The organism is Gordonia sp. NPDC003422 (assembly GCF_053588675.1).
Window position 1 is genome coordinate 1 of sequence record NZ_JBSFQL010000007.1, and the last position, 57,671, is coordinate 57,671.

Sequence of the window (57,671 nt, forward strand, 5' to 3'; positions counted from 1 at the left end):
ATCGGGTCTTGTTCCACCGCAACAGGATTGGATCGTCACCGTAGCCGATATCACGGGGTCGGGTGACTGCGTGATCTTTCACCGACGTCGAAATCGTCCGACAGTCCGGGCACCGGGCCGCTTCAGGATCGGCGGTCACCACATCGACCACCCGCGTCCTGCCCTGCCGCGACACCGCGGCAACCTCGAGTCCTTCCAAACCCAACAACAACGACGACGTAGCATCGACCATGCCCCTGGTACTCCTCACCGAAATCTTGAATGCTTCGCAACATCCAGATTTCCGGAGACCAGGGGCGCCTTACGTCACCGACACGCCGGTCCGCTGACCAGGCATTGCCCGCTCAACCTTGAAGAGCCCATATAGTCGCGGTTTCGCGGCACGCCATCAAGCGAACCGCGCCTTCAACGCCGCGCGATCCACCTTGCCGGGTCCGCGCAACGGCAATTCCGACACCTCGACGACCTCCCGGGGTGCCGCGAATTTCTCCAACCGCTCGGCAACCAAAGTACGAATCCGCTTGTCGTCCAACCGCTCTCCAGCAGCGACGACCACAAATGCCACCACCTTCTCGCCCAACCGTTCGTCGGGGACCCCGACCACCGCGCATTCGGCGACGGCCGGGTCGTCGGCGATCACCGCTTCCACCACCTGCGGTACGACGGTGAGTCCGCCGGTGGAGATGGCGTCGTCGGCGCGGCCGACGATCCGCAGCAGCCCGTCGACCACGACCCCCAGATCGTCGGTGCGGAACCATCCGGGCGACGCGAACGCGGGATGGTCGGGCAGATTCCGATACCCGTGCGCGACCATCGGCCCCGACAGCTCGACGCGCCCGACCCCATCCGATCCGGCGTCGACGATGCGCACCTCGACCCCGGGCAACGGCACACCGTCGTAGACGCATCCGCCCGCAGTCTCGCTCATCCCATACGTCCGCACAATGCGCAGTCCCGCATCTAACGCCCTGCGCTGCAACGGCTCCGGGGTGGCAGCACCGCCGACGAGAATCGCATCCAACTCGCGCGACGCGGCGACAGCGGCGGGGGAGGAGAGCACCTTGATCAACTGCGTCGGCACCAACGACGTGTACCGCCGCGGCCCGTCAAGAGACGCAAGAGCCTCAACATAGGCGGAAACGTCAAACCCGCCACCCACATCCAACACAACCGGCGTGTACCCATTCGCCAAGGCGCGCAACAACACTTGCAGTCCGGCGATGTGATGCGGCGGCAGTGCGAGCAACCAATTCCCGGGACCACCGAGGTGAGCAGCCGTGGCCGCGGCAGAGGCTCGCAGCGTCGTCGAAGTGTGTTGTGCCCCTTTTGGAGTGCCCGTCGACCCCGACGTCGAGATCACCAGGGACAGCTCGTCGGGGATCGGCTCCCCGACGCCCAGCGCGGACCCAAGACGTTCAGCAGCAACTGGATCGTCGGGAACCGGCAGATACGCCCGACCACCGTCGAGCATCGCCGACAACTCCGCACGCGAGTCGAGCACCAAAGGCCCCGACGGCAGGGTCAGGGCTTGCAGAACGTGGGTCGCACTCACCTCAGTCGTCGTGATCCGGACCGGGCTCGGGGTCGTCGGAATGCCCGTTGGACAGCGGTTCGTCGTCGAAGGGCCACCCGGCTTCTTCGAGGTGCCGGCGAACGCGGGCGATGTCGTCCTCGTGCGGCAGTTCGTGGGTGACCTCGGTGATCTTCACCCCGGCGTCGATCTTGGAGATGGGTTCCGGCGGTGGGGGAGACTCGCGGATCAGGTCGGACGAGACGGTCTCGACCTCGTCCTCACTCAGCTGGCGACGCAGAATCGCGACCAAGGGGATGTAGTCGCCCTGGGGGACGCCGTCGGGGTAGCCGGCGCGCAACCACTCCACGATGCGTTTGAGCAATTGTGGTCGATCCACGATCCATCCCCCCAATCGGTGAGTTCACCCTCGTGATGAGGGCAGGGCGGCATTGGCGCCATTGTATTGCCTCCCCGGGGCAAGACAGTTGCTCGCGCTGCGCACGAGCGTTGGTCAAAGACTATCGACCTGCAGGAACTGCCGACAACGGCCAGCCTGCGGCGGCCAGACGACCCGCGACCTGATTGATCTCGTCGGCGGTGGGCTCGTCGTTGGTGACCTTCTCGATCGCGCCGGCGATCTGTTCTTCGGTGACCGGCTGGTCGACGCCGTACTCGCGCGCCAGGGTCAGCGCGACCGTCGTGACGTCCTCTTCATCGAGCACACGCACCAGCAGCGCCAGCAACGGCGGGAACTCGGTGGGCGGAATGCCTTCGGGATAGCCGGTGCGGATCCAGTTGATCGCGGATTCGAACAGTGAAGGGCTGTCGGCCACGTTCAGGTGCCTTTCGTCGAAACGGTTGACTACTTGTAGAACTGGCTCGGGAAGATCTGGATGTCGAAGTAGTAGTAGATCGTCTGACGCGTGATCCACAGCAGGGCGATGATGATGACCGCCGCGACCAGCGCGAAGATCGCGTAGCCGACCGCACGGAGCGCCGGATTGCCGTGCGAGACAGTGCCATCCGCGCTGGCGTCGGCCGTTCCCGCCGCTTGTATGCGCAGGCCGATGGCGAACAGAGCAGGCAGGCCGGCACCGAAGATCAGTCCGACGACGAGCACCTTGACAATTGATTCGACGATGTCCATCTGAGCAGAAGTCCTTTCGTGTCCGTCGGAGAGATCAGGCGACCGTGGTCGGGCCGGTGGTCTTCAGCTCGGAGGTGTCGGCCGGGATGATCGAGTCGCTGGACTCGTCCCAATCGGCGTTGACGTTGTGGGAGTCGATCTTGTTCTGCTGTGCGCGCCAGTACATGTAGCCCGACGCGGCGATGAGGATCACGAAGATGGTGATCGCGCCCGCGACGTCGCCCATCAGGTGAGCGATGTAGTAGCAGCCCGCGCCGACAAGCCCGGCGGCCGGGAGCGTGGTGACCCAGGCGACCGCCATACGTGCTGCGACCGCCCAGCGAACCTGGGCGCCCTTCTTGCCGACGCCCGAACCCAGGATCGAACCGGTGGCGACCTGCGTCGTCGACAGCGCCATGCCGGCAGCGCTCGAGGTGAGGATGATCGCGGCCGACGACGCTTCCGCCGCCATGCCCTGCGGGGAGGAGATCTCGACCAGGCCCTTGCCCAGGGTGCGGATGATGCGCCAGCCGCCGAGGTAGGTGCCGATCGCGATCGCGGCAGCACAGCTGAAGACCACCCAGAACGGCAGACCGTGGCTCACCGATTCGCTGGTGAGGTGTCCGGTCACGATGAGCGCCATCGCGATGACACCCATGGTCTTCTGCGCGTCACCGGTTCCGTGTGCGAGGGAGACCAGCGACGCCGACGCGATCTGGCCGTACCGGAAGCCGGCTTCCTTGCGACCTTCGGCGACCTTCTTGGTGATGGCGAAGACCAGCCAGGTGCCGCAGGCGGCGACGAGGCAGGCGATCACCGGGGCGAAGAGGGCCGGGATGACGATCTTGGAAAGCACGCCGTGCCAGTTGATGCCGGACAGGCCGATCGCCGCGATGCCCGACCCGATCAGTCCACCGAACAACGCGTGCGACGACGAGGAGGGCAGGCCGAACAGCCACGTGAAGAGGTTCCACAGGATGCCGCCGATGAGGCCCGCGAAGATGATCAGCAGGGCGGTGATCGGCGACAGCCCGCCGGTGATGTCGCCCGACTTGGACTGGATGTTGAGCACATCCTTGGTGATCGTGGCCGCGACCTCGACGGAGAGGAACGCTCCGACGAGGTTGAGGATCGCCGAGATACCGACGGCGACCTTGGGTTTGAGGGCGCCGGTGGCGATCGAGGTCGCCATCGCGTTGCCGGTGTCGTGGAATCCGTTGGTGAAGTCAAATCCCAGTGCCGTGATCACGAGCAGCACCAGGATCAGCATCTCTCCGCTCATGGGCATAATCATGCGATGCCGAGGCCGGTTCCGCATAAATTTCGGAGGACCGAAATCCCTATTGTGACCTGCAGGTTTGCCTCACCTGTGTGACTGTTCACCAGTTGTTCATCTTGCCGACAGCGAGCGTCCATCTGAAGCGTGAGCGAACGGTCGCTCGGCCGGGTCTCGGCAAGGCGTGTTTGCTGTGGAAGAATCCGTCGGCATGACATCGATGAAGCTGGGCATGCCGATCAACTACGCCGGGGATTTCCGCGAGACCATCAACAATCTCGCCGATTTCGAGGCCGCGGGCGTGGAGCGGATCGCGGTCCCGGAGGCCTACAGCTTCGACGCCGTCAGTCAGCTCGGCTACATCGCCGCGAAGACCGAGAAGATGGAACTGCAGACCGCCATCCTTCCGATGTTCTCGCGCACACCCACCAACCTCGCCATGACGGCGGCCGGTCTCGACTACATCAGTGGTGGCCGCGCGGTGCTGGGTATCGGCGCGTCGGGCCCGCAGGTCATCGAGGGCTTCCACGGCGTCAAGTACGACTACCCCGTCGGCCGCGCCCGCGAGCACGCCGAGATCTGCCGTCAGGTGTGGCGCCGCGACAAGGTGAACTTCCAGGGCAAGCACTACACCCTGCCGCTCGACGAGGAGCACGGCGGATCGGGGCTGGGCAAGTCGTTGAAGATCATCAATCACCCTGTTCGCGAACGCATCCCCATGTTGCTCGCCGCGATCGGCCCGAAGAACACCGAGCTGGCCGCCGAGCTGTTCGAGGAGTTCCAGCCGATCCTGTTCCACCCCGAGCGCATCGGCGAGGCCTTCGGTGAGGGACTGGCCGCCGGCAAGGCCAAGCGCGACCCGTCGCTCGGCGAGCTCGGCATCGTCGTCCAGTCGACCGCCCGCATCTCCGACGACGAGGAGCAGCTGCACAATGCTCGCGAACTCGTCCGCCACCACGCCGCCCTCTACATCGGCGGTATGGGTGCGCGCGGCAAGAACTTCTACAACACCCTCGCCCAGCGCTACGGCTACCCCGACGAGGCCAAGATCATCCAGGACCTCTACCTCGACGGTAAGAAGCTCGAAGCCGCCGCCGCCGTCCCCGACGACCTCATCGACTCGATGTCGCTCATCGGCACCCGCGACCACGTCGCCGAGCGCGTCGCCGCCTTCAAGGAAGCCGGCGTCACCTGCATCCTCGTCTCCTCGACCGCCCCGACCCACAAGGAACGCGTCGCCGAGACCGAGATCCTTCGCGACATATTCGGCGGCTGATTAGACGCTGGTCGAGCCGACTCCGAGCCGCCCACCCGCTCCCTGAGGTGCGAGCCTGCGAGCCTCGAAGGGCTGGCGACCCGACCATGTCCGCAACCACACGCACCCTCGCTGGTCGAGCCGATCCCGAGCCGCCCACCCGCTGCCTGAGGTGCGAGGAGCGCAAGCGACGAGCCTCGAAGGGCTGGCGACCCGACCATGTCCGCAACCCACGACGCCAACACACAAGCGATACTGACCCAATGTCTCCACCCGTCCTGCACCATCCCGACCTGTTGCACGCGATCCTGCTGCTCAATCTGCTGATCGTCACCGGCGCTTGGTGTCTGGCACGTCCGAGTTACCCGGCCGCGGCGATCCTCACCGCACTGGGTGTTGCATGGCTGTTCTGGAACGGCCCGCTCGAGGGCAGGATTCTGTACAGCATCAACCTCCAGCATGGTCTGACCGAGTCAGACCTGTTGTCCGCCATCGCCGTTGTGATCGCAGGCGTGACGGTGTGGCGGAAGCGAGCCGACCCGACACACCGCTGATCGATCTCGATACCCCCGCCACGCGAGCGACCCGCTGATCAAACCCACCCCACGCTGATCGAGCCGGTACCGAGCGGAGCGAGGCACCGTGTCGAGATCACCAAGTGAGATCCGCTACCCGAGCCCGAGATGCTCTTCCAACATCCCGACGAACCGTGTCTCGATCACCGATTCCGCGTTGATGGTTTGTCGGAGTTGCAGTCGGGCGAGTTCATCACGCGTGCGGGCGTTTTCGAGCAGCTCGAAGTTCCCGACGATGCTGTCGGTTCCGGTGTTCTCCTCACCGCATTCCTCGTCCGGCGGCGGCCCATGGATTTCTGCACGCACCTGGTTGAGGTGTGCGGTGAATCCGGCGGCGATGTCGGGGAACCGGTTGACACGTGCCGGGTTGGGTGGAGCACCCGGGTGGGCATTCAGGCGCCACGCACACCGTCCGGCGTCGGGTCCGTCTTCGACGATCCAGGTGGTGAACTGGCCCGGTTTCGGGCCGACCTTGCGGTTGTGTGGTGGGCAGGCCGGATAGAGTTCGGTGATGTCGGTGTTGCCGCCCAACGCGAAATCCAGTTTGGCGTGGTGCATTTCGACGTGGGTGGCGGGCTGATCACAGTCCGGTGCCGAACACCGTTCCCCGCCGATGCGAGCAAACGACGCCAACCGTTGGGCCATGGACGCCAACCGTTTACCCCGCCCGAGAAACAGCGGTTCGGGCGTTGCGCCATCAAAGATCGCCAGCCACGGCTGCACCTGTCCGGCCATGCCGATCAGTTCAGAGATCGGGATGAGCCCGCCGGTTGCGGTGGTCGCCACCCCGGACCCCCGGACCAGGTCCGCCAGGTTGGCTTTGATGATCAGCTGGATCGGCAACCCACGATGGGTTTTGCCGAGCAACCCGTCTTCCAGCACCGCTTTCAACAACGCGTTGAGCGCGTCGTGGTTGCACTGGGCCACCGACCGGCCGTCGCGTAGGGCGGCCGCGGCCACCACGTTGGGATCGGCGTCCTCGTACGACCCCGACGGCGACTCGGGATCGTTGGGATTGTTCATCCCGGGCTGCGCCCAGGCCGCCAGCATCGTCGCAAACCGGCTCGCCAGAACAGGATCCAGGGTGCCGGTGAGTTTCGACGTGCCATCAGCGCGTTGCTTGTTCATCCACAGATTGCGGCGCCGCGCCCGGTCGGCGTCGTCGGACAGGGTGCCGTCGGGGTCGAGATGACCGAGGAGGCGTTGCCCGGCGGTGGCGATGTCGTTGGGGGTGTGTTCCTTCGCGACGTCGACCATCTGCCGTTCCGCCGCAACCTGCACGTCGTGCGGGGTGGTGTGCGGAATCTGGTCAAGGGTGTCGAGCACGGCGCGGATGTGTCCGTGTCCGATGCTGCCCTCGGCGAAGGCTTCGGCCACCGCGGGGAAGCGGGGTTCACGTTCGTCGCCGGTCGGCTGCCGGAAGGTGGCAGTGACGGCCATCTGGGCGCGGCGCCGGCCCGGATCGGACACCCGCAGGCGGGCGTTGTAGAAGTTGGTGGGGCTGCGATATCCCATGCGGTGCGGCAGATCTCGATCCGACACCTCGACCAGCTGCCGGTCCCCGGCATAGGTCATCCGGGCGATCGCCTGTTCGTGCGCGGCGGCAACCTCGACCAATTCGTCGTCGGTGCAGGCGGTCAGATCGGCCTCGACCAACTCGTCGAGCAGGGCATGGACCTGGGCCACCAACTCCGCTGCGCGGGACGTGCCGCCGCCAATAGTTGTGGTCATCCGATGCTCACCCCGATCCCCGCCTATCGAATGTAAGTTCGAAGGTACACGTTCGCACAGATGTTCGCAAGGCTCAGGCGAAACTTGTGGAACAGACTGCGCTCGCCGAAGCTGGCCGCGCTGCGAGGTGCGAAGGGTCCGCTACCTCGGCTTGAGCGTTACGACGTACGGGCGCTCGATGGCATAGAGGTGGATCGCATCACCACTCCTCGCAATCGCATACCCGCCGTCGACCTGCATACCTGCGGGCGGACCCTCGTATCGGCCGGATTCGCGCGGCCCATCGGGTCCGTCGGACACGATCCGCGTATCGCCTTCGCCCATCGTGACCAGTGCGACGCGGTCGCGCGCCTCGAGACCCGGCAGGAAGTGCGCATACACGGCGTCGCCGAATCCGGCCGCCTCCGCGAGTTCGAGGGCACCTGGGTCGTGGGGTGGCAACGGTTGTGGATTGAGATCCACGTCGCCGGCTCCGACCTTCTCGAACATCTCGTCGGCTTCGGGCCGGAAAGCCTCAGAGATCAACTCGCCATCGATGATTCGCCCGACGTAGGCCACGCCCCGTTCGTCGCGAACAGCCGCGGCCTCGGCGGGTCCGACTTCGGCCAGCCACGTGAATTCGACCGTCCGCACGCGGATCTCACTGCTGAACGATTCGCCGGATCGACGTTCGACGACGACCTCGTGCATCCTGTCGGCCAACGCCGTCAGGGCGGGAACCAGCGCAGCGCCGCTACTGTCGGCGCCGACCTGAATGTGCAGGCCCTGTCCGCGCACGCTGACCACCTCACCTGGATTGAGATCGACGATCGTCAGCAGGTGAGTGTTGAGGCCGAGGGGTGCGTGGAACCACCCGATCCAATTGGGGTCCTCGAAGGGCGGTGGTTTGAAGTCGTCGATGGTAAGTGCCTCGCCCAGAGCGAGTTTGAGCCACACACCGGAGAGTCGGAGGCAGTCGTCGAACCAGTTGACCTGAACATCGAGGCCCTCGCCGTCGGGCTTGTTCTGGATGATGGGTGTGCCGAGATCAAAGAAGCGCACGCCGCGCGCGGTACGGACGACGATCCGCACGTCGTCACTGATCTTGCGTGCTTGTCCGACGGTGAGGTCGAATCCGACGCCGCTTGCGTCGGAGTCCATCGCCAGCCAGTCATTAGGGGAGAGAACCTCCGCGCCGCAGAGTGCCCCGGCGTCGTAGAAGTTGACGCCGGCCTGCACGCGTACCCGCGGGTTCGACGGATCGAAATGTGTGGGCGGCAAGCCACTTCCGCCGCGAGCGAGTGCGCGGCAGTGACCCCACCAGGTGGGTTTTCCGAAGTGGAAGATCGTCGGGTCGAGTGTGCCGCGATCACCTGGCGGTGCAGGGCTCACCGGCCCGCCGATCGTCATTCCCGCAGGGCTCGAGGTGATCCCCGCCCAGCGCGGTTGAGCGCCCAGGAGTGGTGGGATGGACGGTAGGGCGATGTCGTACCAGAAGTCCTGATTGTTGTGGTTGACGAAGGGGAACATTCGCCGGATCTCGCCGCGGGCATACTTGGTGACGATCGCCTCGAAGGGTGCCGCGATACCGCTGAGATCGATGTCCCAGTGCCCCGAAATCCGCAGAGTGGCAGGAGATATGAAGGCGATCCCGGCAGATATCGTGGCCGTCACACTGGCCACTTCGATGAGGTCCAGTGCGCGGAGATTGATGGAAGCCGTTGCAACGATTGTCGGCGTGGGACCTTCGCCATGCCACCGAACGCTCACCGGTATCGGGAAGTCAGGCGGGATTTGGCGTTTGAGGAGTCCGACGACGTCGTCGGCGTCGAGGAAGACACCCCACGCCTGGCTGGGGGCGAGGTGATTGACGATCGGACCCGAGGCGCCGAACCGAAGTGCCAGCACGCCTTCCCCGCGGCCGAGGTCGGGCTGAGCAGGGGCGTACGCACCGAGCGCGCTGATGATCGGGGAGCAGTCAAACAGAACCGTGCCGTTGAGCGGCGCGAGGGCGGAGTCGACGCGCTGCTTGATCCGATCTCGGACAGCGGGTGGGAGGCCAGTCGCGGCGGGTGTCGAACTGGCCTTGACGATGGTCAGCGCCTGGCCGGCGATGCCGAGCTGGACAATGATCTCGACCTGGGTCGCGGCAGCGGTTGCTCCGGTGGGCGTGGAATTCGGATGTGCAAACAGATCGGCCTGTGTGACAACGAAAATGGCGATCTCGAGTCGCGCGTCCACTCCGCCGGATGCATTATTGGCGAAGGTGACCGATCCGGGAACGGTGTCGAGGTGGTCGACCGTGATCGCCGCGGTGTTCGTCGGCACGCACATCGTATAGAGCTGCGCCTGCACCCACTCGATGGTCGCCTGTGCGAGTGCAGTCTCGCGGACTTGGAGTTCGAGTGTCATCCGGGCCGCCTTCAGCCAAGTTGCGCAGGGTTCTTCGCCGCCACCCAGTATCCCGCGCTGACACGGGTGGTCGCGTCCCCTGTTCGAGGGACTGTTCACCTAAGGGGCGCGCACTTGACGACTATGTGCCTACGATTTGGGCGACGGCATGATCGGTGGGTTGGGGGACTGTGCGATGGCCGAGTACGACGAGACGCGTCTGGCGTCCGACATTGAGGACGGTCTGCGCGAGATCGGCAGCTTCGACATGACGTGTCCCGAGGAGTACGTCGACTGGGTTCGCTCGATCGGCCGGCGAGTCGGCCGCGAGTTGGGCTGGAAGATCCAGACCGTTCGATCGGCCGTCGCCGTCAACGGCAAGGTGCGCGTCGTGATCGTCGTCAAAGAATCGAACCCGTTGCACCAGCAACTGATTCGCATTCGCGAACAGAAGGCGATGCGTCGGGCCATGGAACGGCTCGCCGACGACTGAGTGTTGTCACCTTCGCACCAGGTCGTTCGAGTAGTCGACTACCCGTTACAGCCCGACGCGGCGATGCGATGGTGAAAGCATCGTCGGCGACTGGAGTACCCATGCGCGAGAACTTGATATTCAGTTCGGGTGCAGGATTAGAGCCCCCTCGGTGGGAGCCGCGCCCGGCGGGAGTTGTTCGTGCACTCGAGTCGCTGCAAGAACGCGAGCGCTCGACGTGGGACGTGGCGCCTCGCGACGACCTGAACAGACTCCGGCAGCAGCTCGTCATGGATCGTGTGAGTGCTGCGCGCGATGTCGGCATTCCACTTGTGACGCAGCAATCGAGCCCAGAGGGCGAGATTCGTACACAGGTCGACGAGCTTCTGCACCACTATCACCTCGACGACGCCACGCAGTGGTCGAGGTATGAACCTCCGGGAATCGCATGGGGTCTGGCGAATGTGTGTGGTCGAATCGAGGAGACCATCGCGGGGTCGCGGCCTGAATCGTCCTGGACGCTTGGCTCATTGCCGGTCGTCGGGACACTCGCGACCGCCCAGCCCGGCGTCCAGGTGCAGGTGGCACCCGACGATGAAGTTCCGCCGATCGACCATCCCGTGATCGCAATCGAGAACGGCGCGTTCACTCTTGCGTCGCAGCTTGCCCAGGTTGGAGTGCTGTGTTTGGTCGCGGACGACCCCATGCGGGCATTCGGCGCATCGAACTCAGCGGCGGCACAGATTGTCTGCGACATCGCTGCTTTGCAGGCCATCGGGAACACGTCACTCGACGGGTCCGCGCGTGCCGTCTCGGCCGCGCACCACGACGTCACGCTGATTGACGCGATCCGCGACGCAATCCTCACCTTCATCCTGAGCCACGAATATGGTCATCTGCTCCATGGTGACCTCGAGTCGCATCGCATCGGCTCTGACGGCTCAGAGGATCCAGCAGCGGAGTACGACGCCGACGCGATTGGTGCACAGATCACCCGACGCGTCATGGGCGGGAGCACGAAGCTTCCGATGGCCGCTGTGTTGGGGCCGGTGCTGTTTTTCGCGGGCGTCGACATCAGACGTCGCGTGAACGAACTCTTCGAACCATCGGTGGTCGGTGCTGATCCGCCAGCGGAAGACCGTAAGAACAGAATCATCGAGTCGTTCAGATCCGACGAGCAACTGCTCTCCTATGCAGACCAGGCCGATTCCGTCTATCAACAGGTGATGGCCTTGTGGGATCGGGTCGAACCCGTAGTTCGAAGCAAACATGAACAGCTGCAACGTTTCCGGACCATGTACGACGACGAGAACAGCGACAGATTCGTGTTGCGGATCTTTGCCATGCGCGAACTGTGGGCGTGCTACACGCAGGCGCCGGTCTGAACGCGTCGGATCAGGATCTTGCGCCGTGCACAGCGTTCCATCGACGTAACTACCTGCTGGCTGAGTCTTGGGCTCGAGGTAACCGCCTGCTGGTTGAGTAGCGGCGCGCGAGCCTGCGCCCTTCGATAGGATCGCAAGCTCGCTACTCAGGAACCGCCCTGGCGCGTATCGAAACCCACGCGAGTCAAGAATGTCGGCGACCACGGGGGTTCCGTTGCTGCGGTACACGAGACGCTATTCGAGAGAGCCGTGAATCACTCGAAACATGTCGCAGCGGAGCCTCTTCCAGTAGATGGCCGCTCGGAATGACGCCGAACAACTGGTGTGGCCGTTGCACCCATCACGCGCCGATCGGTGATGGTCACCGTCGTCTTGAGGTGCGTGAGGATCATGTGCGGCGTGAATTGCGTTCGAAATCGGACTGTTTCGCCCATGAGGAGCGGGGTTCGGATGGGTGCTGTCGTTATCTGTGCCTTTCGGGTGGGCCTCACGAGATGTAGACGGTGGTTCCTTCGGGTGAGGAGGTGTCGCTGATGTACTTGCCGAAGCAGTGGTCGCGGTCGAAGCCTTGCTGCACGCACCAGGCGGCGGCCGCGGCGCCCGACGCGAAGGTCTGCTCGGTCACCGTGATCCACCAGTTGCTCACCGTGAACACGGGCCATTCGTTGCTCCAGAGGAGTCGCGTTCCGCCGAATCGTGCGTTAAGGGCTGCGAACTCGTCGAGGATGTCGGTGTATTGCCACGTCTTGCCGTCGGTGAAGAGACCTGGCTGTTTGGCGCTGAGCTGGGCGTGCCAGCGGTTGTTTCCGCGTGCGAGGATTTCCGGCCTATCGTGCGTGACCTGAGCCCGAAGGCTCTGCCCTGCTGCCTGTTCAGGGTCCGCACCTGCCGGCACGTAGGTGGCATCGGGTTTCAAGCTGACAGCGGCGTACTCGGTGGATGACTGAACCTGGGTGACGCCGGCTGTGCCGACAGCGTCGACCGTCGTCGTGAGGGCCGACGATTCGATGGTGTCGGGCAACGAGTAGAAGCTGCTGGGCGGGAAGGTGAACGTGATCGACCGCCGCTGGCCGTCCGACGGCGGAATTCCGATCGGGTTGGCCGACAGATCGAAGCTGCCCGAGGCCACCAGCCCTGTCGGCGAATTGACGACGATCCGGGTTGCCGAGTTCGACAACACATCCCCGGTGCTGCACGGACTCGACGCCGATGTCGTGACCGCCAGGCCGGCATCGGTGAGCGCTGTCGACACGACGGTGAGGTTTGGGGGAGTGCTGCAGGTTGTGTAGACGTCCGGTGTCGACGGTTGGCCCGCGGCGTTCTGGTCGGATTGGTCGTCGCCGGCAGAACCACGACTGAACAGCAGCCATGCGACGACGGCGACCGCGACCACCAGCACCACGGCCACGGTGCTCAGGGCGATCAGTGCCCGCGACCGAGGCATGGGCGGAGGCGTAGGTTGCGGCCAACCCATCGGTGGCGGCGAGTAGGGGGCTGGCTGGACGTAGGGGTATGGCGCAGTCGGCGGCATTGTGGGCGGCGGGCGTCCGACCGACTTGGTCCGCTGGTCTTCAACGAAGGGCGCGACGGTGGTCTCCTTCGTGAGAGACACCGTGGACTTGTCATTGGCGATGACAGTCGGCGCGTCGACGACCGTGGTCACTTCGTCTTCGGTGGGAAGGTCATCAGTCGGCAGCGGAACGGGCGACGTCTGCTCGAGGTGTTCACTCGGTTGAATGACGGTCGACGCTGAGGCGTTCGACGCTGGGCTCCAGCCCATCCAGTCCAGTGTCAGGCGCGACGATCCTGACGAATCACGCTGGGCTCCATTATCGTCCGCAACAGTACCCATGGCCGTTCCTCGGTGCGCGCATGGCGGATCCTGGTTGATCGATGTGACAGACAGGTGCCAGGGAGTATGGCAGGCGTGTCGCCTTCACAAGCGAGTTCCGGTACTGATCGATTGTTTGAATGACAGTCAGGTGAAGATCAGCCGCCCGATCTCGACACCTGATTTCTTGATCTGTGGAAGCTCGGATTTCGACCCACGCGCGGCCAGCACGCCGGTTCCGGTGCTGTGGAAGAAGACGCCGTTCGAGTGGGCAGTCACGAAAAGTGCGATGGCAATCGCGAGCAGTACCAGGCCGAAGAGAACTGCAAGCACGCCCAGCATCGCGCTGCTCGAGAAGCAGAAGAACGCGAATGCCAGACACATAAGCCCGTACGAGATTTGGCGCGTGGATGTCGAACTGCCACTAGCGATTTGCGATACGTGGCGAAGTGGAATCTCCTCCTGCAGATAGCCACTGGGAATGACGCCGAACAACTGATTTGGGTGATGGACGACCACGCGGCGGTCGGTGATCGTCACCGTGGTCTTCAAATGGCTGAAGATCACGTGCGGGGTGAACTGTGTCTGATAGCGAACGGTTTCGCCTGCGACGAGGACAGGTTGGGTGGGTGTGGTCATCGGCCGACCTTTCTCAGGTGGGGGAGTGCAACAGGATCAATGCGGGTTCGGTGACGCGTATGCGGGTGATCCCGGTGGCATCAGAAGTATTGCAATTCCCGGCTTCTCGGGTGTTACCGAACCTCAAAGTTGGACCGTTCGGACCACCTCGAAGAGCAGCGAGGGTCGCTGTTTATTAGTGAAACTAACAATAGCCGCCCGATTTCGGAGTGAAAGCTGGCGGCTCCGCTCGATTGGGCACCGAGTCGGCCGCGAGTTGGGCTGGAAGATCCAAACCGTCCGATCGGCCGTCGCTGTCAACGGCGGGGTTCGCGTCGTGATCGCCTGTCAATGAGCGGAACCCGCTGCACGAACAGCATGATGGCAATGGCGAGTGTCCCCAGGCCGAAGAGAATTGCGAGCGGGCCCAGCACTGCACTGCTCGGAAACAGAAGAATGCGAACACCATGAGGCCATTGAAGATGTGACGCGTGGATGTCGCATTGCCGCCGGCGAGCTGCGAGACGTGGAGCAGTGGATTCTTCTCCCGTAGATGGCCGCTGGAAATGACCCCGAACAATTGGTTCGGATGGGTGGCAGGTGCGGTGATTGGCTGGCCCTTCTCGCGGTCGGGTGCACAGGAGGAAGAGGTCGCCATGTCGGTGGCGCGGGCGCGTGGACTTCCCTGGGGACATGCGGAGGATTTCACTCCACAGGTTCTGTGTGTGTCGGGAAACGCAAAGTTGACCCGTTCGGACCACAACAGTGTGGGAAGTGGGTTGTGGCTGTGAATCCCGAGACGTATCGCTACCGGTCGCAGCCGAGAAGAGCTGCTTTTGCGAGACCGCCGTATTGGTAGGAGTAGGTGTAGGCCGTGAGCCATAAGGGCTGCGCGTAGCTGCGCGGCACGCTCCGCATGATGACGTTCCCGTCGAAGCACTGTCCGAAGATGTAGCGGGCACGGACAAGGTGGAAGCGCCAGCTGACGACGATGACGGACTTCCAGTGCCGCGCTCTTGCGATCTGCTGGACAAACATCGCCTCGCCCCGCGTCGTCGACGGATTCGGAACGAAACAGATCACCTCGATCCGCGGAGTGCCGGCATTGCAGACCTTCGGCATTATTTGTTGGTCGACAGACCCATACGGGCGATACGGATCAGACACCAGAACGGTACTGGCGTACCCCTCGCGGGCGAGATCAAGTCCGTACTCCTCACGTCCGTCGTGCTCACCGCCGAGGACGAGGATGGCGTCTGCTCTGCGCAGCGTGTCCTGATGCTCGCGACCGAAGAGTTGGTAGCCGATGCAGCTCAGCGCTGTGACGAGGGCAACAAGGAACACGGCTGTACACCGCCTCGTAACCTTCCAATTGACCATCAAGCCAACTCGTCACCTTCCGAATTCTGGACCTATCCATTCCCTCGTCCAGATGAATCTATATTGATCATATGTTTCCGTGTGGTTTCACCTCGCCACTATGATTGTTGTCAAGCAAAGCATATGCGATATCGAATCGCCGAAAACTACTGTGGCAGAAGGTATTATCCCAGATAGACGGGTCTACGGGCAATCGTTTAAGAAGTGGTGGCACCAGGCGGCGCATTTTTGTGACCGGCGGCACATCGGTCGCTGATCTCGGTCGTTCGTGCTACTAATTTTGCAATCGAAAACGACGTCGTAGTCGGTGTATTCAAGGGCAGCCCCCCGGGGTTTGCTCGAGGCCGTCAAGTAGTTGGGGAACGAGATGACCGTGGAGTCTGGCTTGAACGTGGCTGAGCGCGTTGGTCCCCGCCGGCCGGCAAGCGCTGGTGCGCGAGTCTTCAAGCGGCGTCAGCAGGCATGGCTGCTCGCGTACGCGCACGGGCTTTGGGTGACCGACACGGTGGTCGTGATCGCCGTCGTATTCATCGGACAGACAGTGCGTTTCGGTGGCGATCTCTTCTCGCAGGTCGGCAGACTGGGCATACCCGCGATCATCGCTTCCGTGTTGATGTGCGTGGCCTGGGTTATGGCCCTCCGCGTCATGCAGGCGACGGATACGCGAGTCATCGGGAACGGTCCGACGGAGTACAGCCGTGTCCTACGGGCGTGCTTCGGGGTATTCGGACTGATCGCCATAGTCGATCTACTGTTCAACCTCTCGATCGCGCGCGGCTACCTCGCAATCGTGTTGCCGTTGGGAACCGCCAGCTTGCTGATTTCCAGATGGTTGTGGCGCAAGAGGATCAGCCTGGGACGAGAGCGCGGTGAGTACCTGCGTCGGGTTCTCGTCGTGGGTGCCGTGCCGTCGGCCAGACCGCTGATCACCCGGTTGGCAAAGAATCCAGAGCTCGGGTACGAGGTGGTCGGTCTCTGCGTGCCGGTGCTCCATGCGCATGATCCGAAACAGATCAGCATTGGCGGTCGGGACATTCCGATCGTGAGCGACATCTCTGACGCTCGTGACGCGGTCGCTCGATCCAAGGCAACTGCGGTTGCGGTGACTTCCTCGGACGTTCTGGGCCACTCGGCGATGCGGGAACTGTCTTGGGATCTCGAGGGCATGGACGTCGAGATGCTGGTGGCCCCCGGTCTCCTCGACGTGGCCGGTCCCCGGATAACGATGAGGCCGCAGGCGGGGTTGCCGCTGCTGCACATCGAAAAGCCGCGATATCTCGGCGCTACTCGACTTCTGAAGCTCGCATTCGACAAGACGGTCAGTCTCGCGGTGTTGTTCCTGCTCTTTCCGGTACTGGTCGCGACCGCGATAGCCATCAAGCTCGACAGTTCCGGCCCGGTCTTCTATCGAGGCGAACGAATCGGGCTGCACAACAAGCCATTCGCGATGTGGAAGTTCCGTTCGATGGTTCAGGATGCTGACTCGTTGCGCGGGGCACTCGCCGAGCAGAGTGACGGCAATGGCGTCCTGTTCAAGCTCCGCGATGACCCGCGAGTCACCCGGGTCGGCCGATTCATCCGCAGATATAGTCTCGATGAGCTGCCGCAGCTCTTCAACGTTGTCGGCGGCTCGATGAGCCTGGTCGGTCCGCGCCCGCCTCTGCAAGAAGAGGTTGAGACCTACGACTCCATGGTCGTGCGCAGAATGCTGGTACGCCCCGGGATCACCGGCCTGTGGCAGGTTTCGGGACGAAGCGATCTGTCCTGGGAAGAGTCGGTCCAGCTGGATCTGTCCTATGTCGAAAATTGGTCGTTGCCAGGCGATCTGATCATTCTGTGGCGCACGGTTCGTGCGGTGTTGGCCAAGGACGGCGCCTACTAGTGTCCACGCCTCGCGACGCCCATCACACTCCATCGAAAGGCACGACGATGAAGAAGGCACTGATCACCGGGATCACCGGCCAAGACGGTTCGTACCTGGCGGAACTCCTGCTGTCCAAGGGATACGAGGTGCACGGCCTCATCCGGCGTGCATCGAGCTTCAATACGTCCCGGATCGAGCACCTCTATCAAGACCCGCACGATCCGGGCGCGCGTCTGTTTCTCCACTACGGAGACCTCAGCGACGGAGCTCGGCTGGTCACGCTGCTGTCGACGATCGAACCCGATGAGGTCTACAACCTCGCAGCTCAGTCGCATGTCCGGGTCAGCTTCGACGAACCCGAGCACACGGGCGACACGACGGGAATCGGCTCGATCCGTCTCCTCGAAGCCGTGCGGCTGTCGAAGGTGAACTGCCGCTTCTACCAGGCGTCGAGCTCTGAGATGTTCGGCGCCTCGCCGCCCCCGCAGGACGAAGACACCCTCTTCTACCCGCGGTCCCCGTACGGTGCGGCCAAGGTCTACTCGTACTGGGTGACGCGCAACTATCGCGAGGCCTACGGCATTTTCGCGGTCAACGGAATCCTTTTCAACCACGAATCACCCCGCCGCGGAGAAACCTTCGTGACCAGGAAGATCACGCGAGCGGTTGCGCGCATCAAGGCCGGCATCGAGCAGCACATCTACATGGGCAACCTCGACGCGGTACGTGACTGGGGATATGCGCCCGAGTACGTCGAGGGCATGTGGCGCATGCTGCAGGCCGACGCGCCTACCGATTATGTTCTGGCGACGGGTGTTCCGTGCACCGTCCGTGAGTTCTTAGAGGTCGCCTTCGACCACGCGGGCCTCGACTGGGAAGCACATGTGCGATTCGACGAGAGGTATCTGCGTCCCACCGAGGTCGACTCGCTGATCGGAGACTCCTCGCGGGCACAGTCGCTACTCGACTGGACGCCGTCCGTCGAGGCCTCGGAACTGGCCCGAATCATGGTCGACGCGGACGTTGCCGCGCTCGAATGTGCGGGCAAGCCCTGGATCGACACTCCGGCGCTGCCCGCGTGGAGCTGACGATGGAGATCGATTTCACTCCTGCGCCGCTGGATCGCACGTCGCGGGTGTACATCGCCGGTCATCGCGGACTGGTGGGCTCGGCACTGTGGCGGCACTTGGAATCCCGTGGCTTTACTCACCTCATCGGCCGAACCAGCGAAGAACTCGACCTGCGCGATCGGGATAGTGTCTTTGCATTCTTTCGAGAGTTCGCACCGGACGTGGTGATCCTGGCAGCAGCCAAGGTCGGCGGGATCATGGCCAACAGCACGTATCCGGTGGACTTCCTCTCGGACAACGTCCGAATCCAGACGAACGTCCTCGACGCAGCGCTCGAGCAGCGTGTCGGTCGATTGCTGTTCCTCGGGTCATCGTGCATCTATCCGAAGTTCGCGCCCCAACCGATACCTGAAAGCGCCTTGCTCACAGGGCCATTAGAGCCGACAAACGATGCATATGCGATAGCCAAGATCGCCGGCATCCTGCACGTTCAAGCCGTTCGTCGTCAGTATGGGCTGCCATGGATATCGGCGATGCCAACAAATCTGTACGGACCAAACGACAACTTCTCGGCGACCGGCAGCCACGTGTTGCCTGCGCTCATCCGCCGGTACGACGAGGCGGCAGCATCCGGAACTCCCTACGTTGTGAATTGGGGAAGTGGTACGCCACGTCGCGAGTTTCTCCACGTAGATGATCTGTCCGGAGCATGTCTCCATTTGCTGGAAACCTATGACGGTGCAAGCCATGTCAATGTCGGAACGGGACAGGATATTCCGATCAGAGAGCTCGCGTCGATGGTTGCGTCTGCCGTCGGATACAACGGCGAGTCACGGTGGGACACGGACAAGCCCGACGGCACTCCACGCAAGTGTCTCGACGTGTCGTTGCTTGCACACACCGGATGGGCCCCGCAGATCAGCCTGTCCGCAGGCATACAAGATTCCGTCGACTGGTTTCGGAAGAGTCGTGCAGACGTCAGACTGTAATCCTCCTCCGCGCAGACGATTTGCAGGGCGACACCGATTCGGTGGCCTGATGCTGGCTGTCGCTGCAGCGTGTGCAGCCTGTGTCGGCTTCCCGCTCCCGAAGGCAAGCGAGGATGTCGATACCACGTGGCCGCCGCCGCCTTTGGTAGTCGACCTTCCGCACCTTGACGAGGGGGCGATGAAGGCGCGCGGTGAGATCTCGGACTCGTCGGGCATCGACGGCTTGACTCAATCAGTGGCGGGCGAGGCGGCGGTGGCGCGTCGCCTCGTCTATCGGTCCGTGTCCGGACTGGATGGAACATCGACGTTGGTGTCGGGTTCGTTCTTCGTGCCCAAAGGTGTCGCTCCAACGGGTGGATGGCCGATAGTTGCTGTGGGCCACGGTACTACGGGGCTCGCCAATGACTGCGGTCCGTCGAGACACGGAGATCTCCTCGGATTCGCCTCGGCGGTAGCGAGTTTGTTGCGGGGGGGATATGCGGTTGCGATGGCCGACTATCAAGGGCTTGGGTACCCGGGAACGCACCCTTACCTGGAGCCCAGGACAGCAGCATTCAACGTGATTGACTCCGTCCGAGCGTTGAGGCGGATTTCCTCGTCGGTGTCCGACCGTTGGTTGGGAATGGGCAATTCGCAAGGTGGGCAAGCTGTATGGGCGGCAAACGAACTCGCGCCGATATACGGTACCGGCCTGCTGCTCGTCGGGACATTGGCCCTCGCCCCCGCGGCAGAAATCAGCATGATCGCGGAAGCTTCTTACCGTGGCATGCTGACGAGCGGTCAGGTGGGTCTGTTTCCGCTGATCATCGAGGGTGTGGCCCGCACGGACCCATCCTTCGATGTCGACTCCTATTTGCGTGGAAGCGTGCGCGACACGCTCGATGTGCTCGTTGGATGTGGAGGCATCAAGCGAAAGATCGCGCAGGCCGCAACCACTCCGGACGAGGTCGGGGCGCGATCGCAAGCTGACGCGATTGCATTGCGCGACCACTTGCGGCGAAACGCGCTCCCCCAGGCAGCCCTCTCTGCTCCGATGCTCGTCATGAATGGCGCTGCGGACGAAGACATTGCCCCTGTCTGGGTTGCGGCGGCGGTGTCGCGGTCGTGCTCGAAGGGCGGTCTGATAGTCCACCGACTACTACAGGGCAAGGGTCATACCGAAGTAGTGCCTGATGCTCAAGCGATGGGGTGGGTAGCAGATCGATTCGCCATGAAGTCAGCACCATCAACATGTCCGGTGTAGGAGCGCTGCACCGTCGGCAGCATCAGAGGAGTGAACAGAGCGTGCTAGAAACCAACCAGTTCGACCTGTCGAAGTTTCGAGGGGTCGGCTACGACAAAGGGCGACCAAGGCTCGTGCAGGCACTTTGGTTGATCTGTTCGGGTCTCGTCGTGTCCCGTTGGTGGTGTCCGAACTGCCTCAGGCTATGGCTATTGGGTCTCTTTGGCGCACGCATCGGTCACAACGTGTTGATCCGGCACGGAGTCAAGATCCACTGGCCGTGGAAGCTCAGCGTTGGCGACAACAGCTGGATCGGCGAAGGGGTGTGGATCCTGAATCTGGAGCCGGTGACCATCGGATCGAATGTCTGTATCTCGCAGGGTGTATTCCTTTGTACCGGCAGCCACGACCGGCGAAGTCCCAGCTTCGAGTTCGACAATGCGCCGATCGTCGTCGACGACAGATGTTGGATTGCCGCCCAGTCATCGATTCTTCGAGGTTCCCATATCGGCGCTGGATCGACCGTGGGTGCAAAGGCGCTTGTTGCCAGCGATGTATCTCCGGGAAGTACTGTTCTCGCGCCATTGGCCAGGGAAAGGTGGTGAGCGCCGAGTGCGTGTCTTGATAGTTGGTATCAACTACAGCCCCGAGCCGACCGGGATTGCACCCTATACGACTGGTATCGCGCAGGGCCTCGCCGGACACGGCCACGAGGTCGACGTCGTGACCGGGGTGCCGCACTACCCGGAATGGAGAGTCGGTGACGAATACGTCGGCAGGCGTCGAATCCCTTCGGTTGAGCAGGACGGAGTACGTATCCAGCGCTACATCCACCCGGTGCCATCCGAACCTACGCTGAAGGGCCGAGCGTTGATGGAACTCGTGTTCGGGTTTCGCTCGGTCATGCGGCGCTGGCGAAGGCCGAACGTCGTGATCTGCGTGAGCCCGGCACTCCTCGGATCTGCGATCGCAGTTCTTCGCGCCAGGGTCTCCGGTATCCCCGTCGGCATCGTGATCCAGGATGTGTACCACAAGGGTGTTGTCGAGACCGGAGCGGTTTCACAACGCTCGGGACGCGTTGCCAGCCTCGTCGAAGGCCTGATCATCCGCGGTTGCACGTCGGTTGTCGTGGTGCACGAGCGCTTTGCGGCCAGCCTGGTGACTCTAGGGGTCGATGCCTCGCGAATTCGCGTGATTCGGAACTGGACACACATCGATGCCCCATCGACCGTCGACAAGAGCAGCGTGCGGCGTCGATTCGGCTGGGACGACGACGAACTCCTTGTGGTCCACACGGGAAACATGGGGGTGAAGCAGGGACTGGAGAATGTCGTTGAGGCGGCGCGCCTGGCCGATGAAGGCCCCGGTGCGGATCGGGTCCGATTCGTGCTGGTCGGCGACGGTAACAGAAGGCGCGCCCTGGAGGCCTCGGCTGAGGATGTCAAGTCCGTGGAATTCCTGGATCTGCTGCCCGACTCCGACTTTCGGGATGTACTGGGTGCCGCGGACATCCTGTTGATGAACGAGAAGCCCGGTGTTGGCGAGATGGCCGCACCCAGCAAGCTGACTTCATATTTCGCCAGCGGTCGGCCGGTGATCGCTGCAACGGACAGAGAAGGTGTTGCGGCACAGGAGGTGTATGCCTCCGGCGCGGGAGAGGTGATTGATCCAGGCAAACCCGAGGCCCTTCTCGCCACAGTTCTGTCGCTGGGAAGTGACCACGTGCGTGGCGAGCAGATGGGGCGGTCGGGTGTCGAATATGCGCGCTCGGTGTTGAGTTTCGAAGCGGCGGTCGCGCGATACGAGGGATGGTGTGTGTCGATGGTGGAGGGGTCGTGAGCAGGCTCAGGGCGACCGGGAGTCGTCGACGGGTCGGCATCTTGGACCTCATGTCCGCGGCAGGTGTTGTGCACGTAGTGGCCGGCCCTTTCGATCCCATAGATCGCGATTACGTCGTGGCGACGTTGTCGCAGATTTCACATGGCGGAGCAGACGCGCGGGTCGGCCTGATGCCTGACAAGAGCACGCGCAGTTGGACGGTGGCGGACAACTTCACGAATGGCTACTACGAGGTGAGATTGCTGGAATCGTCCTCGCCCGTTGCCGTTCTGGCCCGCATGGGGACCGTCGAGCCGGAGAAGCCGATCGTCGTCGGTTCGGATCGTGGGTACATCGTCGTCAGTTTCAATCATGGTCTGGGCGATTCGCATGTCATGATGGAGATCCTGGCCGCGCTGTCACGCGGAAGCGATTCAACTACAACCGAATCCGGCTATTCCGACCCCGCACCTCATAGTGGGTTTCGGTGGGCATTCCCGGTGGTTGTCGTGCGGGCGATAGCGTCGAATCCACGAGCTGCCGCCAGCGCATTCCGGGAGTTGATGGAGCATCGCCGGACGAGCGGCACATCCGCGGTTCCGACATCTGCCGGGGAAGGTGTCAACAGCGTGCCTACGCAAGATCGCAAAGAGAAATCCGAATCCAGAAGCGTTGTCTTCGTCGAGAGCGGCCCGAATTTCCTCGAGAGTCTGAATGCTCGTCGACGTGCGCTTCCATACAAGATCAGTGCCAACGCGTTGGTTGTCTATTCGATACAGAATGCGCTGCTCCGACATGGTCTGGACATGGATGAGAGCGTAGAGGTCTTGGTAGATCTGCGCCGTCACCTTCCGCGTGAACGCGGAACACTCGGGAATCTGGTTGCGGTGGCGCCGATACCGCTGAGGCGAGACTCCGAAGCGGTGGACTTCGGATCCGACTTCCGCCGATACACCGCCTCTTCGCTCCCGGTGCTGTTACTGGCGGGTGCGGCGGTCAAGCGGCAGTTGGCCAGACCGGCAAAGCCGATGCTGCGCCGCCTGGACTCGTCCGGAAGACCCAAACGCTCGGAGTCGACGCCGCACATGCGTCCGACGTTGACGGTTTCGGACATCACCAATCACCCTTCCGTGGACAAGCTCAGATGGAAGGCAGCCGTGGATGATCGAATCTTTGCTATTTCATTGCCGCCCGGCGGCACGGATCGCCTGTCCGTGGCGGTGGCCCGTCACGCAAACCGGCTCCAGTTCACTGCAACGTTCGATGGCGCGTCCATCGATCCACGAAGTGTCGAGGGAGCCTTTCGCGACGTGGTCAGTGAACCATTCGGAGTGAAGCGGGCCGCCGATGACTGAGGACACCCCGGGAATGGGCGACTGGCCGTCCGGACGTGACGATGGGCTGACGAATCGAGACAACAGTCCGACACACGCGCAGAGCAACACCGCGTCGTTGGGCGGTGGCCTGAGCATCCTGCAAGTCGTCACACTGGTGACACCGGACGGAGCTTTTGGTGGACCCACGCGGGTCGCGATCAATCAAGCCTGCGCACTGCGCGATCTCGGGCACGAGGTGACAATTGTCGCGAGTGGATCCGGCTATCAGGAATTCCCGGCGAAGATCGAGGGAGTTGATGTGAAGCTGTTCAAGGCCCAACGGTTGGTTCCGGGGGTCGGCTTCGCGGGACTGTGGGCGAAAGGCATGAGGCACTGGCTTTTTCAACACCGGCAGTCATTCGATGTCGCGCACGTCCATCTCGCCCGCGACCTGGTCACCGTCCCGGCACTGACAGCTCTCCGAAAGCTGGGCTGTCCATATGTTGTGCAGACACACGGGATGATCGTCGCCAACTCGCATCCTCTTGCGCAGCCGATCGACCGGTTCTGGATTCGCGACCTTCTTCGGGGAGCGGGGACGGTTTACGCGCTCAACTCTCGGGAAGTCGATGATCTCGGTCTGGTCGTCGACTCCGTCGAGAACGTGCGGCTTCTCCGAAACGGCGTGCCCATTCCGGAAGTCCAGGAACCTGACGCGTTCAGCAACAGTCACTCTGACGCGTCAGCCGAGACTGATCGCGTTCCTGAGGTCTTGTTCATGGCCCGCCTGCACGAGCGGAAGCGTCCGGTCGCCTTTGCGCGCGCTGCGCTGGCGCTGCTGAACAACGGTGTACGAGCGCACTTTACGATTGCCGGACCACCGGGGGGAGTGGAGGATGCTGTGGACGAGGTCATTGCGCAAGCGAGATCTGAAGGATTCACAGACGAGCAGATCCGGCGTGAAGGAGGGGTCGACCCCGAGTCGGTGAGTGCCCGAATGGCGAACTGCGCGGTCTACGTCCTACCCGCAGTGCGTGAACCGTTTGGAATGACAGTGCTGGAAGCGTTGGCCGTTGGCCGCCCGGTGATCATCGGTGCGGACGGCGGACTGTCCGACTTCGTAGATAGAAACGGATGCGGTTTGCTTGTCCCAGATGTCGAATCCTCGCTCGTCTCAGCAATTGAGGAGCTATTGCGGGACCCGGCTGCCCGCCAACAGATGGGACAGCGTGGTAAGTGCGCGGTGGCAGCCGAGTACGGAATGAATCAAATTGCCGAGGAGCTGCTCGACGGCTACTCGAAGGTGACCACAGGCGGAGGTGGCAGATGAAGAGCGTGGTAGCGAAATTGGCGATCGCTGCCGTGGTCGCATTGCTCGTCGGTTGCGCCCTCTATTGGGGGTTCGTTCGTTCTGCCGCTTCGGAATCCGTTGGCTCTCGCGTAGAAGTCGACTTCACCCACGCCCAGGACGGGCCACCGCCGAGCAAGTCCGATTCAGGCAAGGGTCTAGTGGTGTCGTCGCCCGCAGATCCGGGCTCCCAGATGCGCGTCAGCGGTGGTTTACTGACGTTTGCACCCACGACAGACAAGGCCACCGCGGCATATCTGAGCACGACGAATCTCGAGGCGCCGGTCGTCAAGATCGGGTGCAGATGGACGTTCCTGCCACCTGTCCAGCGGCCGGCGCCGGCAGCGCAGGCCGGGAACGGCGCGGTTGTCCTGGTGATTTCCAAAGGCATACAGCGGGCCACGCCGCAGTTGGTACCGCCGTACGCCATGCATCTGGTTGTCACGGCGATCAATTGGAATGTCTCCGTCAAGCCGGCGAACCCGACCGTGCAGCTCGAGATCATCGCGCGCGGTAACTTCAAAGATCCTCTGGTGTCCGACGGGAGTACCCCGCACGAGATCAGTGTGAGAATCTCTGGCAGCCGGATGACGATCGAGCTTCCGGATGGCACGTCCCGAGTCGTCAACGATCCGCGCGTCAGCCAATGGCAGGGCAATTTCGCGACATTCGAGCTGTACTCGAACCGAGGTAGTACCGATACGCGTGGCGGATTCTCCAAGGTGTGGGCGGAGGCCGGGAAATGAACAAGGCACGGGCGTTGGCCGGGTCGATGGATCAAGTGTTCTCGAGCCTGAGCAATGGACTCATTCTGTATGCGATTGCCGTCGTGGCGACCGTCGATGATTTCGGCAAGATCTCGCTCCTCTTCACGCTCTTGGCCGCGGCGACCGGATTCTTGCGCGGCGCTCTCGGAACTCCGTTGTTGCTCAAGGCGGCCAGCGGAGAGGAATCGATTCGACGAGAGGCCGGCCATGCCACGGCTGCCGCGCTGATGTCGGCCGTCGCCGTCGCGCTCGCGGTTCTGGTGACGGGAGTCCTTCTCGGTGCGGGGCCGGAATCGGTGCTGGTCGCGGTGTCGGCACCGATCGTGCTTACGCAGGACGTTCTGCGCTATGTGGCAATAACTTCGGGACGACCCCAGCTGGCAGCACTGTGGGACGGAGTATGGTGCATCGGGAGTCTCGCATTTCTCGTTCTCACGTGGTTCTCGATTCCATGGCTGAATACCATTGTTCTGGTGGCTGGATGGTCACTCTTGGCGTTCATAGCGCTTGTGTTCATGGAACTGAGACTCCTTGTCGCCCCGCTGTTCAAGGGCTTCACGGCGTGGTTGCGAGATGGGTGGGAGCACCGGGTTCGATACGGTGCGGACGTCGGACTCGAGCAGGTATCTGTTTTCGTCGTCTTGGTTCTCAGTGCCGCAATCGTCGAGGCGTCGGCATCCGGCGCGTTGCGGGGAGCCACCGCGGTGCTCGCGCCCATCGCGATCATCGTCAGTGCCGTGCCCCTGGTGGTCATCCCGGAGAGCAAGCGAGCCGGCATGAGTTCGTCCGATACGTGGGCGACGTTGACGCGTATAGCGCTCGTCACCTCGGTGCTCGCGGCGGGGTCGGGGTTCGTCATCAGTATCCTGCCTGATGGAATCGGCCGTCTGATCCTGGGCGATACCTTCGAACTGACCCGAAGCATCGTCATTCTGATCGCCCTGCAGTACACGGTCGGTGTCTGGAACAGCGCGGTGAGTACCTACCTGCGATCGCAGAATCGAAGTCGCGAAGTCCTGTGGCTTAAGTTGATGTACATCGTCGTGACACTGAGCGCAGTGTTCATCGCGGCGTGGTGGCTCCGGTCCGCGGCGGGCATCGCAGCCGCACTTGCCACGGCGACCACATTCAACGCGGCAGCCACGCTGCTGCTGATCGCCCCGTGGGCTGAGGACGCGAAGGGTGCGGCACCAAAGGGAACGGCGGTGAAATCGACCCGTGGGTTGGAGCGGGAGAGGCGCGAGTTGATGGCACGTCTTCGGCATGTGGACTCCGGGGACGTGGTCTACCGTCGTCTACGACGAGTGACCGAGCGCGATGATGCTTTGAACGGGTTGCTGGGCGTGGGAGTCGCGTTGGTGCTCGGAGTCGTCATTCCGGCTGTCACGATCGAATCGACTGATTCGCCAGATGGGTACACGTGGCTGGGCCCCCTTGGTCTGGCGGTGTTGGCGGCGAGTCGGCTCGCCTGGCTGATGATGGCGGGACAACGGCGCCTGTTCGAGATGACCTTCTGGGTCTTCACGTACGTCTTCATGGGTCTTGCCCCGTTGGCGCAGATTCGCGATGGATCATGGCCGCCGACCGTCCCTCGAGCGGACTGGGATGTGGTCAACCAGATAACTCTGCTCGTCGCGATCGGATGTGTCGCCTTCCTGCTCGGAACAAGTCTGGAGAGCATCGTCGCCCGCAGGCGGTCGACCAGACAGGTGGGCCAACCGGAGGCAACTGGCGATACCCCTCGATTCTCGATCTCTTGGCCCAGGCTGCTTGTGTTTTCGCTCGGTACGATCGCGTTCAACATCTACTACCTGGCGCATGTTGGGGTCATCCAGTTCCTCAAGAGTCGCGACCAGGCTTTCGAAGCCTACGATGTGATCTGGCGTCCCGGATCATTTGGCATTCTCGTTCGCGCCGCCACATACATGAGCCTGCTGGTGGCTTTTGTCGCACTCGTTCGCTGGCGCCGGGAGGCCAAGGTTGCGGTGTCGCGGGGAGGCAGCGTCGGTGTCGGGACGCTTCGCCTGAATCTACTTCTCGCAGTTGTCGTCGGACTTCTTCTTGCCAACAGCATGAACCCGATATCAAATGCTAGGTATCTTTCGGGTACCGCGATACTTGCTGCCGCCGCAGCGCTTGGTCTTTTCGCTACCGTGCGGCGATACAGGATCATGACTCTCGGTTTCGTCCTTGGCATGGTCTTCATATTTCCCATGGCCGATGCCTTCAGATACTCGAGTGAAGCGGAATTCAAGAGCACGAACCCGCTGGACTCGTTGCTGTCGGCGGACTACGACTCGTTTGCTCAGATAGGTAACGGACTACTTGTGGCGGCTCGCGATGGCATTGTCCCGGGTAAGCAGTTCCTGGGTGTCTTGGTGTGGTGGTTTCCGAGGACGGCATGGCCCGAAAAGCCGGTAGACACTGGTATCTACATTGCAAATGGTCGCGGGTATCCGTTCACCAACCTGTCGTCCCCGCTATGGATAGAGATATTCCTGAATGGCGGCTGGGTACTTCTCGTCGTCGTGATGTTCGTCATCGGATACGGAATTCATCGGTGGGACACGCGTATCGACGGCGAACTCCAGAGATTCGGTAGTCCGGGTGTTCTATCCTGCATCCTGCCCTTCTATACCCTTATTTTGTTGCGCGGATCGCTACTCCAGGCAATGTCGTACTTTATGTTGATAGTGGTATTCGCCCTGATGGTGCGCGCGTATCGATCACCTCGCGAGATTATGGAAGATTCCTCGTCCGTTCCAGCGACACTCAAGATTCCCAAACCGCCAAAAGTGTCCGGAAATCCACGCGCGCTGGTTGGAGTGCGATGATGACGCGCAGCAGAGGGGCTCATCGGATATTGCCTCGGAAGTGTTTCTCGCAGCTGATCTTGTGGCTGGTCCCCGGTGTGCTCGCTGCTGTTGTCGTCGTGAGTTCGGCGGTAGTCGTCATGAGCGCGGAGGGGCAGCAGCACGTATCGTCGAGTGGGTCGGAGCCGACCGCGACCGACCGTTCCTATGGCTTGCTGGCGACACCAACTCTGCTTGTCGTCGGCGATAGCTTCGCGGCTGGAACTGGAGACCCCGAGGTCGCACTCTACCCGCGACTGGTCGCCGACAGGTTGGGCTGGAACGTCCGCGTCGACGGGGTTGGTGCCACCGGGTTCGTGAGTCCTGGTGTCCGTGGATCGACTGCACCGCCGAGACGCTTCATCGACCGGATCGAGGCCGACCACAAGAACTTCAATGTCGATCTGATCCTGGTCGATGGCGGAAGAAATGACCTGGGTCGTCATCCCAGGGAAGTGATCGCGGCAATGGAACTCTACTTCGATCAGCTCAGACAATTCTGGCGAGAGGCCAAGGTGATAATCATGGCGCCTTCATATGTCAGTCCTAGAATTGCAGACAATTATCCGGCGCTTGCCGGCGCATTGCGCCAGATCGCCTCGAGAATTGATGCATCGATCATCGATCCAGTTGCGCTTGGTTGGTACCGGGGCGTGAACCTCGCGCCGCTGTTCGGTCCCGACGGAGTTCATCTCAACTCACCCGGCAATGTCTACTATGCCGACAAGATCGTCGAACAATTGCGCGCATTGGGGTTGGACAAATATTCAACGGACCGGGGAGGATCATGAGTCACATCGTCGCGATAGGAAACACAATACGGCGAGCATGGTATTGGCTGCTGATGGGTACTCTCGCTGGGGCCGCTATCGGCGCGCTGGTCACAGCTGTGTTGCCGGCCGAGTACGCGTCGAGCGCCCGCGTGTTTGTCGCGTCTCCGGACTGGAACGATTCGACCGCCGCACCCAATCCCGGATCCTCGCCGGTGGCGGTGTCTTACGGTGACGAGTTCACGCAGCAGCGCATGTCGAGCTACCTTCAACTCCTGACGTCGCCGGTTGTGCTGGATGTTGCGGCACAGGACAGTGGTGTGGGCCGGTCCGGGGCAGAACTCGCGCAACTCGTTTCAGGCCGATTGGTGCCGGACACCGTGATGCTGGATGTGCGGGCACGCGGCAGCAGTCCGATCGAGGCAGCCGACACCGCCAATGCAGTGGCTCGATCCTTCTCTGCTGCCGTACGAACGATCGAGAAGCCCGCGTTCAGCGAAGCATCCCCTGTTCAACCGATCATCATCGCGCCTGCGGTGCCGGCGACGAGCCCGGAGTCGCCGGATCTCGTTCCGAACATCGTGATCGGCGCGGTTGTGGGCTTCCTGTTGGCACTGTCCTTTGTAGTGCTGAGAGATCGCCGACGAATCGGACTCGATGCCATGGGTGATACAGCTGCCGGAGTGGCCGTGCTGGGGCGGTTGCCGCACTCGTCTCGAGAGATCGATTCGTTCACGGACCCCGGCCTCTCACCAGCGGAATCCACTGATGTGCGACTTACGCGATTACGGCTTCAAGAGGTTCTCGCCGAGCATTCCGCGCAGGTTGTGATGCTGTGTTCGTTGCGCTCGAGCGTTCTGTGTGTGGATGCCGCCGCAACCCTCGCGGGCTCGATCGTCGAAACCGGTGAGTCGGCGGCGGTGGTGAGCGCCGATCCGCGAACCATGGCGCAAGACGGTCGCGGCACGGCGGGACTGGCCGAGCTGGCAGCCGGAAACGTCACGCTCGATGATGTGCTTGTCACGGACGAAACAGGACGTCTGGGCCTTGTTCAGCCTGGCGATATGGAGACGGACCGGACCGCCGTCATATGTTCAGACGGCTTCGGCGTGGCGATTGTGGCAATCGAGGAGGGATTCGAGACCGCGATTGTCTGTGCCGCACCGATACTCGCTTCCGCTGACGTGTTCGACCTGGCTCGCTGGGCCGATGTTCTCGTGCTCGTTGTTGCCCCCGATGATGCGGAGTGGGAGATCAGAACAGCGATTAGGGAGTTGGGAGTCACCAAGAAGCCGGTAGTTGGCTGCATAGTCGCCGACACCGTGAAATCGGGCAAAGTCCTCGTTTAAGCGAAATTGGAGAGCGCTGTGGAATTCTTTACCTTGAGTTGGTTGGTGTTGAAGCGCCGTTGGCCCGTTCTGGTGGCTGCTGTGGCGATCGCGTTGATTGCAGTCGGCATTTTCAATGCCACCCAGAGGGAGGAGTCCACGGCGTCGGCAACACTCTTCCTGCGCGCTCCCGACGTGAAGAGCTCGGCGAGCGCCTACCAGGGAGATCTCTTTTCCAGGCAGCGCGCGCTGACATATCAAGATATGTTCAAGAGCGACGATCTCGCTCAGCTGGTCATCGACAAACTCTCGCTGAGTACGTCCCCCGAAGCACTTGCTGCGAAGGTCCATGCCTCGACAGTGAAGGACACCGTGCTGTTGACGGTGTCGGTAACCGACTCCAATCCACAGCAGGCCGCTGATCTCGCGAACGCGTACGCATCAGTGTTCGGTCAGTTCGTCGCGCGAATGGAGAACGTTCAGAACAATGCTGACATCCCGCCTCTCGTCACTCTGGTACGAGCCGCGGATGCCGCCAGCGCAGTTCGTGGTGGGTACCCGATGTGGCAGTTGATCACTGCCGCGCTGGTCGCTGCGGCGATCCTGTCCGGGTTGCTCATCTGGCTGCTCGAGCACTTCGATACCAAGATCCGAACACGTGCGCAGGTTGAGAGTCTGAGCGACGTCCCGGTGTTGGGCGTCGTGCCTGAGTTCGATCTTCTTAACCGGGCAACGTCCGTCGCCGAGGCATACGCTGAGTCGGACGACTTTGCCGACGCCATACGGCGGCTGAGCGTCAACGTGGAGTACCGGGCCACGTCTTTGGTCCACGATGGGCTTGTGCCCGTCGTGGCTGTGCTGAGCGATCGGCCCGAGACCGGCAAGAGCGTACTTGTCGAGGCGCTGGTCGGCGCGTACGAGGAGCGTGGTCTCAAGGCAACGTCAGTTCGTATTGTCGCCACCAACAGCTCTCAGCTTGGAGTGCCTGTCTTCGTCGGTAGGGGCGGTGCACAGTATTCATCGTTGGCCGAACTGAAGGTGGCGCATGACATCATCCTGTTGGATGGTGGTGCGAGTGCGGGATCGGCTCTCGCACAGGTAGCGGCGGAAGCAGCCGATGCCGTGCTGGTTGTCATACGTCCCGCCCAGTCCACGACCGTTGGACTCGGAAACACACTGGCCGATGCGAGGATCGTGGAGACCCCCGTAATCGGCGTGGCGGTCAACCGCGCCGACGAGGCGAATACTCTGGCGGGTGTGTTCGTCTAGGGCGTGTCTCCCAAGTCACAACCTCCGAGACCACCGGCCTGAACCGGCGCCGCTGCCACAGCAGCAGTGTCGTTCGCGCGACGCAACAATATCGCCGGGTATCATACTTCAATATCCAATCAATGCAGGCGCGACTCTCCTACCGCTGTTGGGTATGTGGTCGACGAATCGAAACTGGTGATTATTTTAATGCGAGCCGGAGGCGTTGTGCGGATCAGAGCATCAGGCTGTCTATCCAACGAATACAGGGCTCACACCCGGAGTTTCCGTGGAACTCTGGTGTCGCTGTTCGTATCGGTCGTCATTGTCTTGCCGTGCCTGACGGGCTGTTCGACACCGTCCAACGCGCCTATCGTGCTCACTGCGAACACTAATTGGGCCTTCTATCCTGGAACCTTTGGGCAAGGCAAGAAGGTATTTGCTCATTACATGCCGAACTTTCCGATCTCGTTTGACAACAAGTCGCCCGATGTCGACTACTACACGACTCAGTATTTGTCACCGACCGGTGAGAACGGGGCACATGCGGCGTACGGTGGATACCTAAGAGATCGGCCATTGGGACGCGCACCGATCAGCTCTGCCGCCTGGAAGCTGGAGGACCTCCGGACCGAGGTGGAACAAGCCCGCAGCGAGGGGATCGACGGATTTGCGGTAGACATCCCGCTGACGTCAACGCAGACCACAATACCTTCGAACATTCTTCAGGTGGCGTCTGAAACAAGTGACTTCAGGGTGATGGTCACACCGGATATGAATGGTACGGTCGGCGCCTTGAGCGCGTCCGACTTCGCGAGCGAGTTCGCCACATATCTCCAAAGCGCCGGCGCCTATCGACTCGCTGACGGACGTCCTGTGCTGGGTGCGTTCAGGGCCGAGGCAAAATCCGTGAGCTGGTGGACGAACGTGCTCTCGCTCATCGCGACGAAGGTCGGTCGATCGATAGCCTTCGTGCCGACCCTGCTCAACGCCTCATCGAATCTCGATGCCTTTTCAACAATCTCGTACGGCCTCAGTGGATGGGGGGGTGCTCGTAGTCCGAGTGCAACAACCCCGGTGGATTCCGGTGCTTCCTCCCCGGTTGGACTCGTTCAACGTGCGCACGCATTGGGAAAGATCTGGATGCAGCCGGTGGCCTTTCAGGATAACCGCCCAAGGGCGGGAATATATGACGAGGCCGAGAACACGACAACTCTGCGGAACAGTTGGCAGATTGCGCGCGAGCAGAATGCTGAATGGGTGCAACTGATCACCTGGAATGACTACGCTGAGACAACGAGTTTCGCGCCGTCCCGCACGCACGGCTGGAAGTTGCTCGATTTGAATGCATTTTGGCTGGCTTGGTTCAAAAGCGGAGTGCAGCCCACAGTCGTGCGTGATCTGGCATATCTGACACACCGTATACAACGCAGTGGCGCATCGCCGATCTATCCACAGACGAAGTTGATGCAACTCAGCAGCTCGAGCAGTGCGGCACGCGACACTGTCGAAGTAGTCACATTTACGTCGAAGGCCTCATTGATCGCCGTCACGACCGGAGGAAAGACCAACTATTGTCGAGTCGGAACTGGAATGAATGTGTGCACATTCCAGGTTGGCCTTGGGAAGGTATCCGCTGGCATCTATCGCGACGGCAGTTGGGTCTACCTAACTGCTTCCAAGAATGAAGTCGTCTCGAATCCCTATGTTCAAGACCTGCAGTACTACGTTGCAGGCGGGAACCGATGAAAGCCTTGTTCAACCGGCGGGCTCGTTGACACGCCGAATGCTTCCGCCACTGCGGATTGAATGATCGATGGGTGTAACGATCCCTCGGTTCCGATCTGGGTTACGCAGCACCGGCCGTCGACCCAGGCAAGATTGAGAGATGTCTTGCCGGGCATCGTTGGCGTGGCGAATGCGTACACCTGTGCGTGGTCATCGGCTGTGCGACTACTCCACTTGACCGAATCCCAAAGACTTGCCGAGTTGTGGCCGCGGTCCGACCAGCTGATAACAGCCTGCTGAGGGCTGGTATCTGTCGGCTGATCGTTCCGCACTTTCGTCTTCCTGCGCGGGAGGCAGTTGCTCAGTCTGGTCCGGCACCGATGGGCCAGATGACGGACGAGTGGCTCACCAAGCTCGATGCGGCTCCTCAAATCCGAGACCGTCCGGCCGCCGTCGCTGAGTTCTGAGTTCTTTACCGAGAGAACTCCGACCTGATTCCCTCGAGCTTTGCCGAGGCTGGCCGAGTATCTTCGCAGGCTCACCATGATGTACCAGTCAGGATCGGCGGAAACCGTCGTACGAATTGTGCCTGCGACCCGTTCTGCGATTCGCAGACTGCTCAGTGCCCGACCATCCTTTTCGGGGCGTGAATAATGCCGAAACTGCGCGACAACGCCGGTCGTGGTTGCATCCAGTCCTGGATCGGAGGGCTTGTTGTCGCTGGCCGGTACTTTTCCGGAGCGCGACATCGTCATCAGTGGCTTGATATTCGAACGCAGTCCACGGGCTGTGTCGAAGCCCAATCGGAGAAGGGAGGGGTCAGGCGTAAGAGTGTCCTGGAATCGCTCCGCGAGCTCTAGGGCGTCGAGGATCTCGATCACCAGCCTTGTGGCTACGAAGGCGTCGCCGACACCGTGTGAATGAAGTATTGCGCACCCATTGTCACAGCGAAGAATTTCTATCTGACCGACGCCGACGTCGAAACACAATGCCGCCTCGATAGATCGCTCGGTCAGGGTTTCAAGGTCTACATTCCCGAGGTCCACGACTCTGATGGGTGGAGAATCGATCGGACGGATATGCGCGGTGACCGAAACAGCCTCGTCTAGGAAATTCGAACCTGTGCCGTTTGAATCGTTCAACCGGGCGTTGACGTTGCGATAAATGGTCTCGGGGCCGGGAAGGCTGATCGACCACAGAACCGTGCAGGTTTTGACATCCGACCAGCTCAGATCGGTCTCGGTCACAGCTGCTTCTGTTCCGGGGCTGGGCGTCCGCCACCTCGCTGCTGCATGCTGCAGGCCATCAATCCATTCGAATCAGTCAATGTGGTCTTCCGTCGTCTCGATGTCAGCGGGCAGTATTCCCTGCTGTCCGTCTATCGCGTGTTCTGACATGAACGTTGCCGTCCGCTCGAACCACAGGCCTTTTGTTTCGCGTTTCCATTTTGCCGGCGAGCCTGCGTAGAGGCCGGGTCTTCCGTCCGGTGCCGAGTGTTCAAGCATCGTCGAGTTGGCGGCAAGCAGAGACATATCGGGAACCATTGAGTTCTTCAGTATCACGGCGCAGCTACCGACCAGCGTGTGGTGGCCCACCGTGATTCGACCCGCCGTCTGGACAGCCTGCTCGAAATCAGGCTGATGTGTTTGCAGAAAGCACCGGTTTCCGCCAACGGCTGCGTACCTGCGAATGGCAATCGTGCCGGACGCGTCCAAGTAGCAACGGCTTCCAATTTTTGATCTGCGCCCCAGGAACAGCGTGCCCGCCTCGGGGTCAATCTCTCTGAAGTTCGGATGTGCTGAGACCCAATTCCACGACTCGATACGGGCCTGGTCTTCGAGCCGGATGTGACGGAGTCCTCTGAATACGTTGAAAGTACCGAGGTAGGCCCCTTCGCCGACCTCGAATCTGGTTACGCCGCTGACGATCGACGGACCGATTACGGCCGTTGGCGCGATGTCAAAGCCGAGCAGGACGAGTAACTTGTTCTTCATTTGTGACGCCGGTAACAACCATGCAATGGCTTTCAAAAGCGCCATGGTTTGCTGCTTTCGCTGTGCGTAATACCTTCCACGGCGTCAGGGTAATGCAACTTCGGGCTGGTTTCTCGGCTAGCCTCGAAATTGCATGGGGTGGCGGACGTCTGCTGAGCGGTCCGGATTGTGTGGTCTGAGGACCGAATTCCGGGTGGAGGCCGTGACGAGCGAGCCGAGGCGTCGGTGGGCGTCGGGGTTCACGGCCCCGAGGGGGTTCCTTTCGTGTTGGTTGGTCAGGTTGGCTGTGGGTCAGCCGGGGTCGGGAAGTGTTGCGAGCGTGGCGAGTCCGTGGAGGAGGAGGTCTTTGTGGGGTGCGGATGCGGCGAGTTTCAGCCGGGTCCGTCTGGCGTGGCGGGATAGTTTCGCGGCGATGGAGAACAGGCATAGCCGGAGCCTTTTGGGTTCCCACCGGCGTGCGGGAGTGTCGGCGAACGCGACGAGTTGGGTCCAGGCGATCAGTTCGCCCGCGAGTATGACGATGGCACACCAGATGCGGTTCTGATCGAAGCCGTGCAGCGGAAGGTTGGTCAGGCCACAGTCTTTCGCGTTGCGGATACGGTCTTCGCAGCGGGCGCGGCGGCGGTGACGCAACTCCAGCGCGGCCAGTTGCCCACCGACGGTGTCGGTGGCGAACGCGGTCAACCGCAGTCCGTCGGAATCGGTGAACCGCAACTGCGCCCCGGGATGTGGGCGTTCTTTGCGTGCGATGACACGCATCCCCTCGGGCCAGCCCGAGAGGTCGAGCATGCCGGTCAATTCGGCCACCCACGCCCCGTCTCGCTGCACACCGTCGGCGTCATAGGCCGGTGTCCACGCCTGCGGCAGCAGTCTGTCGATCACGGCGGCGCTGGTGTCGGTCAACCCGAATCCGACCGAATACGACAAGCCGTTGGTGGTGAGGTAGTCGAGGAATTCGTGGGTGCCACCGGCGGAATCGGCGCGGATCAGCACACTGCGCTCGACGCGGTAGCGTTCGGCGTCGGGGATCTGGGCCACGGCGGCCTCGACGACGGTGATGTGGTCGGCGGCGGTGTTGGAGCCGGCGTTGCCCGGACGTAGCTCGATGGCCAGAGGTTCGCCCGTCCCGCCGGATTGGTGGTCGAGGAATGCGCACAGCGGGTGAAACCCGAACCCCTTCTTCCAGGTCGGGGTGGCCTGTTCTTTCTCTGAATGCGCGGTCACCAGCGTGGCATCGAGATCGATGATCACCGGACTACTGCTGTCGCGTCCGTGGCTCGGGGCGGCCTGTCTGGCGGCCGCCCACGCGAGGGTGCGGGCGGCTGCGCGAGCCGCATTGATCGCCGCCAACGCGGTGACTGCGTCGTCGGCCAGATCCGAGATCAGCCGTGACACAGTCGAATCCGAGGCCACCAGGCCGAACACGCCCGGGTCGGCGCGGACCTGGTCGATGTCGGCCAGACAGTCCCCGCCGATCGCGACCGCCACCGCGAGGTCGGCGATGATCTTGCCCGGATCATGCGTCGCGAATGGTTTGCGCCACGGCGTCAACACCTGAGACAAGCCGCTGATCAGGCCGGTCTTCTCTGCGGCACGCAGCAACACTGCTGCCCCCGCGTGCGACACGATCCCGGTTCCCGACCCATCAACCGACAACGACGGGTACGGCGACGTAGACTTACTCACCTGAATGGTGCTCCTCGATCCTCGATGGTTTGAGACTTCGACAATCCCAATCATCCCAGGTCAGGGCACCATTCTTCATTCACGACACGGCAATACGATTAATCACCGTGAAAGCCCGAGGCTAGCTCGGGGCAGGAGCACCCGGGGGCGCAGGAGGATGGTGGTATTGCCGCGGCCGACCGTCCTGGACGGATAGTCACGAAGAATCGCACCCCTGACATCCGTGCGGCATCATTGCTCCATGCCCGACGCCTCCGGCCGCTCCGCGCGTATCGGGATCGTCGACGACCATGGGCAGATCGTGCGTGGACTCACCGCGACGCTCGCGGATCATCCCGAGTTCGCCGTGGCCGCGACCGGCGCCACGGTCGCCGAATTGTTAGCAGAAGCAACGGATTTGGATCTGGTGTTGCTCGACCTCCGACTTGACGACGAATCCAGCCCGGGCGACAACATCGAGGCGCTGCGGGCGGCGGGGATTCCGGCGCTGGTGTACACGTCGGGTGACGAGGTGTACCTCATGCGGCAGGCCGCTGCGGCGGGAGTTCTTGGAGTGGTGCGCAAGAATGCGCGCGACGCCGAACTCTTCGACGCGATTCGGGAAGCTCTTGCGGGACGGCCAGTTCCGTCGGCCGATTGGGCGGCCGCGATCGAATCCGACCCGGACTTCGTCGACCTGCCGCCACAACTGCGGCGGGTGCTGGAGTTGTATGCGGCGGGGGAGTCGAATGCGCGGGTGGCCTCCTCGCTCGGATTGTCGGTGGAAACCATCTCCGACTACGTCACCCGAATACGTCTGAAGTACAGCGAAGCGGGTCGTCCGGCGCCGACGAAGACGGATCTGTTGAAACGAGCGATCGAGGACGGATGGTTGCCGATACCGCGCCGACGCAAACGTCGCTGACTGAGCTCGACGATCCGAACGCAGCGAATCGTCGAGTTATGCGGATCTTTTCGATGTTCGTGTCGGTGGGCTACCTCATCTATGGGGTGCTGTGCATCCCGCTGATCATCGCTGCCGTGCCGCTGGCCGCGACGTGGTGGACCGTCGCCGCGGTGATCCTGACACTCGGCACCGGACTTGCGATGGGAGCGCTGAGCTGGCGCGCCGACATTCCCCGCATCCGGATCGTCTCGGGGACAGCGTGCGTCGGATTCCTCCTTGCCACCGCGCTGTGGTGGCCGGCGTGGAATGGGAACCTCATCTCGACGGTGCAGGGGATCTGGTTTGCGCAATTCCCGGGACTCGCCGCGATCGCGGCGGTGATCGCCGTCCGCACCTCCGTCGGGTTCGTGGTGCTCGCCATCCTGGTGGTCAACACGGTGCTGGCCGACAACGCCGTACACGAGCCGGGCGCCACCGGGTCGCTCATCGGCGACCTCGCCTGGGGATACGTCTTCTCCATGGTGTTCGTCGCGGCTGCCGGCATGGGCCTGCGCGCCGCACGCATCCTCGACGCCACCCGCGCTGAGGCATATGCGGCGACCGCTGCAGCGGCGGCAGAACAGGCGCGGGCCGTAGAACGCGGCAGATTCAATGCCCTCACCCACGACAGCCTGATGTCGACGCTGCTCGTCGCCGCTCGACACGGATCGTCGCCGGAACTCGCCGAAGAAGCACGAAAGGCTCTGGGAGCCATCTCTGTTGACGAGCAGCGGCCGCCTGCCGAGGTGGTCCCGTGGCCGGTCTTTGTCGAGACCATTCGTGACCTGAACCCAGACATCACGATCGCAGGTGAGACCGGACCACTACCCGGCGCGGTTGCCGAAGCGCTGACCCTCGCCACGGCCGAAGCGGTACGCAATGCTCAACGCCACGCGGGCGCCGATGCCCGCGTGACGATCTCGGTGACGGCAACCCCAGACGGCGTCCGCATCGTCATCGCCGATGACGGCGTCGGCTTCGATCCGAACGCCGTCGCACCCGCGCGTCTCGGAATCGCGTTGAGCATTCGCGGACGGATGCAGATGATCGACGGTGCCGCCGAGATCAATTCATCGCCCGGCACGGGCACCGAGGTGGTGCTGACGTGGTCGCGATGAACAACGAGAAGACCAATCGAGACATCATCGACCTCCTCGGCATGCGCACACGCGCCGCCTGGGTGGTGCTGGCCGTATACATCGGGGCAATGTTCACAGTGGCGTTCACGGCAGCCGGCGAGGCGACGAGCATCTGGCCGGTTGTGCTGGCCGCCACCATCATGGCGGCTGCCGCGATCATCGTCGTCCGTGCACCGGGAGATCCGTTGCCGCTCTGGGCGACAGTTCTTCTCACCCTTGCCGGTCCGGTCTGCTGTGCTCTTGGTTTGGCTGTCACGCCGGCAACGTCGGTCGCGTCGATCCTGTTCGGATGGTCGAATGGGGCAGCGGTGCCGGTGTTGTGCTTCATGATCGTGCGCGCCAGATTCATCGCGCCGTGGATGAGCCTGGCCCTCATCGCGGCGGTACGTGGCATCTGGGCGATCGCGGTCGGCGAACCGGTTGTAGCCACCGTGGCAACCGGGGTTACCGACCTCGCTCCGATGACGATGGCGGTGTTCTTCGCGCTCGTCGTACGCCCGACGGCGCTCGGCGTCTACCGCATTCGGGAGGCGGGTGCGGCGCAGGTGGCCGAGATCTCGGCAGAATCCGCCGCGGCCGACGAACGTGCCCGCCAGATCCGCGCACTCGGCGACCTCGCGCGCCGACCGTTGACCAAGATCGGCAGCGGTGACGAACTCACCGCCGACGAACGCGTCGAATACGAACTGCTCGAAGCACATCTGCGCGACCGGCTACGAGCGCCGCTGCTCTCCGACCTCGGGCTCGACAACACCGTTTACCGTGCACGGGTGCGTGGCGTAGAAGCGGTGCTGCTCGACGATTCGTCGACTGGTGTGTCCGGCGGCGACCATGGCTTACCCGGGGCGGTGGCGTCGGCACTTGCGGCGGTCGCCACGGAGGTGTTCGACGCCGCCGACGACGGCCAGGTCTTTGTGCGCGTCGCGCCGCCCGGCAGGTTCGTTCGCGCGTCGGTGCTGCGTCGATGCGACGATGGCACGACAACGCGGTACGAGGTCGACCACACAGGGGCAACTCATTCATACGGGTGACCCTGAACCTGGGGGCACCGGTTTGGGCGTCTGGTGCCGACCAGCGGTTCGACCTACTGTCCAACGCACACGATGCCGGACGACACGAGGTGCGGAACATGGCTGACCCGAGGCGTTTTCGTAGTCATCAGGGTGGACTCCTGAGTGAGCGCGAGAGGCAGGTGCTCGTCGGGTGGTTGCGCAATGACACCAAGAACGCCGTCGCCGACGAACTGTTCATCTCGGTCGCCACGGTCAACACCCACCTGGCGCGGATTCGGGAGAAGTACGACTCGGTGGGACGACCGGCAAACAACAAGGTGTGCTTGCTGATTCGCGCGATCGAGGACGGCTACTGCACGTTGAACGACGTCGCTCGAGCGGTTGGTGGACGGCCCGACGTCTGGGGCGCCAACGAGGGCCAGGCAGCGCGCGTCGTGCATCTGCGTCCGAGGTCCGCTGTCGACGAGGAACCAGCCATCCACGAGGCATCCCGCTGAGCCGCTGGAATCACGGAATGTTTGGGCGACGAAAGCCGGCGCCTGGTTTGGCACACGAGTTCGTCCCGTTGCCCGATCCACCCGACTCGGACGCGATCAGGGTCGCACTGTGTGAAGCGCTGCGGGCGACCGGGTTGTTCACCGTCATCTTCGGACCGGGCAGCGCCGCCGAGTGCCTGGCGGCTGCGTCCTCGGCAGTGCCGATCTTGGCGACCACCGACACCGATTCGGACGTCATCGGGCGGTTTCCCGGGCGACACGACGTCGGGTGGTTTGCCATCGAGGGACCCGCTGGATCGGCGCTGACCATCACCTTTGGCCCCGACAGCGACGACGCGTTCCGCCGCGACAACATCGACCTGCCGCTGGACGACGGCAGGCTCGCCGCACCGTTCCAGTACGGGATTGTGCTGGGCCTCGGCGCCCGCGTGCCCGCCGGATATGCGGAAATATTCGCGGACTCGCAGGTGGTGTCGCTGTCGCAGATGCCCGGTTTGGGCAACCCGGCAACGCGAAACGACCGGTAGGCTGGCTAACGTTCCCCGTCCAGCAAGCGACTGGTGAGATATGACGGACGCGACCCGCCCGCCGAAACAGAAGCGGCAACATCCACGACGCCTGATGACGCGTGCGACGCTGATCGCCGTCGCGGCCAGTCTGGGCGTGGTGGGGTGCGCGAGTCCGACGTCGCCCGCCAACGCGGCGACCGAACCGTTCGCCGCGACCAGTCCATGGCGGACGCCGATCGGTTCGAACGCGACCGTCGACCCCAACAGCGCGGCGATGATTCGATACGCGGCCCGGCGCAGTGCTCTGAACGCGAACCTGGATCAGTTCGGCATCCCGATCTACCAGGCGTCGCCCGGGACTCCCCGCTACACGGTGACCTGCACGGTCCGGGAATGGGGACGATGCCCGTTCGCGGGGGTTCGTGTGCCGATCCCGAACGGTGCCACGCCGCACGTCGGATCGGACGGCGCGATGGTCGTCATCGACGCCCCGGCACGCAAGGTGTACGAGTTCTGGCGAGCCCGACGCGGCGCCGGCCAGTGGTTCACCGCCTGGGGTGCCGTCAACGACCTCTACGGCTCCGGGTGGGGCGGCGCCAGCACAGGATCGGGGGCGTCGCGCCTGGGCGGCGTGATTCGGGTGTCGGAGATCCGGCAGGGACGCATTCCGCACGCCCTTGCACTCCAGTCCGACAACGTGTGCGCCCGGGTGTTCCGACGCCCCGCGCTCAAGACCGACGGTCGATCCTTGCGGCCCGACTGCATCCCCGAGGGCGCCCGCGTCCGGCTCGACCCTCGCCTGGACCTGCGAACTCTGCGACTCACACCCGCACAACGGACCGTCGCACAAGCCTTGCAAACGTACGGCGCCTACATCGTCGACATCGGCGGAGCGCCGCTCAGCGTGAGTTTTGAACGAGATCCCGCGGCGCCCGGACCATCCATCGGCGCAACCTACAGCGCGTCCGGGCTGCGGTGGGACCACGACGATCTGCGCGGGATTCCGGTGCATCGTCTCCAGGTCGTGCGCTGACGTGATCCGATAGCAGTTCGACGAGGTGCGACGTGGTGGTCGCAAGATCGAAGGCTTCGACCACCAATGCACGCCCGGACTCCGAAATCGCCGGAGTGTGGCGTTCGACCGCGACGCCGAGAGCGCGATGCAGATCGTGGACGTCACCGGGCCGCGCCAGAAACCCGGTCGCGTGGTCAATCACGATCTCCGGGATGCCGGACAAGTCCGTCGACACGGTGGGTACCCCGCAGGCGAGCGCCTCCATCAGTGCGACGGGAAGTCCCTCCATCTGTCCGTCGGCGGCAACGACGCTGGGCAGCACGAACAGGTCGGCGTCGGAGAGTGCTTCGCGCACTTCGGCTTCGGTGCGGCTCCCCAGGAAGCGGACACGGTCGGCGATTCCCAGGCGCTCGGCCAGCTGTTCCAGATCCTCCCGCAGCGGGCCGTCACCGATGAGGTCGAGATGTAGCCTGTCGACGGGACCGCCGCCGATCGCTATGGCCCGCAACAGAATGCCGTGACCTTTGTACTCCTGCAACGACGCGACGGTGAGCACGTTGACGGGTCCGTCTACGGGAATTCTGCGCTGCCGGTACGGGTACGACGCGGTGTCGATGCCGCAGTGCACCACCTCGATCGGCGTCGGCCCGGCGTCGAGGTCGGTGAGCAGGTCCCGGTTGTACTCGGAGATGGTGATGACCAGTTCCGCGTCGGCGACCTTGCGTGTCAGCATGTCCTGGCTGACGTAGATGTCGTGCGCGTGCGCCGTGAAACTGTATGTGCTGCCGATCAGTTCGCGACACACCCAGGCCGCGAGCGCGGGGTAGGTGGCGTAGTGGGCGTGGATGTGCGGCGGTACCTCGTGCGTCGCCTTGGAGTGTGGGGACAGGTCGCGTGCGTGCGCACATGCCAGTACGACGGTCACCAGTGCCCGGATGAGCAGAGTTGGGTTGCGTCGGTATTCCGCGACCACTGTGTGCAGCACTCCATACAGTGCGCGAGGATGGCGTCGAGCAGCCCAGCCGACGCCCAGAACGGCATCGCGCGCCTCCGGTTTGATGAGCTGATCGACCCAGCGGGCGGCCACCGGGTGCACAACTTGGCCGGGCGCAGGGAACAAGGACCGCAATTCCACATCGATGTCCGGTTGTGTGGCTACGGCATCGAGTTCCCGCACGATGAATGTCTCCGACACCACCGGGAATCGGGACGCCAGATACACGATTCGCTGCGCGCTCATCGGGCGACGATCTCGGCGTAGGTGTCGGCAAGACGCGCCATCCAGGCATCCGACGAGAAGTGTTCCCTTGCACGGACTTCCGCGGCCGAGCCGAGCGTGTCGCGGAGTGACGCGTCGGCGAGGAGCTTGTTGACGACCTCGGCCAGTGCGGCCGAATCGTGGGGCTCGAAGAGAAGGCCGGTATCGCCGTCGGCGACGATGTCGGGAATGCCGCCGATGCGCGACGCAGCCACGGCACGTCCGGTGGCCGACGCTTCGATCAGGACAGTCGGCAGATTCTCGCCGTGGATGGAGGGCAGCAGCACGACGTCGGCCGCGCGGTACACCGCGGACATGTCGGTGCGGATGCCGGCGAAGTGGACCGAGTTCTCCACACCGAGTGCGGCGACTTCGGCGCGCAACTCGTCTTCGAGTTCACCACCACCCACCAGTGACAGCACCGCACCGGGATGCTCGGCCACGACGGCGGGCCAGGCGCGGATGGCGATCGGGATGCCCTTGAAATCACGGAAGGCGGCCGGGATCACGACGAGATGGGCACCCGTGCCGCCGACCTCGGCACGAACCCGCGGATCGGCCTCTCCCGCAGAGAAAGTCGAGACATCGATGCCGTTGTGCATCACCTCCCAGTTGTCGGGCAGGCCATGTGGCCGGTAAGTGTCGGCAAACGATGTCCGCGACGCCTCCGACACGAACAGCGCCCGACGCGAGGCGGTGGCGGCCTCCACAGCGAGCCGCTCGCGCCACACCGCACGCCCGGACAGGGGGCGCGCGACATGGTGGAAGGTGGCCACGAGTGGCACTCGCGCGAGCCGCGTTGCCGGAAGCGCCAGCGTCATGGCCATCTCGAGGTGGGCGTGTACGACGTCGTATCGTCCGCGACGAATCAGCCTGGTCAGCTTGGGAATCGCCGTCGGATCCAGCAGTCTGGTGATGCCGAGGGACCGAGTGGAGATGCCGGCGTCGGCGAGGATGGCCATCGTCTTTGCCGCGTTCATGGATTCCGTCGAGATGCTCACCACATCCATCTCGACGTCGGTGGCCCGGCTGGCCACCACCATCGGCGCCAGCAAGGTCTCGGCGCCGCCCATACGGAATGCGTCGATGAGTATTAGGACTCGCACGGGCTATATCACCACTCTCAGTCTGTTCCACGGGACGCCCGACAAGTCGTCATGGTCCCAACGAATTCCGGCCGCGGCATACACCGAACCGATGTCACCCTCGGACGCGGACAGGTCGCGTTCCATTGCGAGGCTCAGCCCGGCGCCGCCGATACCCACCACAAAACCGCCGTACTTCTGCAGGGCGAGCGCAATCGCCCGCTGTGCGGTGGGAACTTGGAGCGTTGTCAGGTCGATCGTCGGATCGAGTTGCAGGCGTGCGCCTTCCGGTAGGCAGTCCGGACGGGTCGAAGTGCCGTCGGTGTGTCGCGCGGGCCCGCGAAACGCGCTGGCGCAGGCATTATTGGTGCGTAACGCAACGGCGTGCGGAATGACGCCAAGTTCCACTTCCCGTACCCGAACGACGCCGCCGAGCAGTGATGCGCCCGACGCGGTGGCACCACCGAGACCCGACCACCCCGACCCCGACAACTCGTTCACCGCACCGAAATCCACCGACCACACACCTTCGGTCTGCTGGGCCTGCCACAGTTCGAAGGACACGCCGTCGTTGTCATCGACCACGACCAAGGGACCGTACGTTCCGTTCTGCGGACGGAAGTCCGCTGGTATCGGCACCTTTCGATCAGTGAAAGGGCATGCGCCCCAGTCATTGCGCCGACAAGTGACCGAATGGGTGGGAGTGGAGCCGGTGGCCGCGACGATCGGGATGCCTTCCTCCACGGTGCTCGCGTAGAGTGCAGGCCGCGGTTGCGCGGCGGCCATCATCGCTGCGCTGTTCGGATCGACACGGGCGTTGTCGGGAATCAACGAGTTCCACGGGCTGTCGGCGGCGAAGGTGTTGCCGGCCTGAGGAATGTCGGCGTCGTCGCCGCAGCCGGCGAGCACGAACGGCGCCGCCAGTACCAGCAGCAGCGCGATGATCGCGTGGCGGGTCACGGCGTCGCCCCCGACCGGACTGTCGACATGCCCCGTCGCTGCGCTCGCCCGAGAGTGTCGGCGACCAGTTTGGCGGCCTGATCCCAGGCTCCTGCTATTCCGGCGCATCCATTCTGGCCCAACCGATCTGCCAGGTCATCGTCGTTCAACATGATGAGGATCGCGTGCGCAAGTGCCGCCGGGTCGCGTGGCGGCACCAGGATGCCGTTGTCGCCGTCGCGGACGACGTCGCCGATATCGCCCACCGAAGTGGCGACCACCGGGCGTCCGAAGGTGAAGGCCAGATGGACCACACCGCTCTGACTGGCGCGAATGTATGGAGCAACGACGACGCGCGCCGACGACACGATGGCGGCCACGTCGTCGGCCTCGACATATCCGGGCCGGGTCTCGACATTGCCGATGGCCGTTGCCTTCTCAAGAGTGGCGGCGACGTCGATATCTGCACCGACCGCACCGGCCATCACGAGGCGTGCGTCGGGGAAAGTGGCGCGGACGAGGGCGAAGGCGTCGAGCAGATCGTCGATACCCTTGTAGGCCGTCCAGGTGCCGAAGAACAGGGCGACGGGAGGGGAGTGCGAGGGCGGGCCATTGGTCACGGCGCCGGACCGTGTGAAGATGCTCTCGTCGCCGTGCGGAATGACCACCACCTCGCCGTGCGGTCGCCACCGATCCAGTACGAGTTCTTTGGTGCGTTGACCGAGGACGAACACCGCGTCAAGTCGCGACCACGCAGCCCGGAAACACCAAGTCAGAAAGCGGCCGGACTTCTCGGTGCTGGTGTCTTTGGCGTCGGATCGGGGGAACGGCTCATGCGCGACCAAGGCAAAAGTTGTGCGGGGCAACAGCATCGAATACAGAGCGACGAACAGTGGTTCGAAGGCGAAGCGCCAGTGCGCGAGCGGCGCAGCGCGACCACCAGGAACACCGGAACCACGATCGTGCCGAGCATTGCGCCGACGCACACCAGAGCGTCTGGGCCCGACGACGCGGTGGCGAGGATCACCGACGTCGACCCGCCGATCGCGAGGCCGAGCAGACCCCAGATGAGGAACGCGGACACGGCGATCGCAGCGATGGTCGGAATAACTGCGACCAGCCCGAGGACGGCTTGACGAGCCATCTCACCGGACAACACCATCGCCGTCGCGCAGATACCGACGATCCCGCAGCCGCCGACGATGCCGAAAGCGCGGTCGGAGAGGTATCCACGCCACGCGGTATAGCTGAAAATGACGGTGATGAAGGCCCAGACGATCAGCAGGGGCAGCAGGCCGCCGGGGCGGAGGACCGCCGGCCATGCAAGCCCGATCAACGGCATCGGGAGCACCCCACCCGTACTGATCAGGGTTGCGCCTGATCGGGTGTCGTAGCGACCCAGAAATCGCGTCGTGGGCATTAGCACGGTTCTCCTTGCGGAAGCCGAAACGATCCCGCATCGAAGAAAACAGACAATCCGCACACGCAGGATTGCTCCCCCGGCACTTGCTCGTTGGCCTCGACAGGGTCCCGACCCGCGGCGCTCATTTTATCCGATCGAACGATCATCGGCCACCGTCGTCGCCGCTGTGCCGACTTGAAAGTGGCGGCTCTGCTATTTTCTGTCGTGAACCGAAAGTTCGGCCGGTCGGGGCGGTCGCCACCATTTGAATTCGAGAACGAGTTGCCATGGCGTCAACACCGGTCGGTACGCGGATGCGCCGACGACACAGGTTGTTTCGCAACCGAATCGACCCCTTACTGCTCATCCTAGACCTCATCGCTCTGCTGGCCATCAGCGTTACAGTCAACATCGACGACGGTGCGTGGCCGGTCGCTTTCGGCCTTGTCGGTGCCGCGATCACGGCGCTCGTTTTGGAACTGGCCGGCTTCTACCGACCACGGCTGACGCTCTCGGCGCTCGACGACATGCCGCGGCTGGCGGGGTGGTCGTTGATCACGTCGGGAGTGTTGTTCGCCGTCGGTCGTCAGGGCGTCAGTCACGCCAAGGTCGCGCTGTACGCGACGATCGTGTTCGGCGCTTTGCTCTTGGTTCGCGTCGCGTACTACGCGATGGTGCGCCGTCGGCGTCGGGCGTCGTCGCAGCACCGGCTACGTGCGGCCATCGTCGGTGGCGGCGTGGTTGCGGTCGAGTTGATCGAGAGCACGCTTGAACAACCCGAACTCGGGGTGGACGTGGTGTTGGCTGTCAGCGACGATCCGATGCCGGAATTGTCCGGTACCGGCGTGCCGATCGAGGCGGGCGTCACCGAGATCCGAAAGTTGGCCATTGCCAACGATCTCGACGCGGTGATCGTCTCGTTCAGCTCGTTCCCGGACTCGCGGCTCGTCGGACCGCTACGTGAATGCGACGAACTGAATTGCGAGATATTCCTTGTGCCAAGGCTTTTCGAGATGGTCTCGCTGTCCTGGGAGATGGATCGGATTCACACCATTTCGCTGATCCGGATGCGTCGAGGCGCGTTGCGCACGTGGTCGTGGAAGGCGAAGCGTGTCTTCGACGTGGTCGTGGTGGCCATCGGCCTGCTCCTGCTGAGCCCCATCCTGGCGGCGACCGCGACTGCGGTGTATCTCAGCGATCCGAGCGCCCCGATCATCTTCCGTCAGAAGCGGATCGGTCGCGGTGGCCGACTGTTCGACGTTCTCAAGTTCCGGTCCATGCGACCCATCGAGGCGGGCGTCTCCGATGCGGAATGGCAACCGAGCCAGGAGGACCGGATCGGGCGCGTCGGGCGAGTCATTCGGAAGACCTCCCTCGACGAACTGCCGCAGCTGTGGAATGTGTTGCGCGGCGACATGTCGCTCGTCGGGCCACGCCCAGAGCGTCCACACTTCGTCGAACAGTTCGAGACCTCCATCCCCAGCTATCGCGACCGGCACCGGGTGGGTGTCGGACTCACCGGCTGGGCGGCCATTCACGGGCTCCGTGGTGACACCAGCATCGAAGACCGTGCGCTCTACGACAACTTCTACATCGAGAACTGGAGCGTGTGGCTCGATGTCAAGATCCTGATCCGAACGGTCGGATCAGTTTTGCGCGGCACCGGCGGTTGAGCCGCGGTTGCGCGCGCTTGCGGTGGGTCGGTCGGTTATGATCCGCCGCATGACGGCAACGGTCGGGAACAGCGACGACATCGTGCTGTCGGTCATGATCGATCCGATGCGACGCGCGGTGACCGCATACGGCCGAGAGCCGGTGGTGTTCGCGGCAGGCCGGGTCATCGACCGAATCCACCGACATTTCGGCGCTTCTGCCGAGTTCGTACGCCGTTCGTCGTGTGAGTGCCAGATCCGAATCGGCGCCCATCCCGACAGAGCCGAATTCATGAGGAACGTAACCTCAATTCTCGGCGCGCACGTGGTCGAGACGCGCGAACACACGTACTTCATCGAGACGTGTATCGGTGTGGCGATCGGTGCCGATTTGCCTTCGGGGCCGACGGCGGACAACCTCGTCGAGTACGCCGACGCCGCGTTGTGTTCGGCGCTCAGTCGCCGGTTCATCGTGGCGTATGCGGGGCCGACGGTCGCCGAGTCGGTGCGCGGCGATGTCGACCTGGCCTGCCGAATGAAACTCTCGGACGACGAGGACTTCTTCGTGGTCTACCAGCCGCTGGTGGATCTGCCGGATCGACGTGTCCTGGGCTATGAATCCTTGCTGCGGTGGCGAACTCCCGAGGGAATCGTGTCGCCGGATGTGTTCATGACCGTCGCCGAGAGCACGTCGATGATCGTGCCACTTGGGCGGCGCTCGATTCGTGAGGCGGTGAGTGCGCTCGCGACCGACATCACCCCGCGGCACGGTCCGGACGCGTTCATCAGTATCAACTTGTCGACCCAGCAGCTCTACGACCAAGGCATCGCCGACTACGTCGTCGGACTCGTCGACGAGTTCGGTGTTCGCGCGCAACAGATTTGGATCGAGATTCGCGAGAACGAGGTCATCAACCTCGATTCGATCGCGGCAGATGCGATCGAGCAGTTGCACTTGGCGGGATGTCGTATCTGTGTCGACGATCTCGGTTCGGGCTTCTCGGCGTTGAGTTACCTGCGCGATCTGCCGGTGGACGTGCTCAAGGTCGACCGGTCGCTGATCGCCCGTCTCGTCGATGACGGGGGCATCAATCGCTCTGTGGTGCAGGCGATTTGCGACATGGCACGGGCCGCGGGAATCCAGACCGTGGCCGAAGGTGTCGAGGACGCGGCCCTGCTGCCCGAATTGGCATCACTCGGGTTCGACGTCGGGCAGGGCTTTTTGTTCGGCCGTCCGGCGGACTCGCCGTCGGCGTGAGTTCTCGTCAGTAGTAGTACGGGAATGCATCCCAGTCGGGAGATCGTTTCTGCAGGAACGCATCTCGTCCCTCGACGGCCTCGTCGGTCATGTACGCCAATCGGGTCGCCTCGCCCGCGAAGACCTGTTGGCCCATCAGTCCGTCGTCGGTGAGGTTGAAGGCGAACTTCAACATGCGTTGTGCGGTAGGGGATTTCCCGTTGATCTTGCGTCCCCATTCGATCGCGGTCTGCTCGAGGTCGGCGTGGTCGACGACGCGGTTGACCGCGCCCATGCGGTGCATGGTCTCGGCGTCGTAGGCCTCGCCGAGGAAGAAGATCTCGCGCGCGAACTTCTGGCCGACCTGCTTGGCGAGGTAGGCGCTGCCGTATCCGGCGTCGAAGGAGCCGACATCGGCGTCGGTCTGCTTGAAGCGGGCGTGCTCGCGCGAGGCGAGGGTGAGGTCGCAGACGACGTGCAAGGAGTGTCCGCCGCCGGCCGCCCAGCCGTTGACGACGGCGATGACGACCTTGGGCATGGTGCGGATCAGGCGCTGGACCTCGAGGATGTGCAGGCGTCCGCCCTCGGCTTTGACGCGGGCCTCGTCGACGGTGTCGGCGGTTGCCGCGGCGACGTCGTCGTCGTGGGTGGTCGAGTACTGGTAGCCGGAGCGTCCGCGGATGCGTTGGTCGCCGCCGCTGCAGAATGCCCAGCCGCCGTCTTTGGGGCTGGGGCCGTTGCCGGTGAGGAGGATGGTGCCGACGTCGGGGGAGCGGCGCGCGTGGTCGAAGGTGCGGTACAGCTCGTCGACGGTGTGCGGGCGGAACGCGTTGCGGACTTCGGGGCGGTCGAAGGCGATGCGGACGATGCCGTTCGCCCGACCCTCGCCGACGTGGCGGTGATAGGTGATGTCGGTGAGGTCGGCGAAACCGGGGACCACCGCCCACTGGGTTGCATCGAACGGGTTCGGGCTGGTCGCGTCGGTCATGAACTCACCCTAATGCTCCAGTATCGGGCGCGGAAAACCGCAGGTGAAGCCGTCAATCCTTTGTTCGGACGATTTCTTTCTGGCACCCTGGACTGCGTGAGTACCTGGGCGATCGTGCTGGTCGTGGTGGCGGCGTGGATCGTCGTCTCCATTGTGGTGGCGCTCGTCGTCGCCCGGGCCATCAAGATTCGCGACGAGAAGGAGCGCGGCCCGAGCTTTGTGCCGGACTACGTGCCCGACGACGCGCCTTCGCGCGGCCCCGGAACGGACGGCTGAGCGCCTCTTATACGGTTGAGCGGTGAGCGACGCGAACGATGCCCCCGCCGAAGTCGAGGATCCCCACGAGGGAGGCTTCCGTGCGCACACCGCGATCACCACGACGCGTGGCGGCCCGCGATACGCAGAGTTCAGCGAACAGGTGCGCGCGCTCATGGACAACGCGCGCTACGCGTGCCCCGAGGAGGGGCTCACCGACGAACTGATCGATGAGCTCGCCGCGATCAACGCGAAGCTCGCCGCCGTCCGGATCGACGAGTGGCATTCGCCGGCCGGCACCCGCATCGACCTCCCGTCGCGCGGCAACATCACGCTGCCGCCCTACACGGTCGACAGCTACAGCGAAGAGGGTGTGCACGCCACCCTCACATTCCGCGATTTCCACCTCGGCGGCAACAACGCCGCGCACGGCGGACACATCGCGGTCGCCTTCGACGACCTCGCCGGTTTCGCGTCGGCGGTCGCCATCCAGGGCGTCAGCCGCACGGCTTATTTGACTGTGCAGTATCGCTCGATCACGCCGCTGAACAAGCCGCTGCAGTGTCGCACCTGGGCCGACAAGATCGATGGCCGCAAGGTGTTCATCAAAGGCGCCTTGCACGACGGCGACCGACTGTGCGCCGAGATGGACGGACTTTTCATCAAGCTGAATCCAGGTCAGCCGTAAGGGTTTCACGTTTCCGCCGCGATGACACCGGTGACGGGTGCTGGCTGGATAATTCCGTCCGAGGTCCTGAGTGGTGTCATCCGTACGGACTCTTATCGGTTCATTTATGTCCCCGGAATGGGGGACTCGTTGTTCGGATGTGTAGTTAGGCGACGAAAGTAGTTCGCGGGGAACGTCTTTCGTTTTCGGAAATTGGTCCGAACGGGCGACATTGTCGGTACTCAATCGATCGTTGGTTCCTGCTAACTTCTGAGTCACCCGATTTCCTGGGAACCTCTCTCGACCGAATCGTTGGGGCCTTTCATGACGAAGTCGTCTGTTCGGAAATTCACTCGTACTCGCCGCATCGTGGCGTCGTCAGGGATCGCGGCCGCCCTGTTGGCCGTGGCCCCGGTGGCCGTTTCGGCTGCGGAGGATTCGCCCAGTGGATCGCGCTCGGGGAGCGACTCATCCTCGGAGTCCGCTGATTCACAACAAGATTCGAGCTCCAAGACCGACGACGACGGCGACTCGGCGAATAAGGATGACGACGGTGATTCGCCGAAGAAGGACGACGCCGGCAACGAGTCCGGTTCTCCGGGTTCTCCGTCCGGCGACAAAGAACACGGTGATGAGAATGCAGATGACGAGGCCGAACCGGCCGAGAAGTCCGAGACTCCGCCCGAGAACACCACCGCTCCCAAGGTTGCGGAGACCACGCCCGACGTGACGCAAACCGAGGTCACCACCCCCGCTCGTCGGACGCCCTCGCTATTGCCTCGCCCGCACAAGACCTACACCGTGCCCGGTCTCTCCACACCTGATCACGATCGTGACTCCGGCGATGCACCGCCGAAGTCACGGAAGGTTGCTGATCCGGTGGACGTCGCGGCGCCGGTGGTTGCTGCGACGCCCGCCGTCGCTCCCGTTGGATTGGATCTTGGTGAGTCCAAGTCCGAAACCGCTTACATCACAGCGCTTCCCGTCAAGGCGAAAGACGGCAAGGACGGAATCCTGAGCGCGTTCACCAGCGCAACGGGCAAGGGCGGATTGATCCTGCTGAACCAGAGCGCGGTGGTTCTCGGTGTGTTGAACCGGCGGTCGCGGGGTGATGGCTCGGACTACCTCGGTATCCTCGGACCGGGTGAGAGATTGACGCTGCCGACGCAGGTCGTGGCCACCGGGTCGTTGGGTAAGCACACCTGGGACGACGAAGCAGACGGCGTCGAACTGAACGAGCCTGTGGTGCAGTCGTTCTTGTCGCGGTCGGTAGTGGCGTTCGATGTGGTCGTGCCGGATGCGGTGGATGAGGGAAATCTCTTCTACGACAATGGGGATGCCGACTTCACGCTGATCTCCGGTGCCGAATCCTACGTTCCCAACGCCATCGCGGGTGATCCCGTGGCCGCGGGTGTCACCTACCGAGCGTCGGACGACGGCTCCACGGTCACCATCACCAACAACGGGACGAATCCCATCGCCATCGGTGACAGTGCATCGTCGAGTCCGGGGTCGGTGGTGATCGTCGAACCGGGTGGTAGCGCGGACTTCGCAACGTCGAATACCCAGATTCTCGTTGTACAGGGGCAACGTGTTGGCGCAGATGGCGTCACCCCGGAAGCTGGTGGAACGCCGGTGGTGCTCGGTCAGATCGACGTCGCCGCATCGTCGATCGTCACGACGGCCGAGGCTGTCGAAGACGTCAACGGGAACTCGATTCCCAATGCGGCACTCCAAGACTGGGCGGGCCTGGACCCCGACGACCGATTCCTCGACGGCGCTGACGATCCTGCCCCGACCGAAACTGTCACATTTGAGAGTGCCGATGGAGTCACCTACGAGGTGGCTGAAGATGGCTCGACCATCACCTTCCACAACGACTCCGGCCGCGATATAGGTGTCATTGCGGTCAACCTGGCCAACCAGGGACCGGTTGGTGACGGAATCTACGTGATCGGTGCCGGCGACTCGGCAGTCTTGCCGGTACCCGCGGACGCGACCTATTACATGGTGCAGGCGGACCGAACGACGAGTGGTCCTGTAGTGCTTGGTGCCGTGCTCTCGTTTGATGGGCAGACGGCGAGCCCTCCGTTCGGCGCAAGCCCGCCGATCAAGACCGTGGAGCAGGCGTCCGTGGATCCGGACAATGACTACGTCGACCCGTACGACGCGGACTACGAAGCGGTCCCGACCAACACAACGGTCGCGGACTGGTACCACGAGGGCGTCTACTACTCCCGCGACGACAGTTCGGTCACCATCCACAATGACAGTGACCGATCAGTAGGCGTCGTGGTCACGAGTGGCACCACCTGGCAGTTAGATGTCATTGAGTCGGGCGGTGAGAAGACCTATGTGCCTTCGGGAGTCGACAACCCGACCTTCCTGTATGTGCAGGCACCACGACGAGACGACGGATCGGCGGCACCGTACGGGTACGTCGGGATCAACTTCGACGGCACCACGACGCAGGTTGTCTCCGGCGATCTCAACTCTTCGGACAACATTGCCGCGATGGGAACCAACAAGTGGGTCGACCCGGATCCTTCGAACAACTACTGGGACCCGCGAGACGATGACCCCCTTGCCATTGCGAACTCCGTGTATCCGGCGAACGGTGTTTACGGCTCGCTGGGGGATGTCGGAGTTGCAGCGGACGTCAACCCGGGAACCGGTAGCGTCACCATTTCCAATGACGGCGACGAGAATCTGGTGGTCCTCGTGTACTCACAGGACGGTGAGTACGAATTCGTTCCGCTTCCCGCGGGAGGATCGGGCCAATTCGTGGCAGACACCAGCCACGTCTATCTCGTACAGGGCGCCCGGAACGATATGGGCCAGCCCGTGATTTATGGATTCGTCGGTGCTGGGGCGTCCGGTGTCCAGGTCCTCGACGGCGACGACCTCGTCGGTACTTCCACGCCTACAGGTCATTACACGGGAACCGTTGACTCGACATTGTCAGGCACCATCCAGTACCAGCCGCTCTCGTTGCCGGCGCACGGCACTGTCACGGTTGATCCGCAGACCGGAAACTACCTGTACGTGCCCGGAGACGGTGTCGAGCATGACGCCGCCGGGGACGGGCCGAAGACCGACACGTTCGCAATCCTTGCGCTCGGAAGTTCGGGTGAGTTTCGTGTCATTCCAGTGGTCATTGCGCTCCAGACGACCAACGACAACCCCGAACTCGTGGGCCATGTCGACAACGGATCGTCGGGGACGGTGACGGTGTCCGATGCGGACGGTGACGTGCTGGAGGCCAACTATGGTGAGACTCCCAGCGAGGCCAGCGATGTCGAGTTCTCGTATGACGAGGGATCGACCATCGAGATTCTTTACAACTACACGCCGTCCGCCGAGGTGGCGCATGCGGCGGCGGGCGATGGTCCCAAGACCGATTCGTTCACGATAGTGGTCAGCGACGGCCATGGCGGAACGATCACGATTCCGATAACCGTTGCGATCACTCCGCAGAATGAGAATCCCGTTGCGCCGGAGATTGTGTCGGGTGGTTACACCGGTTCGGTTGCGGGTGCCGATGCTGACGGTGATGCGTTGACGTATGTGGTGTCGGATGCGCCCGAGCATGGGACGGTGGTGGTCAATGCGGATGGGACGTTCACCTACACGCCGAATGATGGTGTGGCGCATGCGGCTGCGGCGGGTGGTCCGTCGTCGGATGAGTTCACAGTGACCGTCGATGACGGGCACGGCGGCACCGATACGAGCGTGGTGACGGTGGCGATCACGCCGGAGAACGAGAATCCGGTGATCGGCAGCATCACGCCGGGCACCGCGGACCCGGTTACCGGCGCAGTGACGTACACGGTTACGACGACCGATGCTGACGGCGACACCGTCACCTACACGGTGACCGGCGATGGCAGCGGCGGCACCATTGTCAAGAACGATGACGGCACCTTCACCTACACGCCGGATGCGACCCAAACGGCCGGCTATACGGAGAAGGTCACTGTCACGCTGCAAGACGGTCATGCGGGGCAGGCGTCGCAGACGTTTGACGTGGTGATTCCGGAGAAGCAGACGCCGGAAGAGCCAGAGCAGAACTTCTTCGAGCGTGTGTTCGCTGCTATCCAAACTGCGGTGGCGTCGTTCGGCGAGTCGGTGTCGGTTGCGTGGCAAGCGTTCCTCGACTGGCTGATCGGGTTGTTCTCGCAGCAGAACTCGTCCAGCAACAGCTGAGTCAGGATTGGACATCGTCCCCTGAATCAGAGCAGCCGTGGGGTCTATTGGCTCCCGCATCGATGACACCGGTGGGGGCTGTCGACTGGATAATCCACCCGACGGAGGGAGCCGTGTCATCTGTGCGGACGTCTGGCGGATTCTTGAGTCGGTCGATCACCAGACACGGGGTACTGCACCTGCTCGGTAAGATCTGCTGCTCAGGGGGCCACACCGAGCAGAGGCGAAGGCGATGGCGAAAAGACTGGTCGTGTGCTGTGACGGCACTTGGAACACCTTCGGTCAGAAGCACCCGACCAACGTCAGGAAGGTCGTCGACGCGGTCAAGGTCGGCACGTGTGCGAACGGTGTCGAACAGATCGAGCCACTGTATGTGGCCGGCGTCGGGACCCACTGGTGGAACAAGATCACCGGTGGTGCAGTGGGATTCGGGCTGTCAAAGAACGTCAAAGAGGGCTATCGGGACATCGTCGATGCCTTCGACCCGGGTGACGAGATCTTCCTGTTCGGGTTCAGCCGCGGCGCTTACACGGCGCGGAGCATCGCCGGGTTCATCCGCAACTGCGGAATACTCAAGCGGGAGAACAGAGATCGGGTCGACGAAGCGTTCGCGCTCTATCGCGGCGAGGTGAAGCCGAGCGACCCGGAGGCGGTCGCCTTTCGCGAAAGGTATTCGCACGAGAGCCGGATCCGGTTCATCGGAGTGTGGGACACCGTCGGCTCGCTGGGAATGCCTGATCTCGGCGAATCGAAGCTCGCCAACAAGATCAACAAGCGCTGGGAATTCCACGACACCCAGCTGAGCAACTATGTCGACTCCGCCTACCAGGCGCTGGCCATCGACGAGAAACGGAAACCGTTCGAACCGACACTGTGGGTGGCGAAGCCGGACCGGCCGGCCGATCAGGAACTTGAGCAGGTGTGGTTCTCCGGCGTGCACTGCAACGTCGGTGGCGGTTATGCGTCGAGCGAGCTCAGCAACATCCCGCTCGTCTGGATGCTGAAACACGCGAAGGAACACGACCTCGAGCTGAACCAGGAGATCGGCGATGCCGAGCGCGTGGGCTCATCGTCGGTGCCCACGATGACGGCGCTTGACCTGATCACCCGATACCTCACCCGGACGAACGCCTTCGCCAAGCTCGACGAGTCCAGGAAGGGATTTTACAAACTCATCGAGCGGGTGGATCGAACGATCGGAAAGGGTTATCCGGAAAGCGAATTCGTGGCGTCGAGCGCCGAGCAGCGAAAAGACGACGATGAGTCTTATCGGCCACCGGGACTTGTCGAATACCTCAAGGCTGACGGGCAGGTGAAGGATGTGGACTACCTGCCGGACGAGCGGGGCTGAC

Annotated in this window: 47 protein-coding genes and 1 pseudogene; 28 read left to right on the forward strand and 20 right to left on the reverse strand. The window is 63.0% G+C overall.

Going from position 1 to position 57,671, the window contains the following annotated elements:
* The 6 genes and pseudogenes from ACWDTF_RS07805 to ACWDTF_RS07830 form a co-directional block, all read right to left on the reverse strand.
* Positions 1-232: pseudogene (locus ACWDTF_RS07805) on the reverse strand (ISL3 family transposase); the annotation flags it as partial.
* A 156-nt stretch (positions 233-388) separates the two neighbouring features.
* Positions 389-1,471: an o-succinylbenzoate--CoA ligase gene (gene menE / locus ACWDTF_RS07810; protein WP_240859710.1), complete on the reverse strand. Its 1,083-nt coding sequence runs from the start codon at positions 1,469-1,471 to the stop codon at positions 389-391.
* An 82-nt stretch (positions 1,472-1,553) separates the two neighbouring features.
* Positions 1,554-1,910 (reverse strand): DUF3349 domain-containing protein, encoded by a 357-nt coding sequence (locus tag ACWDTF_RS07815; RefSeq protein ID WP_240859658.1) that lies wholly within the window; start codon positions 1,908-1,910, stop codon positions 1,554-1,556.
* A 121-nt stretch (positions 1,911-2,031) separates the two neighbouring features.
* On the reverse strand, positions 2,032-2,346 hold the full coding sequence (locus ACWDTF_RS07820) for a DUF3349 domain-containing protein (RefSeq protein ID WP_240859660.1): 315 nt from the start codon (positions 2,344-2,346) through the stop codon (positions 2,032-2,034).
* Between the two features lie 29 nt (positions 2,347-2,375).
* Positions 2,376-2,660 carry a hypothetical protein gene (locus ACWDTF_RS07825; protein ID WP_240859662.1) on the reverse strand — a complete coding sequence of 95 codons (285 nt, stop codon included), beginning with the start codon at positions 2,658-2,660 and terminating at the stop codon, positions 2,376-2,378.
* Between the two features lie 34 nt (positions 2,661-2,694).
* On the reverse strand, positions 2,695-3,921 hold the full coding sequence (locus ACWDTF_RS07830; RefSeq protein WP_449754217.1) for an anion permease: 1,227 nt from the start codon (positions 3,919-3,921) through the stop codon (positions 2,695-2,697).
* A gap of 205 nt (positions 3,922-4,126) precedes the next feature.
* Here ACWDTF_RS07830 and ACWDTF_RS07835 point away from each other — a divergent pair, with 205 nt between their 5' ends.
* Positions 4,127-5,191, forward strand: coding sequence for an LLM class F420-dependent oxidoreductase (locus tag ACWDTF_RS07835; RefSeq protein ID WP_240859670.1), 1,065 nt, complete (start codon positions 4,127-4,129; stop codon positions 5,189-5,191).
* 242 nt (positions 5,192-5,433) lie between these two features.
* Entirely contained in the window at positions 5,434-5,724 is a 291-nt protein-coding gene (locus tag ACWDTF_RS07840; RefSeq protein WP_449754218.1) for a hypothetical protein, read from the forward strand.
* A gap of 114 nt (positions 5,725-5,838) precedes the next feature.
* Here the strand turns inward: ACWDTF_RS07840 and ACWDTF_RS07845 are convergent, their stop codons facing one another.
* A complete protein-coding gene (locus ACWDTF_RS07845) occupies positions 5,839-7,476 on the reverse strand; it encodes a DUF222 domain-containing protein (protein ID WP_449754219.1) in 1,638 nt (545 codons plus the stop codon).
* A 141-nt stretch (positions 7,477-7,617) separates the two neighbouring features.
* Positions 7,618-9,867 (reverse strand): hypothetical protein, encoded by a 2,250-nt coding sequence (locus ACWDTF_RS07850; protein WP_449754220.1) that lies wholly within the window; start codon positions 9,865-9,867, stop codon positions 7,618-7,620.
* A 175-nt stretch (positions 9,868-10,042) separates the two neighbouring features.
* Here ACWDTF_RS07850 and ACWDTF_RS07855 point away from each other — a divergent pair, with 175 nt between their 5' ends.
* Entirely contained in the window at positions 10,043-10,339 is a 297-nt protein-coding gene (locus ACWDTF_RS07855; RefSeq protein ID WP_449754221.1) for a hypothetical protein, read from the forward strand.
* 269 nt (positions 10,340-10,608) lie between these two features.
* Entirely contained in the window at positions 10,609-11,703 is a 1,095-nt protein-coding gene (locus tag ACWDTF_RS07860) for a hypothetical protein (protein ID WP_449754222.1), read from the forward strand.
* Between the two features lie 487 nt (positions 11,704-12,190).
* Here ACWDTF_RS07860 and ACWDTF_RS07865 read toward each other — a convergent pair whose 3' ends face one another.
* The 3 genes from ACWDTF_RS07865 to ACWDTF_RS07875 all read right to left on the reverse strand — a co-directional run bounded on the left by ACWDTF_RS07865 (position 12,191) and on the right by ACWDTF_RS07875 (position 15,532).
* On the reverse strand, positions 12,191-13,147 hold the full coding sequence (locus tag ACWDTF_RS07865) for a hypothetical protein (RefSeq protein WP_449754223.1): 957 nt from the start codon (positions 13,145-13,147) through the stop codon (positions 12,191-12,193).
* Between the two features lie 534 nt (positions 13,148-13,681).
* A complete protein-coding gene (locus ACWDTF_RS07870) occupies positions 13,682-14,173 on the reverse strand; it encodes a hypothetical protein (protein WP_449754224.1) in 492 nt (163 codons plus the stop codon).
* 786 nt (positions 14,174-14,959) lie between these two features.
* Positions 14,960-15,532, reverse strand: coding sequence for a YdcF family protein (locus ACWDTF_RS07875; RefSeq protein WP_449754225.1), 573 nt, complete (start codon positions 15,530-15,532; stop codon positions 14,960-14,962).
* A gap of 367 nt (positions 15,533-15,899) precedes the next feature.
* Here ACWDTF_RS07875 and ACWDTF_RS07880 point away from each other — a divergent pair, with 367 nt between their 5' ends.
* The 13 genes from ACWDTF_RS07880 to ACWDTF_RS07940 all read left to right on the forward strand — a co-directional run bounded on the left by ACWDTF_RS07880 (position 15,900) and on the right by ACWDTF_RS07940 (position 33,873).
* Complete coding sequence (locus tag ACWDTF_RS07880) at positions 15,900-17,414, forward strand: sugar transferase (protein WP_449754226.1); 1,515 nt, start codon at positions 15,900-15,902, stop codon at positions 17,412-17,414.
* A gap of 47 nt (positions 17,415-17,461) precedes the next feature.
* Positions 17,462-18,484: a GDP-mannose 4,6-dehydratase gene (gmd, locus tag ACWDTF_RS07885; RefSeq protein WP_449754227.1), complete on the forward strand. Its 1,023-nt coding sequence runs from the start codon at positions 17,462-17,464 to the stop codon at positions 18,482-18,484.
* A gap of 2 nt (positions 18,485-18,486) precedes the next feature.
* Positions 18,487-19,455, forward strand: a complete 969-nt coding sequence (locus tag ACWDTF_RS07890; protein ID WP_449754228.1) for a GDP-L-fucose synthase family protein — start codon at positions 18,487-18,489, stop codon at positions 19,453-19,455.
* Between the two features lie 49 nt (positions 19,456-19,504).
* Positions 19,505-20,698, forward strand: a complete 1,194-nt coding sequence (locus ACWDTF_RS07895; protein ID WP_449754229.1) for a lipase family protein — start codon at positions 19,505-19,507, stop codon at positions 20,696-20,698.
* 417 nt (positions 20,699-21,115) lie between these two features.
* On the forward strand, positions 21,116-22,516 hold the full coding sequence (locus ACWDTF_RS07900; protein WP_449754230.1) for a glycosyltransferase family 4 protein: 1,401 nt from the start codon (positions 21,116-21,118) through the stop codon (positions 22,514-22,516).
* Positions 22,517-22,566: 50 nt separating this feature from the next.
* On the forward strand, positions 22,567-23,850 hold the full coding sequence (locus tag ACWDTF_RS07905; protein ID WP_449754231.1) for a hypothetical protein: 1,284 nt from the start codon (positions 22,567-22,569) through the stop codon (positions 23,848-23,850).
* Between the two features lie 97 nt (positions 23,851-23,947).
* Positions 23,948-25,141: a glycosyltransferase gene (locus tag ACWDTF_RS07910; protein ID WP_449754232.1), complete on the forward strand. Its 1,194-nt coding sequence runs from the start codon at positions 23,948-23,950 to the stop codon at positions 25,139-25,141.
* A gap of 182 nt (positions 25,142-25,323) precedes the next feature.
* Positions 25,324-25,905 carry a hypothetical protein gene (locus ACWDTF_RS07915; protein ID WP_449754233.1) on the forward strand — a complete coding sequence of 194 codons (582 nt, stop codon included), beginning with the start codon at positions 25,324-25,326 and terminating at the stop codon, positions 25,903-25,905.
* Positions 25,902-28,760, forward strand: a complete 2,859-nt coding sequence (locus tag ACWDTF_RS07920; RefSeq protein WP_449754234.1) for a hypothetical protein — start codon at positions 25,902-25,904, stop codon at positions 28,758-28,760. The genes ACWDTF_RS07915 and ACWDTF_RS07920 overlap by 4 nt, the downstream gene beginning before the upstream one ends.
* A gap of 98 nt (positions 28,761-28,858) precedes the next feature.
* On the forward strand, positions 28,859-29,569 hold the full coding sequence (locus ACWDTF_RS07925) for an SGNH/GDSL hydrolase family protein (RefSeq protein WP_449754235.1): 711 nt from the start codon (positions 28,859-28,861) through the stop codon (positions 29,567-29,569).
* Positions 29,566-30,897, forward strand: a complete 1,332-nt coding sequence (locus ACWDTF_RS07930) for a Wzz/FepE/Etk N-terminal domain-containing protein (RefSeq protein ID WP_449754236.1) — start codon at positions 29,566-29,568, stop codon at positions 30,895-30,897. Before ACWDTF_RS07925 ends, ACWDTF_RS07930 begins: the two co-directional genes overlap by 4 nt.
* Before the next feature lie 18 nt (positions 30,898-30,915).
* Positions 30,916-32,145 carry a YveK family protein gene (locus ACWDTF_RS07935; protein WP_449754237.1) on the forward strand — a complete coding sequence of 410 codons (1,230 nt, stop codon included), beginning with the start codon at positions 30,916-30,918 and terminating at the stop codon, positions 32,143-32,145.
* A gap of 279 nt (positions 32,146-32,424) precedes the next feature.
* Positions 32,425-33,873 carry a glycoside hydrolase family 71 protein gene (locus tag ACWDTF_RS07940; RefSeq protein ID WP_449754238.1) on the forward strand — a complete coding sequence of 483 codons (1,449 nt, stop codon included), beginning with the start codon at positions 32,425-32,427 and terminating at the stop codon, positions 33,871-33,873.
* Here the strand turns inward: ACWDTF_RS07940 and ACWDTF_RS07945 are convergent.
* The 3 genes from ACWDTF_RS07945 to ACWDTF_RS07955 form a co-directional block, all read right to left on the reverse strand.
* Positions 33,849-35,099, reverse strand: coding sequence for a hypothetical protein (locus tag ACWDTF_RS07945; protein WP_449754239.1), 1,251 nt, complete (start codon positions 35,097-35,099; stop codon positions 33,849-33,851). The two genes, ACWDTF_RS07940 and ACWDTF_RS07945, sit on opposite strands and share 25 nt — an antisense overlap.
* A gap of 72 nt (positions 35,100-35,171) precedes the next feature.
* Positions 35,172-35,891: an acyltransferase gene (locus ACWDTF_RS07950; protein WP_449754240.1), complete on the reverse strand. Its 720-nt coding sequence runs from the start codon at positions 35,889-35,891 to the stop codon at positions 35,172-35,174.
* A gap of 246 nt (positions 35,892-36,137) precedes the next feature.
* Entirely contained in the window at positions 36,138-37,532 is a 1,395-nt protein-coding gene (locus ACWDTF_RS07955; RefSeq protein WP_449754241.1) for an IS1380 family transposase, read from the reverse strand.
* A 241-nt stretch (positions 37,533-37,773) separates the two neighbouring features.
* On the opposite strand from ACWDTF_RS07955, the gene ACWDTF_RS07960 reads away from it, so the two are divergent.
* The 5 genes from ACWDTF_RS07960 (at position 37,774) to ACWDTF_RS07980 (ending at position 41,633) form a co-directional block, all read left to right on the forward strand.
* Positions 37,774-38,436: a response regulator gene (locus ACWDTF_RS07960; protein WP_449754242.1), complete on the forward strand. Its 663-nt coding sequence runs from the start codon at positions 37,774-37,776 to the stop codon at positions 38,434-38,436.
* A 38-nt stretch (positions 38,437-38,474) separates the two neighbouring features.
* Entirely contained in the window at positions 38,475-39,575 is a 1,101-nt protein-coding gene (locus ACWDTF_RS07965; protein WP_449754243.1) for a sensor histidine kinase, read from the forward strand.
* Complete coding sequence (locus ACWDTF_RS07970; protein ID WP_449754244.1) at positions 39,572-40,627, forward strand: hypothetical protein; 1,056 nt, start codon at positions 39,572-39,574, stop codon at positions 40,625-40,627. The genes ACWDTF_RS07965 and ACWDTF_RS07970 overlap by 4 nt, the downstream gene beginning before the upstream one ends.
* Positions 40,628-40,725: 98 nt before the next feature.
* Positions 40,726-41,106 carry a response regulator transcription factor gene (locus ACWDTF_RS07975; RefSeq protein ID WP_449754245.1) on the forward strand — a complete coding sequence of 127 codons (381 nt, stop codon included), beginning with the start codon at positions 40,726-40,728 and terminating at the stop codon, positions 41,104-41,106.
* Positions 41,107-41,153: 47 nt separating this feature from the next.
* Positions 41,154-41,633, forward strand: a complete 480-nt coding sequence (locus ACWDTF_RS07980) for a hypothetical protein (RefSeq protein ID WP_449754246.1) — start codon at positions 41,154-41,156, stop codon at positions 41,631-41,633.
* A gap of 881 nt (positions 41,634-42,514) precedes the next feature.
* Here the strand turns inward: ACWDTF_RS07980 and ACWDTF_RS07985 are convergent.
* The 5 genes from ACWDTF_RS07985 to ACWDTF_RS08005 are packed head-to-tail and all read right to left on the reverse strand — an operon-like array spanning position 42,515 to position 47,332.
* Positions 42,515-43,870, reverse strand: a complete 1,356-nt coding sequence (locus ACWDTF_RS07985) for a glycosyltransferase (protein WP_449754247.1) — start codon at positions 43,868-43,870, stop codon at positions 42,515-42,517.
* Positions 43,867-44,994, reverse strand: coding sequence for a glycosyltransferase (locus ACWDTF_RS07990; protein WP_449754248.1), 1,128 nt, complete (start codon positions 44,992-44,994; stop codon positions 43,867-43,869). Before ACWDTF_RS07990 ends, ACWDTF_RS07985 begins: the two co-directional genes overlap by 4 nt.
* A 3-nt stretch (positions 44,995-44,997) precedes the next feature.
* A complete protein-coding gene (locus ACWDTF_RS07995; RefSeq protein ID WP_449754249.1) occupies positions 44,998-45,933 on the reverse strand; it encodes a hypothetical protein in 936 nt (311 codons plus the stop codon).
* Complete coding sequence (locus tag ACWDTF_RS08000; RefSeq protein WP_449754250.1) at positions 45,930-46,757, reverse strand: glycosyltransferase family 4 protein; 828 nt, start codon at positions 46,755-46,757, stop codon at positions 45,930-45,932. The genes ACWDTF_RS07995 and ACWDTF_RS08000 overlap by 4 nt, the downstream gene beginning before the upstream one ends.
* Complete coding sequence (locus ACWDTF_RS08005) at positions 46,685-47,332, reverse strand: hypothetical protein (RefSeq protein WP_449754251.1); 648 nt, start codon at positions 47,330-47,332, stop codon at positions 46,685-46,687. Before ACWDTF_RS08005 ends, ACWDTF_RS08000 begins: the two co-directional genes overlap by 73 nt.
* A 269-nt stretch (positions 47,333-47,601) precedes the next feature.
* On the opposite strand from ACWDTF_RS08005, the gene ACWDTF_RS08010 reads away from it, so the two are divergent.
* On the forward strand, positions 47,602-48,987 hold the full coding sequence (locus ACWDTF_RS08010) for a sugar transferase (protein WP_449754252.1): 1,386 nt from the start codon (positions 47,602-47,604) through the stop codon (positions 48,985-48,987).
* A gap of 49 nt (positions 48,988-49,036) precedes the next feature.
* On the forward strand, positions 49,037-50,224 hold the full coding sequence (locus ACWDTF_RS08015; protein WP_449754253.1) for an EAL domain-containing protein: 1,188 nt from the start codon (positions 49,037-49,039) through the stop codon (positions 50,222-50,224).
* Between the two features lie 7 nt (positions 50,225-50,231).
* Here ACWDTF_RS08015 and ACWDTF_RS08020 read toward each other — a convergent pair whose 3' ends face one another.
* Positions 50,232-51,191: a 1,4-dihydroxy-2-naphthoyl-CoA synthase gene (locus ACWDTF_RS08020; RefSeq protein ID WP_240859692.1), complete on the reverse strand. Its 960-nt coding sequence runs from the start codon at positions 51,189-51,191 to the stop codon at positions 50,232-50,234.
* A gap of 96 nt (positions 51,192-51,287) precedes the next feature.
* On the opposite strand from ACWDTF_RS08020, the gene ACWDTF_RS08025 reads away from it, so the two are divergent.
* The 4 genes from ACWDTF_RS08025 to ACWDTF_RS08040 all read left to right on the forward strand — a co-directional run bounded on the left by ACWDTF_RS08025 (position 51,288) and on the right by ACWDTF_RS08040 (position 57,670).
* Positions 51,288-51,467, forward strand: coding sequence for a hypothetical protein (locus tag ACWDTF_RS08025; protein ID WP_355279140.1), 180 nt, complete (start codon positions 51,288-51,290; stop codon positions 51,465-51,467).
* Positions 51,468-51,489: 22 nt separating this feature from the next.
* A complete protein-coding gene (locus tag ACWDTF_RS08030; protein ID WP_449754254.1) occupies positions 51,490-52,134 on the forward strand; it encodes a PaaI family thioesterase in 645 nt (214 codons plus the stop codon).
* 348 nt (positions 52,135-52,482) lie between these two features.
* The gene (locus ACWDTF_RS08035; protein WP_449754255.1) at positions 52,483-56,319 is read left to right on the forward strand and encodes an Ig-like domain-containing protein; all 3,837 of its coding nucleotides are present in this window, start codon (positions 52,483-52,485) and stop codon (positions 56,317-56,319) included.
* Positions 56,320-56,551: 232 nt separating this feature from the next.
* Positions 56,552-57,670 carry a DUF2235 domain-containing protein gene (locus tag ACWDTF_RS08040; RefSeq protein ID WP_449754256.1) on the forward strand — a complete coding sequence of 373 codons (1,119 nt, stop codon included), beginning with the start codon at positions 56,552-56,554 and terminating at the stop codon, positions 57,668-57,670.
* Position 57,671 lies beyond the last annotated feature (1 nt).

Bases quoted from the DNA above. Each gene is read 5' to 3' on its own strand.
- ACWDTF_RS08015 (WP_449754253.1), top strand. From the start codon at position 49,037: ATGACGGCAACGGTCGGGAACAGCGACGACATCGTGCTGTCGGTCATG.
- ACWDTF_RS07920 (WP_449754234.1), top strand. From the start codon at position 25,902: ATGAACAAGGCACGGGCGTTGGCCGGGTCGATGGATCAAGTGTTCTCG.
- ACWDTF_RS08020 (WP_240859692.1), bottom strand. From the start codon at position 51,191: ATGACCGACGCGACCAGCCCGAACCCGTTCGATGCAACCCAGTGGGCG.
- ACWDTF_RS07825 (WP_240859662.1), bottom strand. From the start codon at position 2,660: ATGGACATCGTCGAATCAATTGTCAAGGTGCTCGTCGTCGGACTGATC.
- ACWDTF_RS07960 (WP_449754242.1), top strand. From the start codon at position 37,774: ATGCCCGACGCCTCCGGCCGCTCCGCGCGTATCGGGATCGTCGACGAC.
- ACWDTF_RS08005 (WP_449754251.1), bottom strand. From the start codon at position 47,332: ATGCCCACGACGCGATTTCTGGGTCGCTACGACACCCGATCAGGCGCA.
- ACWDTF_RS07835 (WP_240859670.1), top strand. From the start codon at position 4,127: ATGACATCGATGAAGCTGGGCATGCCGATCAACTACGCCGGGGATTTC.
- gmd (WP_449754227.1), top strand. From the start codon at position 17,462: ATGAAGAAGGCACTGATCACCGGGATCACCGGCCAAGACGGTTCGTAC.
- ACWDTF_RS08040 (WP_449754256.1), top strand. From the start codon at position 56,552: ATGGCGAAAAGACTGGTCGTGTGCTGTGACGGCACTTGGAACACCTTC.
- ACWDTF_RS07830 (WP_449754217.1), bottom strand. From the start codon at position 3,921: ATGAGCGGAGAGATGCTGATCCTGGTGCTGCTCGTGATCACGGCACTG.
- ACWDTF_RS07965 (WP_449754243.1), top strand. From the start codon at position 38,475: ATGCGGATCTTTTCGATGTTCGTGTCGGTGGGCTACCTCATCTATGGG.
- ACWDTF_RS07860 (WP_449754222.1), top strand. From the start codon at position 10,609: ATGGATCGTGTGAGTGCTGCGCGCGATGTCGGCATTCCACTTGTGACG.
- ACWDTF_RS07870 (WP_449754224.1), bottom strand. From the start codon at position 14,173: ATGACCACACCCACCCAACCTGTCCTCGTCGCAGGCGAAACCGTTCGC.
- ACWDTF_RS07850 (WP_449754220.1), bottom strand. From the start codon at position 9,867: ATGACACTCGAACTCCAAGTCCGCGAGACTGCACTCGCACAGGCGACC.
- ACWDTF_RS07845 (WP_449754219.1), bottom strand. From the start codon at position 7,476: ATGACCACAACTATTGGCGGCGGCACGTCCCGCGCAGCGGAGTTGGTG.
- ACWDTF_RS07985 (WP_449754247.1), bottom strand. From the start codon at position 43,870: ATGAGCGCGCAGCGAATCGTGTATCTGGCGTCCCGATTCCCGGTGGTG.
- ACWDTF_RS07855 (WP_449754221.1), top strand. From the start codon at position 10,043: ATGGCCGAGTACGACGAGACGCGTCTGGCGTCCGACATTGAGGACGGT.
- ACWDTF_RS07950 (WP_449754240.1), bottom strand. From the start codon at position 35,891: ATGGCGCTTTTGAAAGCCATTGCATGGTTGTTACCGGCGTCACAAATG.
- ACWDTF_RS07895 (WP_449754229.1), top strand. From the start codon at position 19,505: ATGCTGGCTGTCGCTGCAGCGTGTGCAGCCTGTGTCGGCTTCCCGCTC.
- ACWDTF_RS07905 (WP_449754231.1), top strand. From the start codon at position 22,567: ATGTCCGCGGCAGGTGTTGTGCACGTAGTGGCCGGCCCTTTCGATCCC.
- ACWDTF_RS07865 (WP_449754223.1), bottom strand. From the start codon at position 13,147: ATGCCTCGGTCGCGGGCACTGATCGCCCTGAGCACCGTGGCCGTGGTG.
- ACWDTF_RS07975 (WP_449754245.1), top strand. From the start codon at position 40,726: ATGGCTGACCCGAGGCGTTTTCGTAGTCATCAGGGTGGACTCCTGAGT.
- ACWDTF_RS07875 (WP_449754225.1), bottom strand. From the start codon at position 15,532: ATGGTCAATTGGAAGGTTACGAGGCGGTGTACAGCCGTGTTCCTTGTT.
- ACWDTF_RS08010 (WP_449754252.1), top strand. From the start codon at position 47,602: ATGGCGTCAACACCGGTCGGTACGCGGATGCGCCGACGACACAGGTTG.
- ACWDTF_RS07840 (WP_449754218.1), top strand. From the start codon at position 5,434: ATGTCTCCACCCGTCCTGCACCATCCCGACCTGTTGCACGCGATCCTG.
- menE (WP_240859710.1), bottom strand. From the start codon at position 1,471: ATGCTCGACGGTGGTCGGGCGTATCTGCCGGTTCCCGACGATCCAGTT.
- ACWDTF_RS07930 (WP_449754236.1), top strand. From the start codon at position 29,566: ATGAGTCACATCGTCGCGATAGGAAACACAATACGGCGAGCATGGTAT.
- ACWDTF_RS07890 (WP_449754228.1), top strand. From the start codon at position 18,487: ATGGAGATCGATTTCACTCCTGCGCCGCTGGATCGCACGTCGCGGGTG.
- ACWDTF_RS07970 (WP_449754244.1), top strand. From the start codon at position 39,572: ATGAACAACGAGAAGACCAATCGAGACATCATCGACCTCCTCGGCATG.
- ACWDTF_RS07880 (WP_449754226.1), top strand. From the start codon at position 15,900: ATGACCGTGGAGTCTGGCTTGAACGTGGCTGAGCGCGTTGGTCCCCGC.
- ACWDTF_RS07900 (WP_449754230.1), top strand. From the start codon at position 21,116: ATGCGCCGATCGTCGTCGACGACAGATGTTGGATTGCCGCCCAGTCAT.